This window comes from Nostoc sp. UIC 10607, assembly GCF_047228265.1.
Classification (GTDB): Bacteria; Cyanobacteriota; Cyanobacteriia; order Cyanobacteriales; family Nostocaceae; genus Nostoc; species Nostoc foliaceum_A.
Genome location: NZ_JBIQNW010000032.1, coordinates 34,553 through 75,556, shown reverse-complemented (window position 1 = coordinate 75,556; position 41,004 = coordinate 34,553). Strand labels below are relative to the sequence as shown.

Here is a 41,004-nt window from a genome sequence, read left to right as displayed (position 1 = left end):
GTGGCGAGGTTGGTTAAAATTACACGACCTCTGTGAGGGTTGGCAGCTTGCAAAAGAGACTTAACGGGAAAAGTCAGCTGGTAGGATTAGTCAATATTGGACATGCTACTTTCCGCATCGGTAAAGAGGAACATCAGCTTGAAGATGGTCAGGTTATCAAGTTTGATTCTAATATTCCCCATGAACTACTTCCGGTTGTATCTGAACGCTGGTCTTTGTCATTTCGCCGGATTAAGCCACAGCATCTACGGTTCTAAACTTATGTAATCCTTTTCCTGTAAGGATTATGGGGCTGTTCTTATATCGCTGATGTCACTCTATATTAAATCTTTGTAACTTGCGCTCCCATCGGAAATACAAACTTTCTCCATCCACCTCATCTGTCTCTTCACTTTCATTAATGAGGTCTTGGTTTTTCTCCTCTAATTCGCGCATATACTGCCTGAGTATACCTCCAACAGCGATCGCTCTACTTTTATGCAGTTGACGGGTTAACTCTAGAAACCATTCTCTATCACCCACCAAATCTGACTCTTTCACCTGATACTTCAGAATTTCTGGGATGAGTAGTGAAGGGTTATGATGCTTTGCGTAGACGCGAAGCGGCTTGTCGCCAGACATCGCGCTAGTATGAACGACAGGCTGGTAATCAATCCGTAAGCACTGCTGCCATAACGCTACCCATTTGGCATGAGAAAGATAGCCATGACTGAAATACGAAGGCGGTACCATTGCCAAAATATGTAAATGCGGGTGTGCTGAGACTCCATGTCTACCTTTAGTTACTTCGATAGACTTCACCCAACCTTTTGCAGGCCATGCTTTCAATTCAGTGAATCGCTTAAAAGCTTTATTTATCAAATCCAAGTTTTCCCTGAGTTCCTCAATTTGGCAATTTTTTACAGTCAAGGTGACAAATAGCCAACGGTAGTTGGGGTAATCAGTGACAACCTGTGGGAGAATTTTGTAAGCTCTTGCTTTCCACATGAGCGATCGCCGCCACTGACAAACTGGACAATAACGCACTCTACAGAATCGGGCATCTAATAGCTTTAACTTAAAAAAGCCTTCCGATTCATCTGGCACTAATTGAAACTTTAGTAACTCGGAACACATTCTCATCCGCCAAGCATACTCGTGAAAATAATGTTCGTTTGCTTTGGCGTAATAATGTAAGACTTTATCAGTATTAGCTCGGTGCTTATCCCAAATTTTACCGAAAAGCGAAACTTCACTTAAGCTAGGTACATTTTGACTATGTTGGAACTTATCTTGAGAGGATATATTAAAAGCAATAAAGTTATTGTCTGAGGCTTGAGCATACACGAAATTACCAAATCAGTTTGTATCAACGTCCCAAATTAACGCAAGTTATACGGTCAAGCCTCAGTAAAAGTATTTAGGTAAACAATAAGACTAATGCTGACTCATCTGAGTCATTCTTGGTTATGAAGTACTGCTGAAATTGGAAAGCTCAGGAATTAGTATTCTCGTCGGGTGCTTCAAACTTGTAACCATAGCCCCGCACAGTTTTAATAAACTCCGGTATGCTGGCATCGACTTCCATTTTTTTGCGAAGCTGACCAATATGCACATCAACCACCCGGCCGTCTCCTACGTAGTCGCAACCCCAGATTTTTTGGATTAGCTGTGGGCGACTCCAAGCCTGATTAGGATGACTTGCCAAAAAATGCAAAATATTAAATTCCAGTGCTGTTAAGGCAAGAGATTTATCGTTCAGTGTTACCTCCCGACCCTCTGGGTTAATTGCTAGCTGCTTGAAGACAATACGTTGTGTTGGAGAAGGGTTGATGTAGCGTATCCGTCTTAAAAGAGCTTCTACTCTAACTTCAACTTCTGCAAGACTAAACGGTTTAGTCATGAAATCATCAGCACCTGCGCTTAAAATTTTAATTTTATCAGCCTCATCAGTCCTACTAGTTAGTATCAGCACTAAAACATTAGTACGACTCTGCATTTCTTGACAGAGGCTATAACCATTAACATCCGGCAAATTCCAATCCAGAATCACTAAAGCTGGGTTGAATTGCTCAAACAATGATAAGGCAGTCTTGCCATCTGCTGCCGACTCTATTTGATATTTTCGACTTAAAAAACGATAGACGAGATTTCTCACGCCGAAGTCGTCATCTACGATCAGAATTTTGGGAGTAGTAGCGGTAACCATAACCATAATGCTGCCTAGCCTATTGTAGATTGGGCGATTGGCTGTTGCGCCAGTTTTGCTTTACGTGTTTCTGTTGAGAGTATATTCACGCGCGTCTCCGCTGAGTACCATCGCCACTGTAGTACTTGTGTACAATTAATTTTCCATGAAGTTTATGAAAACTTCAGCCATCGTAATGCTTATAAAATGTATAAGTATTGTATGATTTTTGTATAATTTTGAATTTGTATTGTATATTTTTTGACTTTTATACTTAAATTCAGTGTAATTGAAAAACATCTCCCTAACCGCAAATAGTCTAGAGAAACACAACGCCACAGCAATTACTACAAATTTGCAAGAGCAAAGCACTTCCTGATTAATTAGGTATCTACAAAGAATCACAAACCAATCTATAAGCAAATCTAAATTCTAAACTCCTACTTACCCAAATCTACTCTAGCCAATGGGTATGTCTTCTTAAAGAGGGTCTACGAGAATTTACTTTGGGTGCATTTATATGTAGCTACCCTCTTAAGCATATACTATACTACAAGTTTCAGCCTGAGACTATGACAAGCCAAGGACTGAGAGCATCACCAGAAGGTATAAGGGCAGCAAAAACAGCTTTAACAGACAAAACTTGGAGTCAGCATAAATTAGCAACAGCTTTAGGCATTACACGTCAACCAGTTTCCAAATTCTTTGCAGGTGAGTCTGTTTCCCGCTCTTGTTTTGTGCAAATTTGCCAACAGCTAGGGTTATCTTGGCAAAAGGTTGCTGGTTTACCTGAAGATGTGGCATTTGAGGCAACTCCTAAAGCACAAATCAAAGGTGCTGACCTTGATACAATGGTGCGGGAAGTGCGGCAAAAGCGTCAAGATAAAATCCAAGACCAGTGCAACACTCTGCAAATGTTGGACATTGCCCAGACAATCCAATTGATGGACATTTACACCAATATTTATGTTTTAGAAGAGATAACTAGCCTGCAATGGCGAGAAATTTCTGACCTGTTGAAAGACTTCAAATCTGAATCAGACTTTAATCAACTCGCAGGATACAAGGGTCAGAGAAGATTACCAGGCTTGGAAGCAGTATTGCAGCACTCAAAACTGATGGTGCTGGGTAAACCAGGGTCTGGTAAAACTACATTTTTACAATATCTAGCGATTGAGTGTAACAAAGGCGAGTTTCAGCCAAACCGCATAGCAAGTTTTATTAGAGTGAAAGAATTTGCTGAAGATGCCAAAACAGACAGCGAATTCAATCTATTGAACTATATTACCCAAGAATTTCTTACTTGCGGTGTTGAACAGGAATCAACTAAAACTCTCCTGACTGAGGGCAAACTACTGATTTTGCTAGATGGATTAGATGAAGTACCAGAACAAAAGGCAGATAAAGTTACAATAGAAATTCGGAGATTTACCCAAACTTTTTACAAAAATCAGTTTGTTATTAGCTGTAGGATTGCTGCCCAAAAATATAGATTTCAGGGAGTTACTGAAGTTGAGATGGCAGATTTTGACCAAGAGCAAGTAGAAGTTTTTGCCAAAAAATGGTTTGTTGGAGTTGCTCTTAAATCTAGGGAAGACAATGAAGCCATAGGAAATTTATTTATTAATCAGCTGCATCTTTCAGAAAATCAACATATCCGAGAATTGGCGGTCACTCCATTACTGCTACATTGGATTTGCTTGGTGTTCCAAGCAAAAGATGAATTTCCTTTAAATCCAGCCAAGTTATATGAGCAAGCAGTGAATATTTTGCTGAACAGATGGGATGAAGTCAAAGGAATTAAACGCGATCGGGTTGCTCAGAATTTGACTTTAAAAAGCAAGAAAAAACTGCTTGTTCAACTTGCCGCTATTACTTTTGAGCAAGAAAATTACTTTTTTGAACAAGAAAAAATCCTACAAATTATTGCTCACTATCTAGAACCTTTACAAAATATTAATTCAGAGGCAAGTCAATTTTCGCTAGATAACGAAGCAGTAATAAAAGCAATTGAGGTACAAAATGGATTATTGGTGGAAAGGGCAAGAGGAATTTACTCTTTTTCTCATCTGACGTTTCAAGAGTATTTTACGGCTAGGAAAATTGTTGAAAGTTACTCAGCTTATGATTGGAAAAATCTGGTCAGTCACATAACCGAAAAACGCTGGCATCAGGTATTTTTATTAACTGTTAGTATGTTGCCAAATGCTAATGAAATACTACAGATAATCAAGCAAAAGATTGATTTGCTAGTTGCTGGCGACGAAAGATTACAATATTTTCTAACCTGGCTGCATCAAAAATCTAGTTCAGTTTCTACGCGCTCTAAAGCAGCTGGTGTTCGTGCTTTTTACCTCGTTTGCGTTGAGCGAAGCTCTTGCAATAGACATGATGCTTTTGTCTATACTTCTGGTTATGACCTTGAGTGTGCTCTTGTTGGTAACATCGCTTTTGACACTGACCTTGTACTAGATGAGTTTCTATTCAGTACTGTTTCCTGCATTAACGAGCTTGACTTTGCCTTTGAACATACCCTCAAGGATGCCCTTGATCATGCACATGCCCTTGTAATTGCCTTTGATAAAGCTGTTGACGTTGTTGTTGATCTTAAATTGAATAAAGTTCTGCAAAAACTTAAAAAACAACTACCAAAAATAGACAGCAAACCAGAGAAATTTAGAGGCTGGTGGCAAGCTCAGGGTAAAGCCTGGGGTGCAGAATTAAGAGATGTGCTGATTAAGTATCGCAATATTGGTTACAACTGGCAGTTCAACAAACAGCAAAAAGAATTGCTTCAGCAATATTATGATGCCAATAAATTGCTGGTAGATTGCCTCAATAGTGCAGCTGATGTAACTCCTATAGTGCGACAAGAGATTGAAGAGACATTATTATTAGCGATCGCAGATATTGAAAAAGTACGTAATTCCTATACTAATAGCTGAAAAATTTGAACTTTTATACTATATTCTAGTTAGAAAATTTAATAAATTTAAATTTATTCACAATCTGTTTAAATAATTAAATATCCAAAAATTTAATAAAATTAATATAATAAAAATCCCTTTCAATAGTCTAATTAGTCTGTATTTGCAATGGATTAAATGGTAGAAAATATTTCAAATAGCTACTCTATCTCAAGAGAGAGTTTGAGTAGATTCAGCCCATAGAAAGATTAATTCAATATATTTAGTCCGTTAAATTGCTATTAATATCGTCAGTCAGGAATAGTTATGGTTAACAATTTAGTCGGCGGCATCATTCCCCCACAACCACCAATAGAAGCACAATCTGATGTTCATGTGCTGAAGTCTCGTCTAGAATGGGGCGAACCAGCTTTTACAATACTGGATGTGCGCGATCGCAACACCTTCAACGAAGGTCACATTATGGGAGCGATGCCGATGCCAATAGATCAATTGGTACAGCGTGCAGTACCTTCTTTGGATAAAAGCCGTGATATTTACATTTACGGTGCTAATGAAGAAGAAACTGCCCAAGCAGCGCAACAACTGCGTTCTAATGGATTTGAGCATGTCTCCCAACTCAAAGGTGGTCTTGCCGCATGGAAAGCTATCGGTGGCCCGACAGAAGGCATTATTGAATCCAAAACTCCCCCAGGTGCAGATGACTACAATGTAGTAGATCGGCTCAAAAATCACCAAGAAAATCAGCCAAAGGGAGGCACTAGCGCGACGGAAGCCATTAAAAAAGGAGCTAGTAACCTCAAGGAAGGTATTCAAGAAGGAGCTAGTAACCTCAAGGAAGGCATTAGTGAATCTAAAACTTCTAAAGACACTGATGATTCCAATATTGGATCTTAGACCACAAATAAATTAGAAAATTAGCGATAGACCTCTTGTATAAATCAATAATTAGAATCCCACTTTACCTTTGACTTATATCTAAATCTCCCTTCTTTGCTTGTAGGCAGAGGTTAGGAGTGGGGTGTTAAGGAATTTTCCAAGAGGTCTAATCTCTATTTTTCATGAGCGGAAAAGTTGCAATTCAAGAGTCAAAAGACAGAATATTTTCTCTTGTAATGTTTGTCCTCCAGATAAATAACTTTTGCAAAAGACTCCATGAGCAGCGCTCATAAGGAACAATGAGAAATCCTTTCCTTGTAACCTGTTCCCTATTGTCAATGCAGGTTTAGCGTTTATCAATGTTCAAACAAATCTTTAAATTGCAACAAATCCAAAGAAACTATTGTTGGCAGAAATTCAAAACATTTTTGAGCAATTTCCCAACGTTCTTCTCGTTTGAGCATTTCTGTTAGCTTCTGTTGCACACTAAGTAAGTAGCGTACATCATTGGCAGCATAGCTCAGTTGAGCTTCAGATAAACTAGTGGCATTACCCCAATCTGAACTTTGAGAGCTTTTATCCAGTTCTACTTGTTCTAACTCTTGCACCACATCTTTAAGTCCGTGGCGATTGGTGTAAGTACGAGCTAACTTACTAGCAATTTTGGTACAAAAAACAGGCACAACCTGAATCCCCAGATTGGCTCGCAAAGTGGCAAGGTCAAACCGAGCAAAGTGAAACACTTTTACGACATTCGCCGCTTCCAAGAGTTTTTTTAAATTTGGGGCATCAGCTTGTCCTTTGGCTATGCGAATTGCAGTCACTTTCCCTTCCGGGTTGCACAGCTGGACAAGACACAAGCGATCGCGCTGCGGCAATAATCCCATCGTTTCTGTATCAACTGCGATCGCATCTGATTCTAAATACTGTCCAAGGGCTGCGTCACTGAGATCGCGATCGCTCACCTGAAATTCTTGTAATGTCATGAATTGTTCAAAAATAATAGCAGTGTCTAGCAGATAAAAGTCTTGTCAGACACTACATTATTATTGTGCAAAAAAATCAGAAATTAAATCTACCTAGCGCGGAAAAAAAGCTGTGTAAGGTAGACTTCGCCTTGATTATTAGTAGCAACGCCAATTCCAGTGAGGTTGTAATTTCCTTTAAGATTCTTTAGATGTCCCGGACTTTTAATCCAACCAGTAACAGCTTCGTCCACAGGGTTACTATATCCCCGATTGAAAGCTACATTTTCCGCCGCACTGTTGTAGCGGATAGGGATAGCTTTGACTCGCCGTTCAAATCCCTGATGGCTAAATGGGGTTTTACCTTTAGCCATATTCTGACTATGAATTCTTGCCTGTCGAGTAATATTTGCATTTAGGGTCAACTTTGGCAGTCCTTTAGAAGCCCGATATCGATTAATTTCCTCAAAAACGGATTTTTCTAGCTCCGTAGTTTTAAAAGTAGGAGTCGATATTGCAACCTGACTGGAAAAAAGTGACAACAGCTTATTACGGGTGGATGTATTTGTAGAAGGATGATTTGGTGTCGGAACAGTCGTTAATCCACTAGCAAGGACAAGCGCACTTAAAGCGATGCCAAAAGCAGTTTGTCGGAACATGGAGAATTGCGTAATATGTAGAGATATAAGACTTATACTCTACCCTATTGTTCCAACGATATATACCACGATACTATTAAGGATTGATGAATTTTGGCAATCTGGCTACATCCTTGTATGGGAAGTACAAAAAATCATTTCCAATTGTCAATACTTCAATAGGTCAGCTTCATAAAATCATGGTTATTTTCGCTGATAATTTCAGATTTTAATGAATTATTAAAAAATAATGTAGTGTTCAATAGACAAATGTCATTGAAACTACATTATTCGATATCTAGTAAAAGCTTTGCCAACAGACTGAAGTCTGGGGAATTTGAGAAAAAAACCTAAATTCTACGAAATCTATTAGCGAAAGAAAAGTTGTGTAAGGTAGACTCTGCCTGCACTGTTTCTAGCGACACCAATCCCCGTCTTATTGAAATCACCTTTGATATTTGCAAGATGCCCTGGACTTTTGAGCCAGCCTTGAACAGCTCTGGTAGCCGGGTCACTACGTCCCTGGTTGTAAGCAACATTTTCACCAGCGGTTCTGTAGGAAATACCGGTTGCTTTAATACGTTGTGGAAATCCACCATGTCCAAACGCGACTCTACCACTAGCCATGTTCTGACTGTGAATCTTAGCTTGATTATCGATGGCAGAATTACGAGTCAGTTCTGGTTGCCCTATGGAAGCTCTGTACTCATTAATTTGGGTAAAAACCGACTCTTCTATAGCAGCAGTGTCGCTGCTAGATGCTGCGATATCAACAGTATGTCTTGATATATGTGAAGACTCTGGTGTCAAAGTTAGATTTGTTACAGGAGTAGCGATCGCGCCACTACCAAGAACAATAGTTCCTAAAGCAACGCCGTAGATTGTTGTTCTAATCATTTGCTGAAAGTAAACTTCCAGACCATCTAACCAAACTAATGTCCATGTGACAAATTGCTTATAGGTCTATATACCTCTCTTTAAGCCGTTTTATATTCAAAAACTACCAGCAAACTTTTAAATTCACGACCTTACAAAAAAATTGCGCTGTTGCTAAAAAACTCCCTCTACCATTAGTATGATTATTTGTATATAGATGGCATAAATTGCTCCATTAGAACCTCTGGGCGACTAGCTTGGCTTAAGGGTTTCTAACTCTTCCTGTACAACACGCAACACCCGTGCTATGTATTCTGCACGCCACTGTTCCCGCTCCTTAGTTACTTTTGCATCCGGCTGGTAAGCTTCAATCTCAGTAGCCGATAAAATACCTTTAACTTCTAGCAACCGTTCAATAGTGTCTAGCCGCTCATGCAGTACGGACACTTCACCAGTCAAAGCCATGACGATCGCTAACAATTTATCAATTTGCGGACTATCTAAGTAAACAGGTCGTTTACCCTTAGCTATTTTTGCCATCTTTATACCAATTCTCCCAAAACAAGATTACACACACAAAAGAAAGAAACCCAGATGAAATCTGACTTTCTCAATTACGTAGCTTGCTTCTCGCCAGAGGCAAGTATCATAAATTACAAATTACGAATTGGTATACTTCCTCTACTTACTTGGTTGCAGCGACTACAAACCATGTGCCTTGGCTGCCTGAATTACCATTTTTAAACAGGCTATTAGTTAAGTTTGCTTTCCATGCCCCATTAGGGACAAATTTCTCGAATGTCTTATCTGCTGCAAAACCAGCCTCAGTAGCTAGCGACACCAAATCCAGATCGCGTACAGCACTCCAGAAGGGTTCGTTGTTGTTTGCGGTTTCCCAATCATAAACGAACTGCGTATAAACATCCATGTGACGATACAGGGGTGCTTCCACATGGAGCATCATTCCGCCGGGAGCCAGTAGACGATAAGATTCTTGCATAACTTTACGGACAGATGGCGGGGGAATTTCATGAAGTAAAATGTGAGAAACTACTAAGTCAAAAGATTCATCCGGGAAGTTAGTGTGCTCGGCATTTTGCTGAGAGAAATGTACCCGTTTGCCCAAAGATTTCGCTCTTGCATGAGCATAACGCAGCATGGGTGCGCCTACATCTATGGCATGGACTTCTGCATCTGGAAAACCATCCACATAGGGTAATGTGCTATTGCCGATAGAACATCCCATATCGAGAATTTTTTTGGGTCGAAAGTCGGGATATTCTGGCAGAAGATAGTTTTGGACTATAGATAGCCCCATATCATCATTAAGCGGCCCCAACCAACCCAGACCATAAACGTAAGCGCCGCGATCGTAAGTTGCGCCGGCAGCTACATCATCCTCTGTAAATTCACTGTGATATCCTCCGGGCATACAGTGAATGTCTACAGCCTGCTGATGAGTAGGTATTTGAAAATTTGGGTCGAGAGTTAAAGTACCCAGTTCAGCACCCTGATCTTTGGCACGTTCAATCAACTCTGGCAGTTGTCTGTCAACACTGGAATTTACAGCATCCCATAATATTTCCTGGTTAATACGCTTGAGGGCACTACTCCAGCGGTAGTATGGTTCGTGCCGCATTACTTCCCGAATTTCATAACGAGTCTGGGGAGAACGCTGATGTTCTTGTTCAAACTTCGGCTTGGCTAGTTTTTCATAAAGTACTTTATTGCCAGGAGAGATATTCCTGAAAATGTGCATTCTCAAACTTTGCACAAAATTTTGTCGTGCCAACTCGTCATGAGTGGGTTGCGGTAGCATAGGGTGTTGGAATTGTTGATTCATTATTGCTTTTTACCCAGCTTTTTAAGTATATTTACGCATCATTTAAGAACTTGGCTACTGTTTGTACATCCTTATCGCCACGTCCAGAGCAGTTAATTACAATCCGGGGACTGTCGGTTAGTTGAGGACACAGGGTTTCAAGGTAGGCGATCGCATGGGCTGTTTCTAATGCTGGGATAATCCCCTCCAATTTCGACAATCGCTGAAATGCCGCTAAAGCTTCTGCATCCGTCACACTATAGTATTCAGCGCGACCAGTATCCTTCAAATAACTGTGTTCTGGGCCCACACCGGGATAATCTAAACCTGCACTAATTGAGTGTGCCTCAATGATTTGCCCATCCTCATCTTGCAGAAGATAGCTCATTGCTCCGTGCAACACACCGACTCTTCCTTTTGTCAAGGTTGCTGCGTGTTTTTCAGTATTGACACCTTCTCCTGCTGCCTCAATACCAATGAACCGTATAGAAGGCTCATTCATAAACTCATAGAATAGTCCCATAGCATTGGAACCACCACCCACGCAAGCCAAGAGAATATCAGGCAATACACCCCACTTTTCCATTGCTTGGGCGCGAGTTTCTTGGCCGATTACTGCATGAAAATCACGTACCATCATCGGGTAAGGATGAGGCCCTGCGACTGAACCGAGAATGTAGTGAGTTGTTTCCACATTTGTCACCCAATCACGGATTGCTTCAGAAGTAGCATCCTTAAGGGTTCCAGTTCCCGCTTCCACCGGACGCACTTCTGCACCCATCAACCGCATTCTGAACACATTTAAAGCTTGGCGTTCCATGTCATGAACACCCATGTAAATTACGCATTCCAGCCCAAAACGAGCGCAAACTGTAGCTGTGGCAACACCGTGTTGTCCAGCACCTGTTTCGGCAATAATGCGCTGCTTACCCATACGTTTCGCCAACAATACCTGACCAAGGGCATTATTAATTTTATGAGCACCAGTATGGTTTAAATCCTCACGTTTTAAGTAAATTTGCGGCCCCGTGCGATCGGGTCGGGCATAATGAGCAGTCAGGCGTTCAGCGAAATACAATGGTGTGGCACGTCCTACATAGTCCCGTAACAACTGCTGTAGTTCTGCTTGAAAACCAGGGTCATTGCGGTATTGCTGATAAGCTGTTTCTAGTTCAGTAAGAGCAGGCATCAGCGTTTCAGGTACATACTTACCGCCAAAGCGTCCAAAACGACCTAGCGTATCGGGAACCTGAGCAGTTGAATTTGGAGATAGGGGAGTGGTAGTCACGGGCTGTTTTCGATGACGGGAATGACTTAATTATTATAGAAAGTCTGGGGCATATCTAGGTTATATCTGGGGACTGGGAACTAAATTCTTCATTGATACTCAATGCCCCATGCCCAATTAGTTTGAATCCCTCGCAATGGATTTGTGATGTTAGCCTAGAAATTGATATCCCAGCAGAATGGTTGCGTAGAAGTTTCCACTGCCTTCGAAATTTTTCTTAATAAAAATTTTATGTCTTCTTCCAATTCTAAATCTTCTGACAAAAGCTTTGTCTACCGCGAATTTGGCAACGACAACTCCGCCGCCACAGAAAGACCAATTCCAGAACTCCCCCCACAACAACAAAATCTCAAAGTACAAGCTTCCCGCAAAGGACGCAAAGGCAAAACTGTCACAGTGATTAGCGGTTTTCAAGCCAAGCCAGAAACCTTGGCAGATTTGGTGAAGCAGCTAAAATCCCAGTGCGGCACAGGTGGGACAGTTAAAGATAACGAAATTGAAATTCAGGGCGAACACAAGCAGAAAATTGTCGATATTTTGACCAAGTTAGGTTATAAAGCCAAAATTAGCGGTGGCTAATCTGGAGTGCGGTTTACCGCATCTTAACCGTGGTCTGGATTGAGAGAGGGAATGTTATCTTTGAGAGGTACAAATATGCTTGAGCAGTAGTAAATCACTTTGCCAACAAGCTATTTTTTATGAGATGAATAGGAGGTTTAAATGGATTTAGTTCGGATTCTGTGTGCCATTTTCGTGCCGCCTCTGGGAGTTTTTTTGCAAGTAGGTTTTGGTATAGACTTTTGGATTAATATACTTTTGACACTTTTTGGTTACATTCCTGGGATTATTCATGCAGTGTGGATAATTGCTAAGAAATAATTCTTTGTGGGGGTAGGTATTGAGGCTCTGCATCCAGTGATAAATTGAGCAGAGCCTTAATTAATGCATTTCCATGATCTGCATGGAAATGAGAAAAATGGTTAAGAAATCATTTGCCTAGTATTTGTAACTTTAATTAAACAAAAATCTATAAATATCTTAAGCACATTGCTTTATAACTTTGACATAAGCATTACAATACTGAGGTGAAAAATAACTATTTATTTTACTCGTAATCAAAGTTGTATAAACACAATCGAGTCTCGAATTTAGGCTTTTGTTTGCCCATAAATACCGAATCAGCTCTCATTTTTTAACATGGCATAGAGTCTAAACTCTAGAAGTAAGGGGCAGATGTGCAATTGCCATTGTAAAGTTGAGACATTCAAATCTTTGATCAACCCAGTGCGTATATCTAGTACCCAACCATGAATCAGAGGTGCTTTTCGCTCATAGAGTACCTGACGCATGATGGAAGTTTGGTAAAGATTTTTCACTTGCGCCACAACATTGATTTCCGCCAAACGATTCAGACGTTCTTCTCTTGTTGGCAAGGCATCAATTTCTTCTTGTTTGTGTAAATACAGTTCCCGAATCGGATTTACCCAGTTATCAAGAATTCCGATGGTTCTCCCTTCTAAAGCCGCCTTAATTCCTCCGCAATCATAGTGACCACAAACGATAATGTGTTCCACTTTAAGATGTAAAATAGCGTATTCTAAAACGGCTAAAAAGTTTATATCCGTTAGAGAAACTTGATTGGCAATATTACGATGTACAAATAATTCTCCTGGTTCTGTACGGGTAAACTTTGTTAATGCCAGACGACTATCAGAACATCCAATGTATAGAAAAGGTGGTGTTTGTCCGCTAGATAATTCTTGAAAGTAAGTTGGGTCTAAAGCTAGTTTCTCGGCAACCCATGCCTGATTATTTCTGAGGAGTTCATCAATGCTGTTATATTTCATCTTTCGTTAAATTCGAGAGAGAATCTCATCAATATTTTAGCTGATTTACAGTTGCCTATAAATCAAGATGAGCTTTTTTTAAGCTAAAATATTTATAAAGATGAAATTTTTCTATAGCATCATTAATATAATTAGTGTATAAATTGTAAACGATTAAATTAGTTTTTCTATAAAAACTGAATATGTAGAATTTCAATAAACTAACTAAACAAAGTAAAATTTAAGCATTGTTACCGATGATTTCAAAACCTCATTTAGCATTTCTATATATTCTTGCAAAGCAGAGAAAGTTCTGTAACCAAAATCATTTTAAGTGACACCACAAACTCTACATTTGAGTCAAGCAAGTGTGGCGGAAGTTATGAGTACTGGTCTTTTCAATACACAGAGAGACTTTCTGACGATGGTAAGCTAACTTAACAAAGATGCCAAATTTGAGGTTGAGATATTAAGTTATCAGTTTCAATCGGGTGCAACAACTTTCTTATCGTTATGATGATTAATCGACCAACGGTGATCAATAGTTACAGAGGAAAACTCGCAAATTTCTTCTAGTCGTTTTTGCTGTACAGCAGCTTTACGCAGAGTAATAATTAGTTGATTTACCTGATGCCGTAAATCTGGATTATCATTTACAGCTAACATGGTTTGTCTTTCTAAAAGTTGAAGTATAAGTTCGTAGTGAATAGGAGAAGGTAAAGGAATTTGCTCCATGAAGTTAAATTTTGATTTCATATTTGGGATTTTGTATTAGTCAGCATTTGTCTCTTATCAATAAATTGTTACATACTAAATAACTAGTTGCTTATGGCTTTAATTTGATTAGCAATGAAGATTTGGCAAAGATATTGATGATATTTGATGGCAAAGTGCTGCGTATCTACGCATAGTGTGCCCAATTGCCCAACTATTGTATGCATCTCTATGCAGTTAGTTGCCGTGCGCTCCGGGGCTTAGGGGAGGTATTTATTTCAGATATTCCTCGGTAATATACGGCCGATCGCAGCACCGGGATCTGGTTGTTTGACCAAAGATTCGCCTATGAGTACAGCAGATGCACCTGCTGCAACCACCAAATTCAAATCATCTGGGTTGTGTAGTCCTGACTCGCTGACAACAAGGATATTTTTCTCCTGCAATTGGTTACCCCTTGCTGCTAAAAGTTGGCAAGTAGTTTGCAGATCAACAGAGAAATCTTCCAAATTGCGATTATTGATTCCTACTAAGGAGACCCCATCTAAAGCTAACACACGGTCAAGTTCTGCCAAGCTATGAACTTCAATCAAGGCTGCCATTTTCAGGTTCTTAGCAATTTTGAGGAAGTATTGCAAATCTTGATCGCCCAGGATAGCTGCAATCAACAAAATAGCATCTGCACCTTGAACCCGCGCTAAGTACATCTGGTAAGGATAAATGATAAACTCTTTGCAAAGTAGAGGCAAATCTACAGCAGCGCGAACTTTGGCTAAGTTGTCAAAACTACCTTGAAAGAACTTGACATCGGTTAGCACAGAAAGACAACTGGCTTTGGCTTGCTGATAAGATAGGGCGATCGCTACTGGGTCAAAATCTTCTCGAAGAACGCCTTTGCTAGGTGAAGCTTTTTTAACTTCTGCAATCAATGCTGGTTTAGTCTTACCTTGGCGCAAGGCGGCGACAAAATCACGGGTTGGCGGTGCAGAGAGTGCCTGATGTTGTAATTCCCGTAAAGGCAGCCTTTCTCGCATTTGCTCAACTTCTACTTCTTTCTGCCAGACAATTTCTTCCAAAATGTTGTTTGGCGCTGAATCTGGTATGGCAGCCTGATAACGTAATATAGATACATTAATAGCTGGGTTAGGTGAACGACGACGGATTTGCATAATTAGTCATTAGTTATTAGTCATTAGTCATTAGTCAGTGGTCATTTGTCCTTTGCTAATAAGAAAGGACAAATGACAAAGAACTAAATTGCGATCGCTCGTTTATAAGCTTCGTCTAGAACTTCCGAGAGTGTCGGATGGGCGTGAACTAAATGTGCGAGACTTTGGACAGATTGACGGTTAGCGATCGCAGCTGACGCTTCATGAATTAAGTCTGAGGCGTGCAGTCCGAAAATGTGAACACCCAAGACTTCTCCAGTGTCTTTGCGATATATCACCTTGGCAATCCCGTCGGCTTCATTTTCTGCCAACGCTTTAGAATTCCCTTTGAAGTAACTTCGACTTGTGCCGATTTCAAACCCTTCGGTTTGTCCTAACTCCTTAGCTGCTGTTTCCGTTAAGCCCACATAGCTGACTTCTGGGTGGGTAAACGCCGCCGCGGGGATGCTGCGATAGTCTACTATTCTTTCCCTCCCAACTATATTTTCTACCGCAATGATGCCTTGAGCAGAAGCCGCATGTGCCAACATCATCTTCCCATTAGCGTCGCCAATTGCCCACACATGTGGCACTACTTCACCGGCTGATAGTACTGCCATGCGATCGTCAACTGGGATAAAATTCCGCCGATCCAGTTCCACACCGACAGACTCCAAACCAAGATTTTTGGTCGCTGGGATGCGTCCTGTAGCCACCAAGCAAGCATCTACTTCGATGACATCTACATCTTCTTTGGTTTTGAAATCTGCTAACTCAATCACCACAGGTGAACCTGGGATGACTTTTTTAGCGTATATCCCCACTTTCGTTTCAATATCGCGGGGAGTAATCAGCACGCGTTCGGCAAGTTTGGCAATGTCTCGGTCAAATCCTGGCATTAACTGATCTAGGGCTTCAATCAAGGTGATTTCACAACCCAAAGCTGAGTAAATATCAGAAAATTCCAAGCCGATGTAACCACTACCAATAATCGCCACCCAGTCTGGTAGCGACTCCAACTTAACGCCTTGATCGCTGGTAAAGACAGTTTTGCCGTCTACTTCAATCCCTGGAGGTACAAAAGGAATTGAACCAGGGGAAAGGATGATGTCTTTGGCTGTGATGGTTTTTTCGCCACCGTCTCCGGTGATAGAGACTTTTTGTGCCCCAGCGATTTTTCCCCAACCTCTGAGAATATCAACTCCTAAACGTTTGAGGCTGTTGGTTAAGTCGCCTTGGATTTTTGAGACGAGATTACCAGCATGATTAGCGATCGCTTGGCGATCAAATTCCACGCTACCAATTTGAATTCCTAGTGACTTGAGGTGGTGGGCATTGCGTAACTCCCGCACACGTCCAGATGCCGCCAGCAGCGCCTTAGAAGGAATGCAGCCCCGATTTACACAGGTTCCTCCCATATCAGCAGCTTCGATAATCGCTGTTTTCAGACCGCAACTTACAGCGTGTAAGGCTGCGCCATGTCCGCCTACACCAGCCCCTATAATGACTAAATCGTAATCAAATCCTTGACTCACGTTAGTTTCCCCGTGTGCTTCGCCTATTTATTCTCAACTTGACCGTCAATCAGCGCAACCCCTTTAACAGTTCTCAGTTCTCAGTTCTCAGTTTTATCGCTTGACTCCAAATCCTTCACAATACATCGTCAGGACTGTTCACTGATGACTGTTTACTAATTTAAGGTTCGGGTGTTGCTTCAAATTATGATTCACTTGCTTCTGACGAAAATATGGATGTTTTCAGTAATTATAGTCAAATCTAGATACTTATTTTTTTGATACCTATTAGCCTCAGAATTCTTTCTGAGGGGGTTTTTGGCACTGGTGTAAGGCTTCAGTTCAACCCTAACCTTCACTTGTTCTTTTGGAATTCGGAAAATTCCGAGTTCTAACTCCTCCTTGTCATATGTCAATAACTTTGAATTTCTTTACAGCGCGTTAGCCTAACACCTAAGCTGGATTTAGGATTCATGCAGAGGTTTTACGCAGGCGATCGCTCGATGTCTATTCCCCAAATTAGTGAATTTACTATCCGCCGTCATTCCAACGCCAAATCTTTCCAGCGGGGCGAGGCTTACTATGAAGCAGGTGCTGTCAATGCTATTACCCAACGTGGCAATCTACTTCAGGCAGATGTTGCAGGTACTCAAGCTAGACCTTATCATGTCAATCTGAATTTTGATAGCAGTGGGTTAACATCAGTAAATTGCACCTGTGCCTACGACTTTGACGGATGGTGCAAACATATTGTAGCGACTATGCTTGTCTGTGCGCGTAACCCAGAAAACATTGAGCAGCGCCCTACCCTAGAACAACTACTTAATCGCCTGGATTACATCCAAACTCAAAGACTGCTGCAAGAGTTGGTAAAAGAATACCCACCACTCATTGAGGAAATTGACCGCCATGTAGGTTGGATGACTAATCCTGCTGCCCAGCAAAAATCTACAAAACCTTTGCTCCATATTACTATTGATCCGGCTCCCTTTCGGCGGCAAGTCCGGCAGATTCTCCGGGATACTGTGCGCTACTTTGAGGAAGGGTGCGAAGAAGACCCGATTGCCGACGAATTGCTGAATGTGGTGCAAACTGCGGTAGATTTTAGCGAACGGGGAGAGGGTAAAAATGCGATCGCTATCTTAGAAGCGATTACCTTCACCTGTGTGGAAAATTGGGATGATGTTGCCGAATACGGTGCCGAAAATGATGAGCTTGTCGGAGAATTAAATAATGCTTGGTGTGAAGCAATTCTCAGTTCTGAACTCACCCCAGAAGAAAAAGTTGATATTCAAATAAATTTAGAAGCCTGGCAAGATGAGTGGAATGCTGATTTTGGCATGGTTATGGAGGCTTTACGCCAAGGTTGGGATTATCCGCCCCTAGTGCAAGTTCTCGAAGGTAATATTACCGAAAGGGGAGCATGGGAAGAAGATGTGCCAGACTACGCGGATGATTTGGCACTAATTCGCCTAAAAATTCTCGAACGTCAAGAACGTTACCAAGAATATTTATATTTAGCAGAAGCGGAAGAACAAACCCAGCAGTATCTGACAATGCTAGGTCGTTTAGGCAGAGTAGAAGAAGCAATTGATGCTGCTCAAATCCAGATGAACTCAATGGAAGAGGCTTTTGCCCTAACGAAAACACTCAGCGACCAGGGGGCATTACAACAGGCGCTAGATATAGCCCAGAGTGGATTAAATTTACCGGGTAATTGTCAGTACGAATTGGGAATTTGGACAAGTGATTTGGCTGTTGAGTTGGGTAATAATGAAGCTGCTTTATTAGCAATCAAGGCGGCTTTTCAAGTCAAGCCCTCCTTTGTTGACTACCAAAAGATGGCAGAATTGGCTGGAGAAAACTGGGAAAGTGTCAAAATAGACCTGCTAAGAATTGTCCGTAGTTATGGTGGTTGGGGAACAGAATCAGCCAAGGTGGATATATTCTTACATGAAGGGCTAATTGACGATGCAATTGCGATCGCTAGTGAACTCAGTTCTTATTATTCCGAATTGATTCACCGAGTCATGGATGCTGCTATCTCTCACAATCCTGGTTGGGTGATTGCTAATGCTCGTCGCCGTGCCGAAAAGATTATGGATGGAGGTAAAGCCGAATACTACTACTACGCAGTTGAATGGTTGAAAAAGGCACGTATCGCCTACTTGGAATCTGGCAAGAAAGCTGATTGGTTAACCTATCGGGAAAATTTGATGCAAACCCACGCTCGTAAACGTAAATTGATGGAAATGTTTCAGCAAAGGGGTATGGACTAAACAATATACAAAACAGATTAGAGGCTGAAGAAACCAGATAATCCTTAATCTGCGATTACCTACAGATGAACATAATATCCTCTTAGGGGCGCACAGCTAGCTGTGCGCCCCTACCCATGTACGTCATTACAGATTGAATACCATTGATAATTTTAAGTCTGCAATAACCAAATAATTTAGCTTTTAAATTGAGATTTGCCGAAGATATCAACATTAGCGGCAAAAGATGAAGTAAGATTCACATCTGAAGCAGTCCCCGTACAATCCCATAGTTCTCAGCAAAAAATAGTCTAGTGCGATGATTGATAAATATCCCCAGAATCTTATAGTGTCCTGCTTACCGCTAAGTATGCTTCTATTACTTAGCAGCATATCTTCCAGTCCACTGAAAGCTGAGGCTGTTGATACTACACAACTACCAGCTAGTAATTTCATCCTGTCGCAACAACTCCCACCACCACAGGATGTCCAACCACCCTCACTTTCACCACCTCCCTCACCTGAACTACCACAACCACTTCCCCCACCAGCAGAACTATTTCCCCCCTCTGTCCCAACTCCCAAACCTGAGGAACCACTCCCTGGCAACTTTCCTCAAACTATTGTTGTTGAACGTTTTGAAGTTATTGGTAGCACAGTCTTCAGTCCCGAAGAGTTAGCCCTCGCCACTGCTGAATTTACCAAACGACCGATCTCGCTGACTGAAGTGTATCAAGCACGTTCTAAAATTACTGATTTATACGTCCAAAATGGTTACATTACTTCTGGTGCTTATATCCCGCCCCAAACAATCCAATCCGGTGTTGTAAAGATTCAGGTGGTCGAAGGTAAATTAGAAGACATCCAGATCACTGGAACTCGGCGATTGAATCCGAATTATGTCCGCAGCCGACTAGCAATAGCGACAACAGCACCTCTAAATCGGCAGCGTCTACTAGAGGCACTGCAACTATTGCAAATTAATCCTTTGATTCAAAACGTGTCTGCTGAACTATCAGCAGGATCGCGGACTGGTGCGAGTCTTTTAGAAGTCAAAGTCAGTGAGGCAAAAACCTTTAGTAGCCAAATAGTTCTTGATAATGGGCGATCGCCTAGCGTTGGCAGTTTTCGCCGCCGATTACAATTGAATGAAGCCAACTTATTAGGACTGGGAGATGCTTTGGGTATAGCTTACACTAATACCGATGGTAGCAACTCTTTTGATGCCAGCTATACATTACCACTCAATCCTCGCAACGGGACACTTACCTTCAACTATGGCATCACATCAAGCAATGTCATTGAACCTCCTTTCAACGTTTTAGATATCCAATCGGATTCTCGCTATTACGAACTGACATTCCGCCAGCCCATAGTTCAAACTCCTACACAAGAATTCGCCCTTGGGTTAACAGCCTCCCGACGGGAAAGTGAAGCCTCTTATATCGACATAGAACGACTACCTTTCCCCGGTTTAGGCGCTGATGAACAGGGGCGCACCAGGGTATCTGCGTTGCGATTTTTTCAAGAATGGACGAGTCGTAACAGCCGTGAAGTTATCGCCCTCCGCTCTCAATTCAATTTGGGCATCGATGTGTTGAATCCCACGATTAATCAAACTCCTCCCGATAGCCGTTTTTTTGCTTGGCAAGGACAAGCGCAGTGGGCACGCCTTTTAGCTCCTGAAACATTACTTTTACTTCGTTTAAATACACAACTCGCATCCAGGACACTTTTGCCTTTAGAGCAATTTGGGTTAGGTGGGCAGGATAGTATTCGCGGCTACCGTCAAGATTATCTGCTGACGGATAATGGCACTTTGGTTTCTGCCGAAGTTCAAGTACCGATTCTGCGCTTACCCCAGATAGATAGCACCTTACAGGTTATCCCCTTTGTGGATTTTGGTGTTGGTTGGAATAGTTCGGCTAGAGAGAATCCCGACCCTAATACTTTAGCTTCTGTTGGTCTGGGGTTGCGTTGGTCACAAGGCGATCGCTTCACGGTTCGTCTTGACTGGGGTATTCCTTTAGTATCTGTTAACTCGAATGATAGAACATTACAAGAAAACGGACTGTATTTTAGTTTATTCTATAATCCTTTTTAAAATTTAGGGATTTATTCTCGTTTTCTTCTTGACGAGAGGATGCGCCAACGGGGTGTTCCTGCTCCATTAAAGCAACTGGCGTGCTCAGATATTTTTTCTCCTGTGGGATGCGCCGAATTAATTTAATTCCTGCCTTGCTCTTATCTATTTCGCAAAATCCCGTGAAACAGTACTATTTGACTGATTAAAAAATAAAAATCAGACGGTTATTTATATAATTCGGAGTTTCGTCACCACTCAGAATAAAAATCCGCAAATATACCATGTGTTCTATTCAGTGTTTGATTTTATTCTGGGTATCCTAAGCAAAGGCTAGGTTAGATGATATAGACGAAGGAGCAAAGTTTATAACTGATGTATGAGCAGAGGAAACAGCTAGACCTTCTACCGCAAAAACTGATTAAACAATTAGTCATCTCATTCCAGAAAGTTGACCATGAAAATAAGGGCTAGTTTGCACCTTCATACCCCTTTTGGAATCATAGATGGTGATAAATTTGATTGAACTAATTTTCCCATAAGTTCAGACTTTCAGGCTCCACTTCTGAGAGTATTATTTTTCAGACTAAGACATAAAAATATGAGAATTTGAGGAACAGCCATGCTAGGAAATGAGCGGGAAAAAATACGCCATCTTTTGGTCATTCAAGACCTGCAAGGGCGGCGAACTGTCCCATTGCGAGAGACTACTTATTCTCTGGGACGGCATCCTGCAAACACTATTGTCTTGGCTTCCCGGTCAGCATCGATGCAACATGCAATTTTATTGCGAGTAACTGTTCCAGAGACTGACCAATATGGCTTTCAGATTATTGATGGCAACTACAAGGGAAAAGGAAGTACTAATGGCTTATTTGTGAATGGCGCTAAATGCTTTTCCCATAATCTTAGACACGGAGATGTCATTGCCTTTGGTAGTAATCAAGCTCAAGCTAAATATTATGCTATTTCCAACATTTCAGAACAAGCATTTTCAGAATCTTGTGATGTTGAAGACTTATCTGGTTTCCTATCAGAGCAAGCCAGTCCTGCCAATCCTTTTCAAACCTTAGCTGTCGATCCCAGCTTTGAAGCAGCGAGTGAGTCTGCCCTGGCTCGCCTAGCATCCTTCCCTGAACTCATCCCCAATCCAATTATTGAGATGGATTTCGAGGGAACAGTGACTTATCTCAATCCAGCTGCCGCTCTCAAGTTTCCCAAACTCAGGGAAGTTGGAACCAAACACCCGATTTTAACAGGACTCCTAAGTGAAGTTAACAATCTAGAAAAAAGATCTTTTGTGCGGGAGGTAGAAGTAGGTACAGAAGTTTTTGAACAATCCGTTCTCTACCTTCCTGAAAGTGATTTAATTAGAACTTTTATTATTAGGGATATTACAGAGCAAAAACAAGCCACGGCCGAACTGCGCCAGCGCGATCGCTTGTTACAAGCAGTTGCAGAAGCTGCCAATTATTTGCTAGGGGAAATGAATTACGAAACTGGTATTGATCGAGCTCTAGCTATAGTGGGTGAAGCAGCCAAAGCAGATCGTGCCTATCTCTTTCAGAACCATCCCCATCCTGCTACAGGGGAAATAGCAGTCAGCCTACGGTTTGAATGGACGCACTCCTTTATTGAACCTACGCACCAGCATTGGCAGAATCAGCCTTATCAAGCTTCTGGATTAGCTCGTTGGTACACTGTTCTCTCTAGCGGCCAGTCGATTAGCGGAATCACCCAAACATTTCCTATAGCTGAACAAGAATTTTTGATTCGAGATGGCATTAAATCCCTTCTTCTGGTACCTCTCCGGTTGGAGAAAGAGTGCTGGGGTTACCTTGGCTTGGCAGACTGCACCTTTGAGCGTCATTGGTCAAAGCACGAAGAATCTACCCTTTTGACGATGGCGGCCAGTATCATTGGTGCGCGGCAGCGTCAGCAAGTAGAAGAAAAGATTCGCTACCAAGCTCTTCATGACGTGCTGACAGGGTTGCCCAATCGCTTACTATTTAATGAACTGCTCAGTAAAACTCTGCCTAACGCTACTCGGAATGGTGAAAGTTTAGCTGTGATCTTCGTCGATCTGGATCGCTTCAAAGTCATTAATGACACTCTGGGGCACACCTTGGGAGACCAATTGTTAAAAAGCGTTGCTCAAAGATTAAAAGATTCACTCAGAAGCGGAGATACTGTAGCCCGTTGGGGAGGTGATGAGTTCACTATCTTGCTCCCGCGAGTGAATGATATTGAAGAGGTAACCCTGGTGGCGGATAGAATCTTACAAGCCTTAGAGGATGCTTTCCATCTCCAAGGGCATGAACTTTATGTGACTGCTAGCCTTGGTATTGCGTTGTTTGATAACAACAGTCCTGATGTCGAAACGCTAATCCAGCACGCAGATGCCGCTTTATACTACGCCAAGGACAAAGGACGGAATAACTACCAATTCTACAGTGTTTCCCTGAGCGCCAAAAATCCTGAACTCCTGACTTTAGAAAAGAGCTTGCGCTATGCCCAAGAACGCAAAGAATTTAAGGTGTACTATCAGCCTCGTGTGAACATTGCCACAGGAGAAATTACTGGTATGGAGGCTCTGTTGCGTTGGCAGCACCCAGAAATGGGATTGGTCGCACCCAGTGTTTTTATTCCCCTTGCCGAAGAAAGTGGATTAATTATCCCCATCGGCGAATGGGCGCTGCGGACGGCTTGTAGCCAAAACAAAGCATGGCAAGATGCGGGATTGCCACCCATGACGATCGCTGTTAATCTTTCTCTTAAGCAGTTCCGCCAACCTAAATTGGTGGAGATTGTAGCTACAGTTTTAGAACAAACGGGGCTAGAGCCGCGCTTTTTAGAATTAGAAATTACCGAAACCACAGCGATTGAGGATTTGTACTTTACCAGAAACGTGTTACAAAATCTCCAGCAGATGGGTGTTCACATCTCCATTGATGACTTTGGTACAGGTCATTCCTCGCTCTCGCGCCTACAGCTTTTGCCACTCCATAATCTAAAAATAGATAAATCTTTCATTCAAGATTTGACCCTGGATGTCAAAGTAGCTCATATTATTAGGGCCATAGTTACCTTGGGCCAGAGTTTGGGATTGAAGTTGACAGCCGAAGGGGTAGAAAAGGAAGAGGAGTTGGAGTTTTTAAAATCTATCAACTGTGAGGATGTACAGGGCTTTCTATTCTATCGCCCGCTTTCTGCCCAGAAAGCAACAGAAATCCTCGAAAGTAAACGACCAATGCTCTAGTAGAAACTGTTTGTACTAGTGACGATACAATAGCATTCATCGTCTTGCTGCGAACCTTTTTCGTCCTATGCTGCCAGTCATCTATTCCGACGAATTTTTAGATCATAAGACTGGAAAATATCATCCCGAAAGACCAGAACGTTTGATAGCGATCGCTACTGCCCTAAAAGCAGCTACATTCGCAGATAAAATTTCCTGGCGATCGCCCACACCAACATCAGAACAGCCATCGCTGATGTCTATGTTGGTTAGAGCACATAGCCCAGCCTACATCAAAAAACTTTGGCAAATCGCTTCTAGTGGCGGCGGCCCTTTGGATGGAGATACGCCAGTTTCCCCGCGTAGTTATGATGTAGCATTGTTGGCAGTCAGTGCATGGTTGGATGGAGTTGAGGCTGTGTTAAATTCGGCTAATCCAGCTTTTGTACTAGCGCGTCCCCCAGGACACCATGCAGAAAGTGATGCTGGGATGGGCTTTTGCCTATTTTCTAATGCTGCGATCGCAGCTTTATTTGCCCTCGAACAACCCGGAATTAACCGCGTTGCCATCCTCGATTGGGATGTACATCACGGTAATGGTACTCAGGCGATCGTCGAAACTGAAGCACGCATCGCCTACTGTTCCCTACATCAGTATCCCTGCTATCCCGGTACTGGAAGATCGGCAGAACGCGGTTTTCATAATAATGTCTTAAATTTACCTGTACCCCCTGGTAGTGATATTGCAATATATCAGCCACTATTTGAAAAACAGGTAGTACCGTTTTTAGCCAACTTTCAAGCGGATTTGCTGATTGTGAGTGCTGGTTATGATGGCAATGCCGCAGATCCTTTGGCAAGTATCAATTTGCAGCCAGAAGACTACGCTTTATTTACTGATTATTGTCTAGGGATAACTCGTAAAATTCTGTTTGGCTTAGAAGGTGGTTACGACTTTGATTCTCTTTCTCAATCAGTCGTAGCGACAATTGAACAGTGTTTACCTAACTCAATGAGAAGGCTCTCGCCATAATCTTTGATTATGTTGGAATCTTTCGCTAACCCTTGCGGGTGTAGCGGTGAGAAGATGTCAATTTAGGTACTTTCTTTTTTTTAGGTAAAATCTCGGAATTAATAATTGGCTAACTTTCGTATATGCACTGAGATCAAAGTAATCCTATTTGATTTGTAGCTCAGATTCCCGACTTCTCTCAGAAACCGGGAATCTTCTTGTATATTTCCTTTGGATTTCACAACATAATCTGTAAAAATAGGCAATTTATGCATATTTATTGTCATGATTTTTTGTGAGTTCGTTGACTAATTTAACAACTATTTTTACGTAAATTTAGGGTGACACAACTTGTGCTCTCAACTCAACCTAAGTAATTTCTTTTACAAAGGCTTTCTAAAATTCATCAAATCTTCAGAAATAAAAAGTTTGAATAGTGTTCTGAAAGAGCTAAAGTTTTGTTAAGATGCAATTGCTAGCAGTTTCTCAACGAAATTCACCTATCGGTGTGTGGAGAAATAAAAAGTACTAGCAGCACAAATTTCAAAAGGTGAAGCAATGACCACCTACATTTTTTTCGATGAAGCTTTACGGATGCTGACCAATGCCTATTTGTTGTCAGGAGTACTGTTAATAGCAGCTTCTGGCATAGGTTTGGCGGTAATTGAAACAATAGAAAAGGCAGGAGAACGCTAAGTTTATAAATGGCAGTGTAGTTCTTGCCAAAAACCATTGGGTGCAAGTGTTCGCCGTGAATAAATCTTGGGAACACTAAAGCATGAAAGTCTCACAGCGTTGCAGCTTTAGCTGGAAATCCATCAAACATACAGCTAACTGTAGCGCTATTGAGACCCTAAGCAAGGAGTTACTACAATGGGTCTATTCGACGCTGTGTTGGGCACAGAAAGCCAAACCCAAACAGCACTCAATCCAGCGGAAGCTTTCGCTGTCATTATCTTGATGGCAACAGCGTCAGACGGTTACCTTTCTGTTGAGCAAGCAAATTCTATCACTTTTGTGCTGTCTCGGATGAAACTTTTTAAAAGTTATCCCCATGAGATGATGAACAGGCTGTTTGAGAAAATCTTAGGTCTTCTCCAAGGAGATGGTTTTAATACTTTATTTAATGCAGCCAAAGATTCTTTATCTCAAGACTTGCGAGAAGCGGCCTTTGCAGTAGCGACTGATTTAGTCTTAGCTGAAGGTATCGTAGCTGAAGAAGAAAAAAACTTCTTAAATGATTTATATCAAGCTTTAGGTGTTTCTAGTGAGATAGCAATACAAATTGTGCAAGTAATCTTAATTAAAAACCGGGGATAGGGCGATAAAATATATGCTTAATTAAACTATATAAATAGCTTATAAACAAAGCGTGCCAAAGGAGTTAAACTTCTTTGGCACTATTTTTGGTGTTATTGTGACTAGGCTTAGATTCGTGCCTTTTTCAAGAAGTCGCAAATCTTGTTGTTCAATGCAGTCTTGTGTCATAATTCGATTTTATAATTTTGAACTTTAAATTGAAAATTACTTATGCGTTGTTCTGCCACCCTAACCCAACTGGTTGAAGTTATTTTGGCCAGTCCGATAAACTTATCTGAAACCGCTTTAATACAAGTCAGTAGCGGTATCCAAACAGATAGCCGTTCCTTAAAGCCGGGTGAAGTATTTTTAGCTTTGCGAGGCGATAAGTTTGATGGACATGAATTTGTGCCAACTGCGATCGCAAAGGGTGCTTTAGCTGCAATTGTAGATTTTGAATATGAAAATCCCGGTTTTCCGGTATTGCAGGTAAAAGACACCCTCCAGGCATATCAGAAAATTGGCAGATGGTGGCGCGATCGCTTTAACATTCCTGTAATTGGTGTAACAGGTTCCGTGGGTAAAACTACAACCAAAGAATTAATTGCGGCAGTTTTGGCAACAAAGGGACGAGTTCACAAAACTTATGGAAATTACAACAACGAAATCGGTGTCCCGAAAACTCTCCTAGAACTTGGCGCAGAAGATGACTACGCCGTGATTGAAATGGCGATGCGGGGTAGGGGACAAATTGCCGAACTGACGCAAATAGCGCGTCCAACAATTGGAGTGATTACCAATGTGGGGACGGCACATATTGAGTTACTGGGTTCTGAAGAAGCGATCGCTCAGGCAAAATGTGAATTGTTAGCTGAAATGGCTGCTGATAGCGTGGCAATTCTCAACCACGATAATCCTCTATTAATAGCCACAGCGGCAAAAGTTTGGCAGGGAGAAGTTTTAACCTACGGCTTTTCTGGTGGAGATATCCAAGGGCAATTAATTGATAACGAGACTGTGGAAGTTGCAGGAATCCAATTGCCTCTACCTTTACTTGGCCGTCACAATGCGACTAATTTCTTGGCGGCTTTAGCGGTAGCAAAGGTGTTGGGAATTGATTGGGCAAGCCTCAAAGCAGGTGTGATGGTGGATATGCCCACAGGGCGATCGCAGCGATTTACCTTAGCCAACGATGTGGTAATTTTAGATGAAACTTATAATGCTGCACCAGAAGCTATGATCGCCGCGTTGCAATTATTGGCAGACACACCCGGAAAGCGGAAGATTGCAGTATTGGGTGCAATGAAAGAATTGGGAGAGCGATCGCAGCAATTGCACCAGCAAGTGGGAGAAACAGTGAAAAAGTTGGATTTAGACGGCTTGTTGGTTTTGGTAGATGGACAAGATGCCGAAGCGATCGCTCTTAGTGCCGAGGGTGTGCCATCGGAGTGTTTTGCAACTCATGCCGAGTTGGTGGCTAGGTTGAAGACATTTGTGCAAGCAGGCGATCGTTTATTATTCAAAGCCGCCCATTCTGTGGGACTAGATCGGGTAGTCAATCAGTTACGCGCAGAATTTCCCAAATGAATCCGCCTCTTTGCAACTTGTCACCCAGAAAACATTGCTTCAGAAGGAGTTTTGCAAAAAATCGGAATGCAGCAGGAAGGGTATTTGCGACAACACCATTAAATTAAGTGAGAATGGCGAGACTCTTGACAGCTATATGCCATCCTTGAGCATGAATGGAGAGGCGTCACATGATGATGTTCTGAAAAGATCACCTATAGACGCCCGATAGGCAGAAAAGCGCAAAGTCTTTTTTAACGTCCTAATGTCGTGGAGAGTAAGTATAGATTTCAGACGTTGCTGGAAATACTAGCGTTGTTACTGTAACGTCTTTGAAAAAGAATTGCTCCCAAATTAGTCACCAAACACGTAATTGCTAGCCACAGCAAGATGTAAGTGGGAGCCATCACCACGCCAATCATGAACCAGGTATATACATGCAGGATCATTACAGAAGCGAAAAAGCTGGCAATTCCAGCAGATTGCCACACTTGATGTGATGGGCGACGTAAGGCTACCAGACCCATTGTTAAAATTGTGACAAGCAAGTTCGCTGGTACGAGAAACGCACAAATACTTATGCAGTTACCACGAGAGAACTCTACTAAGGTGTTAAAATCGAGCATTCATTTTGTTGGGATAGATGTTAGCTTTTTAAGAACTTAATTTATTTTAAAATAACTAAATTTACATTAACAGGTGAGTGAGTAATCACATTGCAAACATAACATAAATTAAAATATTCAGTTGCGTTTTGATACTACTCAATAGTTAGTTAATTATAAAGATTTTGGATAAGGAGGGTGAAAAACACCCACCCTAGCTGAATTAACCCGGTAAAATCACGGTATCGATAACGTGTACCACGCCATTATCAGCTTCGATATCTGCTGCTAAAACTGTGGCATTTTTAACTTCAAAACCATCTAAAGAATGAATTTTAATAGGTGAACCTTCCACAGAATTAACCGTGCCGAGTTCTGCCAAATCAGCCTGTAGCAGCTTTCCTGGAACGACATGATACTTTAAAATTCGCGTTAGCTGGGGAATATTCTGTAACAGAGTCTGGATAGTTCCCGCTGGTAACTTGGCAAAAGCATCGTCATTTGGTGCAAAGACAGTGAACGGGCCAGGACTTTTTAATGTTTCTACTAAACCAGCAGCTTGTACAGCCGCTACCAGTGTTTTGAAGGACTCAGATGTAACAGCAATATCAACAATATCAGCCATATACCTTACCTAAATTTTTGCAAAAGAATTTAAAGGATAATAAACCTATTTGAAGTTTTATTAAATAGGGAATGGGGGAGAATAGGGGCAAAAGATTAAAAGTTAAATTCTTTGCCAATTCCCAATGCCCATTAATTATTAGCTTTCCAGCTTGCTAGATCAGTTAAAGAGCGATCGCGGTAACGTCCATAACGCTCTTGTTTATTTTTGATTTTTGCACCCAATTCGGGAAAAATCCCAAAGTTGGGCGGCATTGGTTGGAAATGCTTCGGCGAAGCGGAACTAATAAATTCAAATAATGCACCCATCATTGTTGTTGGTGGTAAAACCAAAGCTTCTTTACCCAAAGCTAGCCGCGCTGCATTAATTCCCGCCAAGCAGCCACCCGCAGCCGCTGCGGTATAGCCTTCAGTACCAATCAACTGTCCAGCAGCTAACAATGTTGGACGCTCTTTAAATTGCAAAGTAGGATGCATTAACTGAGGAGCATTAATAAAAGTATTGCGGTGCATCACTCCTAACCGCACAAACTCCGCCTTTTCCAAACTTGGAATTAACTGAAATATTCGCTTTTGCTCACCCCAACGCAGGTTAGTTTGAAATCCTACCATGTTCCACAGTTGACCGGCTTTATCTTCTTGTCGTAACTGCACCACAGCATAAGGACGTTCCCCTGTGCGAGTATCTGACAATCCCACTGGCTTTAGGGGGCCGTAGCGCATGGTATCTTCCCCCCGGTGTGCTAGTTCTTCAATGGGTAAACAAGCTTCAAAAAATTTCGCCGTTTCCCGTTCAAAATCTTTGAGTTCTGTTTGTTCAGCTTTACAAAGTTCTTCTCGAAACCGCAAATACTGCTCTTTATTCATTGGGCAGTTGAGATAAGCCGCTTCACCTTTGTCATAACGTGATGCCATAAAGGCAATATCACGGTTAATCGATTCTCCCACAATAATCGGACTAGCCGCATCGAAAAAGCTGAGGTATTCCATCCCGGTAAAGCGGCGCAAATCCTCCGCTAAGTCGGGACTCGTTAAAGGCCCAGTTGCCAAAACCACAATTCCTTCGGGAATCGCAGACACTTCACCCCGGCGGAATTCAATTAAAGGATGATGTGCTAAAGTTTGAGTCAAATCTTGGCCAAATTGTCCTCTGTCTACCGCTAACGCCCCACCCGCAGGTACGGCGTGTTCATCAGCTTTCGAGATTACAATAGAACCAAGTTGGCGTAATTCTTCGTGCAATAATCCAGCCGCGCGATCGCTTGCCATTGCTCCAAAGGAATTACTACATACTAATTCTGCCAAATCTTCTGTATGATGAGCAGGGCTGAAGCGCTTTGGACGCATTTCATGCAGAATTACCGGCACTCCAGCTTGGGCTATTTGCCAGGCTGCTTCTGTCCCAGCTAGTCCACCTCCAATTACTTGTATCGGTTGTTGTTCCATAGTTAAATTTTTAGTTCCTATATCATAAGTATCCATCAGCATTAGCGCTAGGACGCATCAACAGGTAGGGCGTTGCTGAGTTTGAGTCTGAATGATTCTAAACATCTTGTACAAAAGTACGAAAACTCAATCTTTCTCTATGTGAGATTCAAATACTGCTTATCTGAGTTTAGGGAAATTTCCGATCGCGTACTTCCACAGCATAATCTTGCACGGCTTTAGTAATCGTCTCCCGCAAGTTTGTGTAAACCTTAGCGAATGGTGGATGCTTCTCGGCAAGTCCGATTACATCTGAAGTAACTAAAACCTGTCCATCGCAGTGAGTTCCTGCACCGATACCAATTGTCGGAATACTCAATTTTTGTGTAATCTGCATTGCCAAATCTGCGGGTATATGCTCTAAAACTAGAGAAAATACACCTGCTTGTTCCAGAGCGATCGCTTCTTGTAAAATCCTCTCACTCGCTTCTTGAGTTTTCCCTTGTTGTCGCAAACCGAGTTGATGTACAGATTGCGGTGTCAAACCTACATGACCCATTACCGGAATTCCAGCTTGTACCAAACGAGCCACAGTTTCTGCGATCGCTGGATAGCCACCTTCCAATTTTACCGCTTGAGCGCCCGTTTCCTTCAGTATTCGCCCAGCTGAATGCATCGCTTGTTGAAGACTTTCTTGATACGTCAAAAATGGTAAATCTACTACTAATAATGCACGCTTAACCCCACGTCGCACAGCTTTGGCATGATATATTATCTCATCCAAAGTTATTGGCAGTGTTGTTTCATACCCTAGAACCACTGCCATAGAGTCACCCACAAGGATTAAGTCTACACCAGCTGCGTCGAGGAGTTGAGCGATCGCATAATCCCAGGCGGTCAACGCCACAATTGAACGTCCCTGTTGTTTCCATTGAATTAATTGCTGGGTAGTGATTGCCATTTTTAATTAGGGGATAGGGGATAGGGGATAGGTAATAGGGGATAAGTGATAAGTGATGGGCTATCAGAAAGAATTCAGTCCCCTGTACCCTGTAACCTGTCCCCTAGTCCCTACTTCACGGCGCGACTGAAAGCAATATGGGGTTTTGCACTGTCCGTTTTGGGCATTAACCAAGCTAGACCTTGACTAGTGCCAATCCATAATTTATTGCCAATGTCAGGTGCAAGGGCAAGAACCCGACTAGAAGGAAGTCCAGCAACTTCTGCATCTAACACAGCTCCTGTATTTGGATTTAATCGTAACAAACCATTGTTAGTCCCGACCCAGACACTACCATCTTTGGCAAAACGTACCGCTGTCACGTCACGCCCACGCAAACGAGTCACAGAGCGCAACACTGCCCCAGTTTTTGGGTTAATAACTAGCAAATTATTTGGCATTCCGGCCCAAATTAATCCTTCTGGACTAATAGCTAAAGCTTGGACAGTCGTGCCTGGTAAATTGGTTATTCGCTTCATAATCGCAGCACTAGCAGTATTTACCCGCACCAATCCATCAAGGGTGCCAACCCACAGTTGACCTTCAGCATCTAAAGTCAGGGTGTTGGCGCTGACACCAGGCAGATTTTTTAATGTCGTCATAATCAAGCCTTGGTCGGGACTAATTAGGGCTAAACCGCTATCGGTTCCAGTCCACAAATAACCCCGTTTGTCAAGTAACAGTGACAACACTCGTTTAGAAGGCAAAAATAAATTCTGCGCGGTGATTTCACTAGTGCGGGGGTCTACTCGGAACAGTCCTTCATAACTTCCTACCCACAAACGTCCTACTTTGTCTTGAGCTAAAGCACCAATGGCAACATTCGGTAAACTAACACGGGAAATAATCTTGCCGGTTTTAGGATCAATCCGCGATAATCCCCGCCAAGAACCTACCCAAAGATTGCCTGTAACATCTCCCAGTAAGTTACCAACCCGATAATCAGTTTCTGGCGAATTTTCTTGCACTCCCCGCTCATTGGGTAAAGGTTCTACTCGCGGTGGCGGTGCAGAAGGTGGGTAAGCGGGGGTTAGATCAGATGAATTAATGTCAGGGGTTTTTTGCGCCCATCCCATATTTGGCAAAGCTATCAACCCCAGCAAGATGGAAGTAATCAATAAACTAGTACGCTTGCAAAACAATACCACGGTGAAATTTCCTTTGGAGACACTACCTATAGCCGTTACCTAAACTGGCTTTGGGTTAATTTCAGTGTTCCCCTAGCTGGGTTTTTTTAAACGTCATCTGGAATTTTTCTCAAATTTGTCATTAGTCATTGGTCATTAGTCAAGAGTTGGAAATTCTTCCCCTGCTTCCCCCACTCCCCAAAAGCTTCTTTACAATTATTGATGACACCTTGTAAAGCTTTTGTAACAAAATGTTTAAATCTTTATGTAATAACAAAATTAAATAGATAAGTTAAAAACTTTCAAAGAATAACTTATCGAATTCTTGATATATTGTGAAACAAGTTACAAATTACGTGGTGTGCAATTTTTTATCTTTCGTTCATCACTCTGCTAAATCTGTGTCAAGTAAATTCTTTTCTGGTATCTTTTCCAACAACGGTCAAGATAGAAGGAGTGTAGAGGCGGGAATGTGTGCCAGCCAGCCCAATCCCCTGAATACCCCGATTTGTGGGGGAATTATCTAAATCAATCCGCAAAAAACGGAAGTTTTGGTGAAATTGAGAAGGTTTAGTCGGGTGCGAAGAAGAGGTAAAAAAGAATTTTGATTCGTAGGAAGAGGGAACAGTAGAAGCGCTAGGTCGTGTACCCCTAGAAGGGGAGAACACTGGTGAGGAGGGCTACCACCGCTACCAAAGTGTCCGCCGCACAAAAACTGCTAACCTCTGCCAAAGTTAACCCCTAACAAAAATTTTTCCTGATCTTCCCCTCGCTCAAGGGGGGAAAGAGCGGGGTGAGGGGAAGTTGCACAAAACGTGATTTGATAATTAATTAAGAGTGATTTCAGGGAAGGATAAAATATGTCTTACGCTCAAACGAAGACTCAGAGCAAGTCTGGGTATCAAGCCGGGGTTAAAGATTACAGACTAACTTATTACACACCCGATTACACACCAAAAGATACCGATCTTCTAGCTGCGTTCCGCATGACACCTCAGCCTGGTGTTCCTCCCGAAGAAGCAGGTGCGGCTGTTGCGGCTGAATCTTCCACAGGTACTTGGACAACTGTGTGGACAGATTTGCTCACCGACCTAGATCGCTACAAAGGTCGTTGCTATGACATCGAACCAGTTCCCGGCGAAGACAACCAGTACATCTGCTACGTTGCCTATCCTCTGGACTTGTTTGAAGAAGGCTCTGTAACCAACGTATTGACCTCAATTGTAGGTAACGTATTTGGTTTCAAAGCTCTGCGGGCACTGCGTCTAGAAGATATTCGCTTTCCTGTAGCTTACATTAAGACCTTCCAAGGACCTCCTCACGGTATCCAAGTTGAGCGCGATAAGTTAAACAAATACGGTCGTCCTTTGCTGGGTTGTACCATTAAGCCCAAATTGGGTCTTTCTGCTAAGAACTACGGACGCGCTGTATACGAGTGTTTGCGCGGTGGTTTGGACTTCACCAAAGACGACGAAAACATTAACTCCGCACCATTCCAAAGATGGCGCGATCGCTTCTTGTTCGTAGCTGAAGCTATCAACAAAGCTCAAGCAGAAACCGGTGAAATTAAAGGTCACTACCTAAACGTCACCGCTCCTACTTGCGAACAAATGCTGCAACGGGCTGAGTACGCTAAAGAACTCAAAATGCCCATCATCATGCATGACTACCTAACCGCAGGTTTCACCGCCAACACCACATTGGCTCGTTGGTGCCGTGATAACGGTATCTTGCTGCACATTCACCGTGCTATGCACGCTGTAATTGACCGTCAAAAGAACCACGGTATCCACTTCCGTGTATTGGCTAAAGCCCTACGTTTGTCTGGTGGCGATCACATCCACACCGGTACCGTAGTTGGTAAGTTGGAAGGTGAGCGCGGCATCACAATGGGCTTCGTTGACCTGTTGCGTGAAAACTACATTGAGCAAGACAAGTCTCGTGGTATTTACTTTACCCAAGACTGGGCTTCTCTACCTGGTGTAATGGCAGTTGCTTCTGGTGGTATCCACGTATGGCACATGCCCGCACTGGTAGAAATCTTCGGTGATGACTCCGTACTACAATTCGGTGGTGGTACTCTGGGTCACCCTTGGGGTAACGCTCCTGGTGCAACCGCTAACCGCGTTGCCTTGGAAGCCGTTGTTCAAGCTCGTAACGAAGGCCGCAACTTGGCTCGTGAAGGTAACGATATCATCCGCGAAGCTGCCAAGTGGTCTCCTGAACTAGCTGTTGCTTGCGAACTGTGGAAAGAAATCAAGTTCGAGTTTGAAGCAATGGATACCGTCTGATCTGAGTTAACAGTTAAGAGTTAAGAGTTAGAAGTAGAGACGCGATGAATCGCGTCTGTACAAGAGTTAGGATTTGCATTAATTCATAACTCATAACTCATAACTCTTCAGGGCTGGGGTCAAGCATGAATCTTAAGCAAATTGCGAAGGACACAGCCAAAACTCTCCAAAGCTATCTGACTTATCAGGCTCTAAGGACAGTATTGGCGCAGCTAGGCGAAACGAATCCTCCATTAGAACTTTGGCTGCATAACTTTTCGTCTGGCAAAATTCAAAATGGTGAGTCATACATTGAGCAACTGTTGCAAGAAAAACCAGATTTGGCTTTGCGAATCATGACTGTCAGAGAACACATTGCGGAAGAAATTACAGAATTTTTACCGGAAATGGTTCGCACTGGCATTCAGCAAGCCAATATGGAACAGCGTCGCCAGCATCTAGAACGCATCACACGAATAGACACATCTAACCCCAGTCTGCAACCAGAACAGCAAGCAACTTCAGATCCGAATTTGGATAACTTATCCAATTAGTTCGGTCAACCTAGTAGTAAAAAATCGCAACCCATTATCAAAAGCTATGCAAACTTTACCAAAAGAGCGTCGTTACGAAACCCTTTCTTATCTGCCACCCCTGTCTGACGCTCAAATTGCCAAGCAGATCCAGTACATTTTGAATCAAGGTTACATTCCAGCGATCGAGTTCAACGAAACTTCTGAGCCAACAGAATTATATTGGACAATGTGGAAGCTGCCTTTGTTCGGTGCTAAATCTACTCAAGAAGTATTGAGCGAAGTTCAAGGATGCCGTTCTCAATTTAACGGTAGCTATATTCGTGTTGTAGGTTTTGACAACATCAAGCAGTGCCAAGTTCTCAGCTTTTTGGTTCACAAACCCAACAGATACTAAAGCTAGCAAGCTTTAAATAGTTAGTTTATCCCCATAGGAGAGGTAGAATTATCTGCCTCTCCTATTTATTAGATTTTTTTTGAAACACAGAGGGGCGTGGAGTTATTCTCTATGTACCTCTACGTTTTTTAAGAGAGTAATAATGCTACAAGAAGTAAGAATTTGTTTTGTTGGTGACTCCTTCGTTAATGGCACTGGCGACTCAGAATGTCTTGGTTGGACAGGGAGAGTATGTGCAAATGCTAATAAAAAAGGTTATGACATTACTTACTATAATTTAGGGATTAGGCGTGATACAAGTACTGATATAGCAAAGCGTTGGTTACAGGAAGTATCGCTTCGTTTGCCCAAAGAATATGATGGCAGAGTTGTGTTTTCTTTGGGATTGAATGACACAACAGTAGAAAATGGGAAAACTCGCGTAGATTTGGTAGATTCTATCAGAAATGCCCGTGAAATTTTAAGTAAAGCCCAATCTTTGTATCCTGTGTTGATGATTGGACTAGCACCATATGAAGAACGAGAAGATCCAGGAAGAAAGCAGAGAATTACTAATTTATCTAAACAATATGCTTCAATTTGTAAAGAATTAAATGTACCTTATTTAGACGTTTTTCCGATATTAGAAAAATCAAACATTTGGATTAATCAAGCAAGAGCTAATGATGGTGTTCATCCAAGAGCAGGTGGTTATGCAGAATTTGCCCAAATTGTGGAAAATTGGGATGCTTGGTTAAATTGGTTTCCTCTGAACTTAATCGAGCATTCAAAGTTAGGATAGTGGTAGCACCTGATTTTTATATCCAAAGGTGGTAACTATGCAGCAAATTACTCTAGCTGAAGCATCTAAAAATCTACCCAACTTAATTGAAGCAGCACTCGGAGGTGAGGAAATTATTATTATCAAAGATAATCAACCTTTGGTGAAGTTAACTCCTGTGCCGCCACTTAAACACCGTCCTAAGTATGGTAGTGCCAAAGGACTTGTAACAATATCTGATGACTTTGATGAACCATTAGAAGATTTTAAGGAATATATGGAATGAGGCAGCTACTGGACACTCATATTTTTATTTGGTTTGTGATGGGTGATCCAAAAATCAGCGTTAGTATGCGATCGCAAATTGAAAATAATGAAAATTTACTGAGTATTGCTAGTGTTTGGGAAATGGCAATCAAGCACAGCATTGGTAAACTCAACTTTGATTTAGCTTTTGACGAGTTTATTGAACAGCAAATAATTAGGAATGGTATTGAATTACTGCCAATCACCACAAATCATATTAGTGTTGTTGCCACACTACCTTTACATCACCGTGATCCATTCGACCGAATTTTAATTGCACAAGCACTCGCAGAAAATATACCTATACTGAGTGCTGATAAAATTTTTGATGCATATCCAATAAGACGTTTATGGTAGGTAGCGTTGCTTTTCTACCAAAAGATAAATAAACAGTCATCACCAAAAAAACTTAACATTACTTTAAGCAGTGCTAGGCAAAATAATTTTATGGGTTACTACATCGCTCCCCGCTTTCTGGACAAACTGGCTGTCCACATCACTAAAAACTTTCTAAAGCTTCCTGGCGTGCGAGTTCCCGTGATTTTGGGTATTCACGGACGCAAAGGAGAAGGCAAAACATTTCAATGTCAATTAGTCTTCGAGAAAATGGGTATCGAAGTGACTCACATCTCTGGCGGTGAATTGGAAAGTCCAGATGCAGGAGATCCCGCGCGGTTGATTCGGCTGCGCTATCGGGAAACAGCAGAACTGATCAAAGTACGCGGCAAAATGTGTGTACTGATGATTAACGATTTAGATGCGGGGGCTGGACGCTTTGATGAAGGCACTCAATATACTGTAAATACGCAGTTGGTGAATGCCACACTGATGAATATTGCTGATAATCCCACAGATGTGCAGTTGCCTGGAAGCTATGATTCCACGCCTTTACATCGTGTACCGATTATTGTCACAGGTAATGATTTTTCCACCCTCTATGCACCGTTAATTCGGGATGGACGGATGGAGAAATTCTACTGGGAACCAAACCGAGACGACAAAGTGGGAATTGTCAAAGGGATTTTTGAACCTGATGGACTGTCACAAAAGGAAGTTGAACAGCTAGTTGATACATTTGTCAACCAGTCCATTGACTTTTTTAGCGCTTTGCGATCGCGCATTTATGACGAACAAATCCGTAACTACATCCATCAAGTAGGTTTTGAGCAAGTATCCTTGAATATCGTTAATAGCGTTAAAGGGCCACCAGAATTTAAAAAGCCAGATTTCAGACTGTCTCACTTAATTGAGTCTGGTAACTTCCTCGTTGGTGAACAAAAACGAGTCGAAAATTCCCATTTGGTTGACGATTACAACCGACTCAATCGAGGTAGAAATTCTCAATCTGCACAACCTGCTGCTGTAACACCAATTAATCAGCCGTCAAGCAATGGCGCAACTCAAGAAGTAAAAACTAATGGATTCCAGAAACAGGAAGTATCAAATCCACATTTGACCCTAGAGACACAAGAACAGATTCGGCAATTATTATCTCAAGGTTACAAAATTAGCATTGAACACGTAGATGAGCGCCGTTTCCGCACAGGTTCTTGGCAAAGTTGTGTTCATAGCCACATTGATGCCGAGTCTGATGCAATCTCAAACTTGGAAGCAACTTTGGCAGAATATAGCGGTGAGTATATCCGCTTGGTAGGGATTGATCCAAAAGCCAAGCGGCGGGTTTTGGAGACAATTATTCATCGTCCGCATGGGAAAAATTAGTTATTAGTTATTAGTCATTAGTCATTAGTTATTAGCAAAAGAAAGTGGGTCAAAAAACTAATGACTATGGACTAATTCAGACCGCGTTCTTTGCGATGTCCTGAGCTTATCGTTAGTGCAGCCTTTCGTAAATAAGGGTGGGTGTAGTATCTCAAAGACTAATGACTAATGGACTCTCGCGTTGCGGTTTGATAGCTGAATACTTACCATTTAACTACAGGTAAGGGCTGAAGCCGAGTTCACCTTTGTTAAATCGCTAGTGAATACTGCTGTGTATTGATAAGGTGATGAACCAGAGCAACTCATAGAATTTGTATTAGCGCGACGGGGAGTCCACCATGACTTTGCCTGCACAATTAAATTTGTGCCATTCCATGATAATTTGTTGACAACTAAAGAGTTAGTTTGTCCATTATCCGCCTTTTTTGCAGTTAAAAATGTGGCATAGTTAACCTGTCCATTGGCTGGATTAATCCGGGCTATAACCGCGACTTTTGGCCCGCCTCCGCTACCATAGCTAGACAACCAACGCCCAGTTGCAAAGCGGCGGAAATCATTACCAGTCTGACTACCAGTGGAAGAGTAAACACCATATAAAACATCCCCCCCATTCCAATACAATCCATAACCTGTACCATCATCATTTGTTGTTTCGTAATCACTACGACACCAAGATTTGATACCGTTATTGAAACGGATTGTCACAGGGTTTTTGTTATTAGATGAGACTTGCTGATAACCAATGTAAATGCTTGTATTTCCACTAGTTACTTTGGCCCCATTTTTAGCTTTGATTGTTGCTTCACTATCATTGCAACTGAATGTTACAGCATTTCCGATAGATGAATTTACAGTTTGGGCAAAAGCTGGAGGAGCTTTTTGTGTGATTGCTAAATCAGCTACTAATACTACAGATAAAGAGAAAGCTGACAAATATTTTTGCCATTTGTGAGAAGAATTCATGGTATAAAACTGCCGAGAAATTGTAAGGGAAAAACACCGTATTACTATAAACTCTCATGAGAGTTTAGACAAGCAAAATTGTTTAAATTCTCATCTTGTAGCATTCTCAACACCATGAGAAATGAGACTATACTACAAAATACATAGTATAATATGCATGGAATTGCATGATATTAGCTGCACATAAATATTCCTTATAAAAGAATATTTGTACATAGAATAAATTGCGATTGCAGTAGTCAACAATAAATGGTTTTAATGAACAAGTAGCGTTTGCTCATTCTCCATATCCTTTGCTAAAAGCTTTCTTAGCCTCTGCTTTCTGCCTCTTTCCGTGCTGTTCTAGACAGGTTTAGAATTTTCAACTGATACTTCTCCGACACTAGCTTTCAGGCGACTTAATCTGCTTTTGCGGATACGTTCGCTATCACGAATACCACCTGCCATCTCATATTCGCTGCTGTTTTTGCCATACTTAAAAGCAACGCCCATCACCATCTTATCTGTAAGATTGTTCAAGGTTTTTTCCATCTTATCAATTTTGGTTTTGGAAGAGTCAATCATAGCTAAAGCAATGTTATAAGCATCTAGCATAGTGCGTAACTCTTCAATTGATTTAGTCAGGTTTTGTAAATTGCAATTATCACCAAAATCCATATTTAAATCAATTGCTTTTAGTCCAGCGGATCTCAATTCAGCTTTTTCTATAACACGGGATGTACGTTTTGGACGTGACATAGATATATTTGTTAGCCAGGGTTCTAGAGCTAGTTTGACTTAGTAAAGCTGTTTTCTGGTTCAGTAAAATTCGTGAATAATTTTATTTCTTAAAAAACTAATACAAAAATCTGGGTAATTTCTCTTAATTCAGATATTGCACCTAGTTTTTTGGACGATTGCTTTAACGTTAGTGATGAATGTCGTGATGTTGGTGATGAATGTCGTGATGTTGGTGATGAATGTCGTGATGTTGGTGATGAATGTCGTGATGTTGGTGATGAATGTCGTGATGTTGGTGATGAATGTCGTGATGTTGGTGATGAATGTCGTGA

Annotated in this window: 37 protein-coding genes and 1 pseudogene; 19 read left to right on the top strand and 19 right to left on the bottom strand. The window is 41.9% G+C overall.

Annotation, left to right across the window (positions count from 1 at the left end; translation table 11 throughout):
• The first annotated feature begins 47 nt into the window (after positions 1 to 47).
• Complete coding sequence (locus ACEYW6_RS23235) at positions 48 to 257, top strand: hypothetical protein (RefSeq protein WP_412981615.1); 210 nt, start codon at positions 48 to 50, stop codon at positions 255 to 257.
• Between the two features lie 55 nt (positions 258 to 312).
• Here the strand turns inward: ACEYW6_RS23235 and ACEYW6_RS23230 are convergent, their stop codons facing one another.
• Together ACEYW6_RS23230 and ACEYW6_RS23225 are read right to left on the bottom strand one after the other, a co-directional pair.
• A complete protein-coding gene (locus ACEYW6_RS23230; RefSeq protein ID WP_412981614.1) occupies positions 313 to 1,326 on the bottom strand; it encodes a protein rep in 1,014 nt (337 codons plus the stop codon).
• Positions 1,327 to 1,474: 148 nt separating this feature from the next.
• A complete protein-coding gene (locus ACEYW6_RS23225; protein WP_190889874.1) occupies positions 1,475 to 2,194 on the bottom strand; it encodes a response regulator transcription factor in 720 nt (239 codons plus the stop codon).
• A 545-nt stretch (positions 2,195 to 2,739) separates the two neighbouring features.
• Here ACEYW6_RS23225 and ACEYW6_RS23220 point away from each other — a divergent pair.
• Together ACEYW6_RS23220 and ACEYW6_RS23215 are read left to right on the top strand one after the other, a co-directional pair.
• Positions 2,740 to 5,112, top strand: coding sequence for an NACHT domain-containing protein (locus ACEYW6_RS23220; RefSeq protein WP_412981613.1), 2,373 nt, complete (start codon positions 2,740 to 2,742; stop codon positions 5,110 to 5,112).
• Positions 5,113 to 5,400: 288 nt separating this feature from the next.
• Positions 5,401 to 5,847 (top strand): annotated as a pseudogene (locus ACEYW6_RS23215) (rhodanese-like domain-containing protein); the annotation flags it as partial.
• Between the two features lie 482 nt (positions 5,848 to 6,329).
• On the opposite strand, the gene ACEYW6_RS23210 reads toward ACEYW6_RS23215, so the two are convergent.
• From ACEYW6_RS23210 to trpB, 6 genes are all read right to left on the bottom strand, one after another.
• Positions 6,330 to 6,959 carry a ribonuclease H-like domain-containing protein gene (locus ACEYW6_RS23210; protein ID WP_412981612.1) on the bottom strand — a complete coding sequence of 210 codons (630 nt, stop codon included), beginning with the start codon at positions 6,957 to 6,959 and terminating at the stop codon, positions 6,330 to 6,332.
• 89 nt (positions 6,960 to 7,048) lie between these two features.
• Positions 7,049 to 7,597 carry a CAP domain-containing protein gene (locus ACEYW6_RS23205; protein WP_412981611.1) on the bottom strand — a complete coding sequence of 183 codons (549 nt, stop codon included), beginning with the start codon at positions 7,595 to 7,597 and terminating at the stop codon, positions 7,049 to 7,051.
• 348 nt (positions 7,598 to 7,945) lie between these two features.
• Positions 7,946 to 8,473, bottom strand: coding sequence for a CAP domain-containing protein (locus ACEYW6_RS23200; protein WP_412981610.1), 528 nt, complete (start codon positions 8,471 to 8,473; stop codon positions 7,946 to 7,948).
• A 231-nt stretch (positions 8,474 to 8,704) separates the two neighbouring features.
• Positions 8,705 to 8,992 carry a hypothetical protein gene (locus ACEYW6_RS23195; protein ID WP_196510560.1) on the bottom strand — a complete coding sequence of 96 codons (288 nt, stop codon included), beginning with the start codon at positions 8,990 to 8,992 and terminating at the stop codon, positions 8,705 to 8,707.
• A 145-nt stretch (positions 8,993 to 9,137) separates the two neighbouring features.
• Positions 9,138 to 10,295 (bottom strand): class I SAM-dependent methyltransferase, encoded by a 1,158-nt coding sequence (locus ACEYW6_RS23190; RefSeq protein WP_412981609.1) that lies wholly within the window; start codon positions 10,293 to 10,295, stop codon positions 9,138 to 9,140.
• Between the two features lie 31 nt (positions 10,296 to 10,326).
• Entirely contained in the window at positions 10,327 to 11,562 is a 1,236-nt protein-coding gene (gene trpB, locus ACEYW6_RS23185) for a tryptophan synthase subunit beta (protein ID WP_196510561.1), read from the bottom strand.
• A 231-nt stretch (positions 11,563 to 11,793) separates the two neighbouring features.
• Here trpB and ACEYW6_RS23180 point away from each other — a divergent pair, with 231 nt between their 5' ends.
• Positions 11,794 to 12,141 carry a translation initiation factor gene (locus ACEYW6_RS23180; RefSeq protein WP_412981608.1) on the top strand — a complete coding sequence of 116 codons (348 nt, stop codon included), beginning with the start codon at positions 11,794 to 11,796 and terminating at the stop codon, positions 12,139 to 12,141.
• A 141-nt stretch (positions 12,142 to 12,282) separates the two neighbouring features.
• Positions 12,283 to 12,441, top strand: a complete 159-nt coding sequence (locus ACEYW6_RS23175; protein WP_322672109.1) for a YqaE/Pmp3 family membrane protein — start codon at positions 12,283 to 12,285, stop codon at positions 12,439 to 12,441.
• A gap of 299 nt (positions 12,442 to 12,740) precedes the next feature.
• On the opposite strand, the gene ACEYW6_RS23170 is transcribed toward ACEYW6_RS23175, so the two are convergent.
• The 4 genes from ACEYW6_RS23170 to lpdA all read right to left on the bottom strand — a co-directional run bounded on the left by ACEYW6_RS23170 (position 12,741) and on the right by lpdA (position 16,785).
• Entirely contained in the window at positions 12,741 to 13,409 is a 669-nt protein-coding gene (locus ACEYW6_RS23170; protein ID WP_412981607.1) for a carbonic anhydrase, read from the bottom strand.
• A 462-nt stretch (positions 13,410 to 13,871) separates the two neighbouring features.
• Positions 13,872 to 14,123, bottom strand: coding sequence for a DUF5340 domain-containing protein (locus ACEYW6_RS23165; protein WP_190890114.1), 252 nt, complete (start codon positions 14,121 to 14,123; stop codon positions 13,872 to 13,874).
• A 257-nt stretch (positions 14,124 to 14,380) separates the two neighbouring features.
• Entirely contained in the window at positions 14,381 to 15,271 is an 891-nt protein-coding gene (trpC, locus tag ACEYW6_RS23160; protein WP_412981606.1) for an indole-3-glycerol phosphate synthase TrpC, read from the bottom strand.
• Between the two features lie 83 nt (positions 15,272 to 15,354).
• On the bottom strand, positions 15,355 to 16,785 hold the full coding sequence (gene lpdA / locus ACEYW6_RS23155) for a dihydrolipoyl dehydrogenase (protein ID WP_412981605.1): 1,431 nt from the start codon (positions 16,783 to 16,785) through the stop codon (positions 15,355 to 15,357).
• Between the two features lie 482 nt (positions 16,786 to 17,267).
• Between lpdA and ACEYW6_RS23150 the strand changes: the two genes are divergently transcribed.
• From ACEYW6_RS23150 to ACEYW6_RS23120, 7 genes are all read left to right on the top strand, one after another.
• Positions 17,268 to 19,043: an SWIM zinc finger family protein gene (locus tag ACEYW6_RS23150; RefSeq protein WP_412981617.1), complete on the top strand. Its 1,776-nt coding sequence runs from the start codon at positions 17,268 to 17,270 to the stop codon at positions 19,041 to 19,043.
• Positions 19,044 to 19,341: 298 nt separating this feature from the next.
• On the top strand, positions 19,342 to 21,126 hold the full coding sequence (locus ACEYW6_RS23145) for a ShlB/FhaC/HecB family hemolysin secretion/activation protein (RefSeq protein ID WP_412981604.1): 1,785 nt from the start codon (positions 19,342 to 19,344) through the stop codon (positions 21,124 to 21,126).
• A gap of 601 nt (positions 21,127 to 21,727) precedes the next feature.
• The gene (locus ACEYW6_RS23140; RefSeq protein WP_412981603.1) at positions 21,728 to 24,364 is read left to right on the top strand and encodes an EAL domain-containing protein; all 2,637 of its coding nucleotides are present in this window, start codon (positions 21,728 to 21,730) and stop codon (positions 24,362 to 24,364) included.
• Between the two features lie 67 nt (positions 24,365 to 24,431).
• Positions 24,432 to 25,376, top strand: coding sequence for a histone deacetylase family protein (locus ACEYW6_RS23135; RefSeq protein WP_412981602.1), 945 nt, complete (start codon positions 24,432 to 24,434; stop codon positions 25,374 to 25,376).
• A 537-nt stretch (positions 25,377 to 25,913) separates the two neighbouring features.
• Positions 25,914 to 26,051, top strand: a complete 138-nt coding sequence (locus ACEYW6_RS23130; protein ID WP_190889848.1) for a hypothetical protein — start codon at positions 25,914 to 25,916, stop codon at positions 26,049 to 26,051.
• 177 nt (positions 26,052 to 26,228) lie between these two features.
• Positions 26,229 to 26,675, top strand: a complete 447-nt coding sequence (locus ACEYW6_RS23125) for a tellurite resistance TerB family protein (RefSeq protein WP_412981601.1) — start codon at positions 26,229 to 26,231, stop codon at positions 26,673 to 26,675.
• 210 nt (positions 26,676 to 26,885) lie between these two features.
• Positions 26,886 to 28,241 carry a UDP-N-acetylmuramoyl-tripeptide--D-alanyl-D-alanine ligase gene (locus tag ACEYW6_RS23120; protein ID WP_412981600.1) on the top strand — a complete coding sequence of 452 codons (1,356 nt, stop codon included), beginning with the start codon at positions 26,886 to 26,888 and terminating at the stop codon, positions 28,239 to 28,241.
• A 269-nt stretch (positions 28,242 to 28,510) separates the two neighbouring features.
• Here ACEYW6_RS23120 and ACEYW6_RS23115 read toward each other — a convergent pair whose 3' ends face one another.
• The 5 genes from ACEYW6_RS23115 to ACEYW6_RS23095 form a co-directional block, all read right to left on the bottom strand.
• Positions 28,511 to 28,846 (bottom strand): hypothetical protein, encoded by a 336-nt coding sequence (locus ACEYW6_RS23115; RefSeq protein ID WP_190889845.1) that lies wholly within the window; start codon positions 28,844 to 28,846, stop codon positions 28,511 to 28,513.
• 202 nt (positions 28,847 to 29,048) lie between these two features.
• The gene (locus ACEYW6_RS23110) at positions 29,049 to 29,450 is read right to left on the bottom strand and encodes a fasciclin domain-containing protein (protein ID WP_190889844.1); all 402 of its coding nucleotides are present in this window, start codon (positions 29,448 to 29,450) and stop codon (positions 29,049 to 29,051) included.
• A 131-nt stretch (positions 29,451 to 29,581) separates the two neighbouring features.
• Positions 29,582 to 30,895: an FADH(2)-oxidizing methylenetetrahydrofolate--tRNA-(uracil(54)-C(5))-methyltransferase TrmFO gene (gene trmFO, locus ACEYW6_RS23105; protein WP_412981599.1), complete on the bottom strand. Its 1,314-nt coding sequence runs from the start codon at positions 30,893 to 30,895 to the stop codon at positions 29,582 to 29,584.
• Between the two features lie 169 nt (positions 30,896 to 31,064).
• Positions 31,065 to 31,835, bottom strand: coding sequence for a 3-methyl-2-oxobutanoate hydroxymethyltransferase (panB, locus tag ACEYW6_RS23100; protein ID WP_412981598.1), 771 nt, complete (start codon positions 31,833 to 31,835; stop codon positions 31,065 to 31,067).
• 110 nt (positions 31,836 to 31,945) lie between these two features.
• Complete coding sequence (locus ACEYW6_RS23095) at positions 31,946 to 33,022, bottom strand: two-component regulator propeller domain-containing protein (RefSeq protein WP_196510575.1); 1,077 nt, start codon at positions 33,020 to 33,022, stop codon at positions 31,946 to 31,948.
• 839 nt (positions 33,023 to 33,861) lie between these two features.
• On the opposite strand from ACEYW6_RS23095, the gene ACEYW6_RS23090 reads away from it, so the two are divergent.
• From ACEYW6_RS23090 to ACEYW6_RS23060, 7 genes are all read left to right on the top strand, one after another.
• Complete coding sequence (locus ACEYW6_RS23090; protein ID WP_163930558.1) at positions 33,862 to 35,292, top strand: form I ribulose bisphosphate carboxylase large subunit; 1,431 nt, start codon at positions 33,862 to 33,864, stop codon at positions 35,290 to 35,292.
• Positions 35,293 to 35,417: 125 nt separating this feature from the next.
• Complete coding sequence (rcbX, locus tag ACEYW6_RS23085) at positions 35,418 to 35,825, top strand: RuBisCO chaperone RbcX (protein WP_190889838.1); 408 nt, start codon at positions 35,418 to 35,420, stop codon at positions 35,823 to 35,825.
• 46 nt (positions 35,826 to 35,871) lie between these two features.
• Positions 35,872 to 36,201 (top strand): ribulose bisphosphate carboxylase small subunit, encoded by a 330-nt coding sequence (locus ACEYW6_RS23080; RefSeq protein WP_012410539.1) that lies wholly within the window; start codon positions 35,872 to 35,874, stop codon positions 36,199 to 36,201.
• 142 nt (positions 36,202 to 36,343) lie between these two features.
• A complete protein-coding gene (locus ACEYW6_RS23075; protein WP_412981597.1) occupies positions 36,344 to 36,982 on the top strand; it encodes a GDSL-type esterase/lipase family protein in 639 nt (212 codons plus the stop codon).
• 37 nt (positions 36,983 to 37,019) lie between these two features.
• A complete protein-coding gene (locus tag ACEYW6_RS23070; protein ID WP_412981596.1) occupies positions 37,020 to 37,247 on the top strand; it encodes a type II toxin-antitoxin system Phd/YefM family antitoxin in 228 nt (75 codons plus the stop codon).
• A complete protein-coding gene (locus ACEYW6_RS23065) occupies positions 37,244 to 37,624 on the top strand; it encodes a type II toxin-antitoxin system VapC family toxin (RefSeq protein ID WP_412981595.1) in 381 nt (126 codons plus the stop codon). The genes ACEYW6_RS23070 and ACEYW6_RS23065 overlap by 4 nt, the downstream gene beginning before the upstream one ends.
• A gap of 90 nt (positions 37,625 to 37,714) precedes the next feature.
• The gene (locus ACEYW6_RS23060; RefSeq protein ID WP_412981594.1) at positions 37,715 to 38,989 is read left to right on the top strand and encodes a ribulose bisphosphate carboxylase small subunit; all 1,275 of its coding nucleotides are present in this window, start codon (positions 37,715 to 37,717) and stop codon (positions 38,987 to 38,989) included.
• Positions 38,990 to 39,199: 210 nt separating this feature from the next.
• Here the strand turns inward: ACEYW6_RS23060 and ACEYW6_RS23055 are convergent, their stop codons facing one another.
• On the bottom strand, positions 39,200 to 39,952 hold the full coding sequence (locus ACEYW6_RS23055; protein ID WP_412981593.1) for a hypothetical protein: 753 nt from the start codon (positions 39,950 to 39,952) through the stop codon (positions 39,200 to 39,202).
• Positions 39,953 to 40,294: 342 nt separating this feature from the next.
• A complete protein-coding gene (locus ACEYW6_RS23050; protein WP_412981592.1) occupies positions 40,295 to 40,690 on the bottom strand; it encodes a hypothetical protein in 396 nt (131 codons plus the stop codon).
• Positions 40,691 to 41,004: the final 314 nt, after the last annotated feature.

Coding starts and splice junctions, on each gene's coding strand:
- ACEYW6_RS23190 (WP_412981609.1), bottom strand. CDS start 10,295: ATGAATCAACAATTCCAACACCCTATGCTACCGCAACCCACTCATGAC.
- ACEYW6_RS23210 (WP_412981612.1), bottom strand. CDS start 6,959: ATGACATTACAAGAATTTCAGGTGAGCGATCGCGATCTCAGTGACGCA.
- ACEYW6_RS23060 (WP_412981594.1), top strand. CDS start 37,715: ATGGGTTACTACATCGCTCCCCGCTTTCTGGACAAACTGGCTGTCCAC.
- ACEYW6_RS23220 (WP_412981613.1), top strand. CDS start 2,740: ATGACAAGCCAAGGACTGAGAGCATCACCAGAAGGTATAAGGGCAGCA.
- ACEYW6_RS23055 (WP_412981593.1), bottom strand. CDS start 39,952: ATGAATTCTTCTCACAAATGGCAAAAATATTTGTCAGCTTTCTCTTTA.
- ACEYW6_RS23090 (WP_163930558.1), top strand. CDS start 33,862: ATGTCTTACGCTCAAACGAAGACTCAGAGCAAGTCTGGGTATCAAGCC.
- panB (WP_412981598.1), bottom strand. CDS start 31,835: ATGGCAATCACTACCCAGCAATTAATTCAATGGAAACAACAGGGACGT.
- ACEYW6_RS23180 (WP_412981608.1), top strand. CDS start 11,794: ATGTCTTCTTCCAATTCTAAATCTTCTGACAAAAGCTTTGTCTACCGC.
- ACEYW6_RS23065 (WP_412981595.1), top strand. CDS start 37,244: ATGAGGCAGCTACTGGACACTCATATTTTTATTTGGTTTGTGATGGGT.
- ACEYW6_RS23175 (WP_322672109.1), top strand. CDS start 12,283: ATGGATTTAGTTCGGATTCTGTGTGCCATTTTCGTGCCGCCTCTGGGA.
- rcbX (WP_190889838.1), top strand. CDS start 35,418: ATGAATCTTAAGCAAATTGCGAAGGACACAGCCAAAACTCTCCAAAGC.
- ACEYW6_RS23130 (WP_190889848.1), top strand. CDS start 25,914: ATGACCACCTACATTTTTTTCGATGAAGCTTTACGGATGCTGACCAAT.
- ACEYW6_RS23115 (WP_190889845.1), bottom strand. CDS start 28,846: ATGCTCGATTTTAACACCTTAGTAGAGTTCTCTCGTGGTAACTGCATA.
- ACEYW6_RS23070 (WP_412981596.1), top strand. CDS start 37,020: ATGCAGCAAATTACTCTAGCTGAAGCATCTAAAAATCTACCCAACTTA.
- ACEYW6_RS23135 (WP_412981602.1), top strand. CDS start 24,432: ATGCTGCCAGTCATCTATTCCGACGAATTTTTAGATCATAAGACTGGA.
- ACEYW6_RS23200 (WP_412981610.1), bottom strand. CDS start 8,473: ATGATTAGAACAACAATCTACGGCGTTGCTTTAGGAACTATTGTTCTT.
- ACEYW6_RS23205 (WP_412981611.1), bottom strand. CDS start 7,597: ATGTTCCGACAAACTGCTTTTGGCATCGCTTTAAGTGCGCTTGTCCTT.
- ACEYW6_RS23140 (WP_412981603.1), top strand. CDS start 21,728: ATGCTAGGAAATGAGCGGGAAAAAATACGCCATCTTTTGGTCATTCAA.
- ACEYW6_RS23225 (WP_190889874.1), bottom strand. CDS start 2,194: ATGGTTATGGTTACCGCTACTACTCCCAAAATTCTGATCGTAGATGAC.
- ACEYW6_RS23110 (WP_190889844.1), bottom strand. CDS start 29,450: ATGGCTGATATTGTTGATATTGCTGTTACATCTGAGTCCTTCAAAACA.
- trpC (WP_412981606.1), bottom strand. CDS start 15,271: ATGCAAATCCGTCGTCGTTCACCTAACCCAGCTATTAATGTATCTATA.
- ACEYW6_RS23145 (WP_412981604.1), top strand. CDS start 19,342: ATGATTGATAAATATCCCCAGAATCTTATAGTGTCCTGCTTACCGCTA.
- trmFO (WP_412981599.1), bottom strand. CDS start 30,895: ATGGAACAACAACCGATACAAGTAATTGGAGGTGGACTAGCTGGGACA.
- ACEYW6_RS23165 (WP_190890114.1), bottom strand. CDS start 14,123: ATGGAGCAAATTCCTTTACCTTCTCCTATTCACTACGAACTTATACTT.
- ACEYW6_RS23170 (WP_412981607.1), bottom strand. CDS start 13,409: ATGAAATATAACAGCATTGATGAACTCCTCAGAAATAATCAGGCATGG.
- ACEYW6_RS23050 (WP_412981592.1), bottom strand. CDS start 40,690: ATGTCACGTCCAAAACGTACATCCCGTGTTATAGAAAAAGCTGAATTG.
- ACEYW6_RS23150 (WP_412981617.1), top strand. CDS start 17,268: ATGTCTATTCCCCAAATTAGTGAATTTACTATCCGCCGTCATTCCAAC.
- ACEYW6_RS23080 (WP_012410539.1), top strand. CDS start 35,872: ATGCAAACTTTACCAAAAGAGCGTCGTTACGAAACCCTTTCTTATCTG.
- ACEYW6_RS23195 (WP_196510560.1), bottom strand. CDS start 8,992: ATGGCAAAAATAGCTAAGGGTAAACGACCTGTTTACTTAGATAGTCCG.
- ACEYW6_RS23075 (WP_412981597.1), top strand. CDS start 36,344: ATGCTACAAGAAGTAAGAATTTGTTTTGTTGGTGACTCCTTCGTTAAT.
- ACEYW6_RS23125 (WP_412981601.1), top strand. CDS start 26,229: ATGGGTCTATTCGACGCTGTGTTGGGCACAGAAAGCCAAACCCAAACA.
- ACEYW6_RS23120 (WP_412981600.1), top strand. CDS start 26,886: ATGCGTTGTTCTGCCACCCTAACCCAACTGGTTGAAGTTATTTTGGCC.